Genomic DNA, 57,144 nt, shown 5'->3' with positions numbered 1-57,144 from the left:
GCGGCCGAAACCGAACGGATAAAGGTACTTTTACCGGCGTTCGGCAAACCCAGCAGACCCACGTCCGCCAAGACCTTCATTTCCAGCTTGAGGTCACGCGCCTCACCCGGCTTGCCCGGAGTGGTCTGGCGCGGCGCACGGTTGGTGCTGGACTTGAACCGGGTGTTACCCAGACCGTGCCAGCCGCCGTGGGCTACCAGCAGCTTCTGGCCGGCCTTGGTCAGGTCGCCAATCACTTCCTGGGTAGCGGAGTCGATGACCGTGGTACCAACCGGCACGCGCAGCACCAGCTCTTCACCTTTTTTACCGGTGCAATCGGTGCTGCCGCCGTTGGAGCCACGCTCGGCATCGAAGTGCCGGGTGTAACGGTAGTCCACCAGGGTGTTGAGGTTTTCGTCGGCAACCATATAGACCGAGCCGCCATCACCACCGTCGCCGCCGTTCGGGCCGCCGTTTTCAATGAATTTTTCGCGACGGAAGCTCATGCAACCGTTGCCGCCGTCGCCGGCCTTTACTCGAATCGATACTTCATCAACAAACTTCATAACAGAACGCCTCTCGCCATACGGACGAGCCGAAAAATCAAGACATAAGACTCTTGCAAAAATGAGCGCAGCGACCTCAAGCACCGACCGCAAATCCCGCTGCTTTCGCCCATCACAAACAGCTTTGCAAGAGACTCACCCCACAAACGAAAAAGCCCCGTCGCGAGACAGGGCTTTTCCAGCAACTACGCAATTATGCCGCGACGACTTCAGTCTTCGGGACAATGCTCACGTAACGGCGGTTGAAAGCGCCTTTTACTTCGAACTTGATCACGCCGTCGATTTTAGCGAACAGAGTGTGATCTTTGCCCATGCCAACGCCGTAGCCAGCGTGGAATTGGGTGCCGCGCTGACGCACGATGATGTTGCCCGGAATGATGACCTGGCCGCCATACATCTTCACGCCAAGGCGTTTGGCTTCTGAGTCGCGACCGTTACGGGTACTACCACCAGCTTTTTTGTGTGCCATGAGTTCAATTCTCCTAGTGAGGAATTAGGCTGAAATTAAGCCTGAATACCGGTGATTTTGATCTCGGTGTACCACTGGCGGTGGCCCATACGCTTCATGTGGTGCTTACGACGACGGAACTTGATGATGCGGATTTTATCGTGACGACCTTGGGAGATCACTTCAGCCACAACGGTAGCGCCAGCAACAACTGGAGCACCGATATTCACGTCATCGCCATTGGCGACCAACAGAACGCGATCAAAAGTTACGGATTCGCCGGTAGCGATTTCCAGTTTTTCAATCTTCAGGTATTCACCTGGGGCGACTTTGTATTGCTTGCCACCAGTAACGATTACTGCGTACGACATGGTATTTCTCCGATAATCCTGCTCACCCAGCTCTTTATAAGAAGAGGTATTGGCTGGCATGGCTGCATGGGGCTGGAACGGCCCAAGTGCAATTGCGTAAGGCAGGTGCTGCCCAGGAAGTTCAGGGTGCGCGATTGTACGCAAGGAGCAAAGCCGATGCAAGTGCCTGTCCATAGCGCCTTGACAGGCCCGGACGCGGGTCCTAGCATGCCGCGCAACCCTTCTGGAGCGACTCTCGCTGATGCAACCCCAAGCTTTCTACCGCGCGGTGGCGGACGATTTTAGCGCCGTCGACGGCATCATCAAGAAGCAGCTGACTTCCCGGGTGCCGCTGGTATCGAAAATCGGCGACTACATCACCTCGGCCGGGGGCAAGCGCCTGCGTCCTTTATTGGTGCTGCTGTGCGGCAAGGCCCTGGGTCGCGAAGGCGACGACATGCGTCTGCTGGCCGCCACCATCGAATTCCTGCACACCGCCACCCTGCTGCATGACGACGTGGTCGACATGTCCGGCATGCGCCGTGGCCGCTCCACGGCCAACGCCATGTGGGGCAACGCGCCGAGCGTACTGGTGGGCGACTTCCTGTACTCGCGCTCGTTCGAAATGATGGTCGAGCTGGGCTCGATGCCGGTCATGAAGATCCTTTCCCAAGCCACCCGCATCATCGCCGAAGGCGAAGTGCTGCAGCTGTCGAAAGTCCGTGACGCCAGCACCACCGAAGAAACCTATATGGAAGTCATCCGCGGCAAGACCGCGATGCTCTTCGAAGCCTCGACCCATAGCGCCGCAGCCCTGGCCGGTGCCACGCCGGAACAAAGCGAAGCGCTGCGCACCTTTGGCGATCACCTGGGGGTGGCCTTCCAGCTGGTCGACGACCTGCTGGACTACCGCGGCGACGCCGAGACCCTGGGCAAGAACGTCGGTGACGATCTGGCCGAAGGCAAGCCGACCCTGCCGCTGATCTACACCATGCGCGAAGGCACCGCCGAACAGGCCGCACTGGTCCGCCAGGCGATCCAGAAAGGCGGCATCGAAGACCTGGAAAGCATCCGCGCTGCCGTGGAAGCCTCGGGTTCCCTGGATTACACCGCACAACTGGCCCGCGACTACGTAGCCCGCGCCATCAGCTGCCTCGAAGCCCTGCCGCCAAGCGAATACCGCGACGCGCTGGTGGAACTGAGCGAGTTCGCGGTCGCCCGCACGCACTGATTCCCCCCTGCACTGGAGCCGGCCAGCCGGCTCCAACGGGCATCTCGCCCCTCTCCCGGTTAAAACCCTATACAATGTGCGCTTTTTAGCCATCCTGAAACTCAAGGAGCTTTAGTGAGCACGTTGCCACCCTGCCCAAAATGCAATTCCGAATACACCTATGAAGACGGCGCACAGCTGATCTGCCCGGAATGCGCCCACGAGTGGTCCGCCAGCGGCGAAGCCGAAGTAGCGTCCGATGAAAGCGTGAAAAAAGACTCGGTGGGTAACGTCCTGCAAGATGGCGACACCATCACCGTGATCAAGGACCTCAAGGTCAAGGGCACGTCCCTGGTGGTCAAGGTCGGCACCAAGGTCAAGAATATCCGCCTGTGCGATGGCGACCATGACATCGACTGCAAGATCGACGGCATCGGCCCGATGAAACTCAAGTCAGAGTTCGTGCGCAAGGTCTGATTCCCCTGCCCATCCCGCGTACTGCGCGGGATGGCGCCATCTCCCCGCATCATCCCCCACTCAAGCCCCCCCCAATAGCAAAAGGCCAGTCGAGTTGATCGACAGCAATTTCTGCCTAGAAAAAAGCAGAAACTGCCAATAGGTACTTGCTATTCATTGAATAAGAATTATTCTCATTGAACCCCATCAAGGAGATGAGAACCATGACTTATTTGATCGACGCGTGGCTGGATCGCCCACACCCTTACTTGAGAATCCTTCATCGGGAAACCGGGGAAGTCTGTGCGGTGCTGGAAGAAGAAGCTCTGAACGAGCTGCAGGACCAGGGTGACCTGGATTTCAACGGCTTGAGTTCCAGCGAGCCGATGGTGCTCAAGGAACTGGTGCGCAACCTGTTTTTGTTCTGTTACGCCAGAGCCTTGCGCCCGGCGTCAGAACTCAGCAGCAAGTTTCAGGTATGAGCGTCACTGCAAAATCTGCGGGGGCCGGCTTGCCAGCGATGGCAGGCGCACGGGTTCAAGGCTGAACCGCGCCGCCTGCATCGCCGGCGAACCGGCTCCCGCATTCGCTACGACTTAGAGTACGTCGAGCAGCTCGACGTCAAACACCAGGACGCTGTGCGGCGGGATGCTGCCTACGCCTTGCGCGCCGTAAGCCAGTTCGCTCGGCACGTACAGACGCCATTTGCTACCGGCGTTCATCAGTTGCAGGGCTTCGGTCCAGCCGGCGATCACGCCACCCACCGGAAACTCTGCAGGCTGGCCGCGCTCGTAGGAGCTGTCGAACACAGTGCCGTCGATCAGGGTGCCGTGGTAGTGAGTGCGCACGCTGTCTTCACGGGATGGCTTGGCGCCCTCGCCCGCAGTCAGCACTTCGAATTGCAGGCCCGAAGCCAGGGTGGTGATCCCATCGCGCTTGGCGTTTTCAGCCAGGAAAGCCAGGCCTTCGCCTGCAGCTGCTTCAGCCTTGGCGGCCGCTTCGGCCTGCATGATTTCACGAATGACCTTGAAGCTGGCGGACAGCTCGTCCTGGCCTACACGGCTTGGCTTGCCGGCGAACGCGTCGGTCAGGCCAGCCAGGATCGCGTCCAGGCTCACGCCCGGCGGCGGGTTGTCGCGCAGCTGGTCGCCCAACTGACGGCCGATGCCGTAGCTGACGCGGGTTTCGTCGGTGGACAGATTTACTTCGGACATGGAACTGCTCCGCTGTGCGGACGGCTCGGGAACTTGCCGTGCGTGCACAGCGCATCCCGGGGCGCCCGGAACCAAAAGGGCGAGCAGACTAGCACAGAAGCCCCGGCGAAGATCAGGGGGGCGTATGGCGCTATCAGGCGGAGCGCAACGCCAGCGGCACCTTCAGGCTTTCCTCGGCGCTGGCAGACAAGCCGCACATTTCGTCATGCACCGAGGTGTGCACCAGGTTGAACGGCAATGTCGGAAACGCCTGCAACACCTGACGCGCATGTTCCACCGAACGCAGGTGGAACATCTGCCCATGGCCGTCGCTGAGGGGATAGGCCGCCCCGTGCATGCGCGCCTCCAGCAGATAGATGCCGCCTTCCAGGGAAATCAGGTTCAACTCATCGACCTTGCCGGCGATGGCGTAGGCATTCATTTCTTGCAGGTTCATAAACCCACCTCGTGCAATTCAGGCCCGTGACGTTACAGGCATATGCCTGGCGCGATAAAAGTACAAGCGCCGGCCTCGCGATCTGGACCAACGGCGCAGCACCCGGGGCAGGCATCGGCAAAAGGAAAACGTCCGGGTTTTCTGTTAGTGTCGCCGCCGCTTTCCAGCCCTTTCTACGCCAATGGATCTCTGCAAATGGATGTTGACCTGCCACGCGCCCTGAAACAGGCCGCCCGCCCATGAAACTCATGACCTGCGTCGCCACCGGCGTCGGCCTCCTCGCGGCAGGCGCCCTGGCGCTGTACCTGAGCGTGGAGCTGAGCCCCGAAAAACGCCTGGAACAGACCTTCGACCAACGCATTGCCCAGGCCAGGGAGTTGCCCAACTCGACACTCGAAAAACTGGCCATCACTCAGCTGCAGGCCTGGTACGACGAGCGGCGCGGTTTGCTGAGGATGAACTCAGCCTGGAAGGTCGAACACAGCCTCGACGCCAATGACCTCATCGAGCAATACCCGGTTCCCACCGACGCGGCCGGGCACTGGCTGGCGAGCCTGTTCTTCAAGAGTTATGACGCCACGGTCTTTCGCAGAATCGACATGGACGTCAGTTCGCCGTTCAACAAAGACCCACTCGAGCCGTTGTTCCCGACCGAGCTCGACTGGCAGTCGGCCAGTTTGAAAGACGGATCGGTGATCGCCCTGCAAGCCGACAAGGAGCCCGCAGGAGGCCCTCAGTCCCGGCGCCTGGAACAGCACAAGCCCGGGCACTATCAACTTATCTACCCGGATAAAGAGCGAAGCGAAAACACCCCCGAAGTCGTGGCCTTGAACGGTACTGCGCAAACGGTGGTTCCCGGTCAGGTCAAAGTGTTCAGTTTCGCCCGTGGTGACGTCGGCAGCACCCAGAGCCAAGGCAACCTCAGCGTGAAGCTGCTCAAGGCCGAGCCAAACTTTGCCGAGTTCGAGCTGGTCAACAGTGCCCCGCTGAGCGCCGAATTCGCAGAAAAGCAGCTGGACCCGTTGCTGATCCAGGCTCAAGACCGGGACGGCAACTACTTGAAGGCCTCCCACGCGATCACCAAGCCCCAGGCACAACTGGACTTCGAGGACGAGCAACTGCTGGCGCTGTTGCAACAGAAAAAATACGACCCGGCCTTTATCGCCCAGCAACAGCAGCAGTTGGACGCCTGGCGCCAGGCCCGGGGCAGTCACTACAAGAAGGTGTCCTTCTACGGCGAACTGCAAAACCTCAAGGTCACCGCCCTGGACTTCTCGACCGCCCAGGTGCAGCGCCAGGCGTTGAAAACCCCGGTCTATTCGTTCGAGAAGTGGATCACTGGCAGCGCCTTGCAGCCCATGCCGGGGCACGCCGTGGTGCATGACGACAGCATCGCCGAGCAGACCCGACGCTATGCCATAACCCAGGAACAGATGCGCCAGAGCGTGCGTGTCAGCTCAGAGGCGGTCAGCGACCAATACGCCCGAATCCTCTTTCACTCCGACGCGCCCTTCGCCTGGTCGGCGGCCGGGTACGACTTCCAGCGCTCATTGCAGTTCTATACCCAGGGCGCGCTCAACTCCCGTGGCGAACTGCTGGATATGGGCTTGCGCACCTTCGACTTCGACCCCTTCCGCGGCAGCATTAGCTACAGCCCCTCGGAGCTGCCTCGGCAACCAGCGTATGCCACCGGCACCATGACCCTGCTTCACCCCAAGGTTGAAAGACGCCTATTCGAGGCCAGCGCCCTGCCCCAGGGCCTGAGCGTGCGGGACAACGCCCTGATCATCCAGAGCACGCCGTTCCCGGAGGTTGCCTGGCGCTTCTTCGCCAAGGACAGCAGTGGCCGCTACCTGAAGAAATTCCACCAGGTCCAGCATCAAGGCAAGCAGAGCGAGGAGCTGTTCCAGGTGCAGTACTACTACGGGCAACCCACCACCGTCGAAGCCTATCAACTGGTAGACGTCACGCCCTTTGAGTATGACTTCGAGGTCAAGCTGCAGGCTCCGGAAGCCCCCTGATCCCCCCGCGGCCTGAAACCCGCCAGCCCCCTAAACAAAACCGCCCGGACGTTTGCACAACGTCCGGGCGGTTCGGTTACAGCGGCGTTTGAGCGATCAGTGCTTGGTCAGCTTGTCCAGGTAACCCATGGCGAACGCCGAGATCACGAAGGTCATGTGGATGATCACGTACCACTTCAGATGCTCGGGATCGACGTTCTTGGCGTCCATGAAGATGCGCAGCAGGTGAATCGAGGAAATCGCCACGATCGACGCCGCCACTTTCATCTTCAGCGACGACGAGTCCATGGTGCCCAGCCAGTTGAGCTTTTCCTTGCTCTCATCGATGTCCAGTTGGGAAACGAAGTTCTCGTAACCGGAAATCATCACCATCACCAGCAAGCCGCCCACCAGTGCCATGTCGATCAACGACAGCAGCACCAGGATCAGGTCCGACTCGGCCATGGAGAACACGTTGGGGATAACGTGGAAGACTTCCTGGAAGAACTTCAATGCCAGCGCCAGCAAGCCCAGCGACAGCCCGAAGTAGATCGGCGCCAGCAGCCAGCGTGAGGCATACATTGCATTTTCGATAAAACGTTCCATTGGATCTCACACGAAGTTTGAAAACGGCGGCGAGTATATCAGCCGTCCCCGAGCCCATAAACCACCGACAAATCCGCAACCTGCGGGTCTGTCGCCACGTTTTTTCTGCTAGTGTCGAAACCATTCACGCCGCTCACTGACATCGGACAGGAAGACTGGAAAATGGATTTGCGATTGCCTCTGGCGAGTATCGGAATGTGCACGGCGCTGTTGCTCGGCAGCGGCTGCTCACCCAGTGAAGAGAAGCGCCAGGTCAGCCTCGAAGAGAAAACCGCACAATTCGAGAAGTCCCTGGACGCCATCCAGGACCCGAAACTCAAAGACGCCATTGCCGACCTGGGCGGCTCTCTGCTGCTGTTGGAGCGCGCCGAGCTGCGACTGCAAAGCAAACCCATCGATACCGAGTACGCCGATGACGCCCTGGCCCTGCTCAAGCACTATCCCAGCCCGCAAGCCCTGGTCGATACCTACATCAATGGCCTGTTCGTGCTGCGCAAACCCGCCAGTTCCGACTACCTGACCGACCTGCAACCGGTGTTCCCCTTCAGCTTCACCATGCCCGCCGAGTTCCCCTTTCCCCATGGCCTGGAGTGGCAGTCCGTAACCTTGAGCAACAAAAAAGTCATCCCTTTCCAGCCTGAATGGTCGGAAACCGACCCCGGCATTCAGCTCAGCCCGTCCAGTTCCAACCTGACCAACCCCGACGACCTGACGGTGACCTATCCGTTCATCGAGGGCCTGGAAGTCGCCAACAAGGATCAGCCTCAACCGGTCAGCCTGCAGGGCAAGGTCGAAGTCATAGCGCCGCGCCGGGTACAGACTTTCCAGCTGAGCAAGGCCGACCTGGGCAAGACCCGCACCGAGGACAATCTTCAAGTCACCCTGCTGAAACTGGACAAAAACTGGGCCGAGATCGAAATGCGCAACAGCAGTGCGCTGCCGGCGCAGATCAGCGATACCTCGCCGAACCCGCTGCTGGTCCAGGCCCGCGACACCAGCGGGCAGTTCCTGGCGCGCGCCGGCTCACTCAACGAAAGCGCCCAGCAAGTGGCCTTCTACGAGCAGCAACTGGCGCAAATGAAGAAACAGAAAGCCTGGAGCGACGATTTCGAACGGCAGCTCGAAACCGAGCAGAAGGCGTTCGACGAACAGCAGACCAGCCATTACGCCAAGGTCTATTTCAACGGGGTGATCGACAAGCTGGAGGTCAGCGTCTTCGACTTTTCCCAGGCCAGCATTACTCGCAAGGACCTCGACCTGCCGGTTCAGCGCTTCGACCATATGAGCACCGACAAGAACATCCGGCCGCTGCCGATGCCGGTTGTGGTCTATGACGATCAGGCCGCGACCTACCTCAAAGCCGCGGACCTCGACGAAGACACCCTGAAGAAAAGCGTCAGCATCAGCCAGTCGGTGGAGGATGCCAGTGCCGCGCGCATCGAATTCGATCACCCGCGCACGTTCAATGACGAATTGCTGGGTTCGTCCTTCAATACCGGCGATACCCCGGTGACGTTTTTCACCCAGGATGCCCAGGGCAAGCGCGGCGAACCCATCGAACTGCCCACCGAAGCCTTCGAGATCGACCCGTTGCGCGGCACCATCACTTACGACCTCAACCTGTTCCCGGAGACCCCGGCCTATGCGGTCGGTTCTATACCCTTGTTCCTGGCAAGCATCGAGAAAAACACCGTCAAGACCCAGCAATTGCCCAAGGGCCTGGAGCTCAAAGGCAATGCGCTGATCGTCGACCAGGCGCAGTTTCCCGCCGATGCCTGGCGCTTTTACGCCAAAGACGACACGGGGCAGTACCTGAAGGAGATTTTTGCCGTCAGCCACGGCGCATCGGCCAACGGCCCGGCGCTGTTCGACGTGCACTATTTCTATGGCCAGCCCACTGAGCTGGAGAGCTACCAGCGCACCGAGCTCAACCCCGTCGAGTACGGCTTCGAGGTCAAGCTCGACAAAGTCGAACCCCCTCGGGCCGATCAGTAGGGTTCAGTGCTCGGGATGGAACTGGAAGTCGCCGGAGTTGCGCCCGCGATCACCATTGATCTGGCGCAGTTGGGCTTGCAGGTGCAGGCACCAGATCTGCGGGTCATCGGCCAGTTGGTAACCGTGGGTGGTGAGGCTCTCGACAATCGAGTCGAGTATGGATTCAGCCACCACCGGGCCGCAGAAAGGCCCCTGGGATTTGATGGCAGAAGGTTGTTCACCGGCCATTCCGGCGGCGAACAGCAAGGTCCACATTCCGGTATCGCCGGCCAGCGGACGAACGCTGCATTCGATACGGGTGACCAGGCCCAGGCATTGGCGGGTAAGGCAGAGGTTGCGCGACATGGCGGCGACCCTCGTTAGATCCGGTGTTCAGCCTTCGTCGGAAGACTGTTGCGATCCAGTGACGACTGTCGTTCTCCTTGCCCTGAGAATAGAGGAAAAGCCCGATAAGCAAAGTTGACCGGATAAACAGGCGCCGAATGGTCTTTTGGCGAAAGTTGACGCCAGCCGACTGACGCTGCGACGCGGGACAAAGCCCGCGCCGCAGGTCGGATTCAGACCGGTTTGGCTTCAACCAGCGCCTGCTGCGCCAGCTCTTTTTCGGCTTCCTTGAGGTCCTCTTCGCTGATCATTTCCGCGATCACCCGCAGGCGCTCAACCACCCGCGCGTTGACGCTGCCTTCCGGGAACTGCCCATCTGCATCCGGCTCGCCGGCAGGCTCGCCGACCAACAGGCTCAGGGCCTCGTCGGCCTGGCGCACCGCATACACATGGAACTGCCCGGCACGCACTGCCTGCAGCACTTTCTCATCCAGCATCAGGGTCGCGACGTTGGCCTGTGGAATGATGGCGCCCTGCTCCCCGGTCAAACCGCGCGCCTCGCAGAGACGGAAGAAGCCTTCGATCTTCTCGTTGACCCCGCCCACCGCCTGCACTTCGCCAAACTGGTTGATCGAGCCGGTGATGGCGAAGCATTGCTTGAGCGGCGTCTTGGACAGCGCCGAGATCAGGGTGCACGCCTCGCCCAGGGACGCGCTGTCGCCATCGACGTAACCGTAGGACTGCTCCAGGGCAATACTGGCGGAGATCGCCAGGGGGAATTCCTGGGCATAACGACTGCCCAGGTAACCGGTGAGGATCATCACCCCCTTGGAGTGGATCGGCTGCCCGAGGTTGACCTCGCGCTCGATGTCGACGATACCGCTGCCGCCCGGATAGACCGTCGCCGAAATCCGCGCGGGAACCCCGAACGCCGAATCGCCCACCTCCAGCACCGTCAGCCCGTTGCACTTGCCGACGGCGGCACCGTCGGTATCGATCAGGATGATCCCGGCGAGCATGTCATCGAGAATCCGCGCCGACACCCGGCCGGTGCGAGTGGCCTTGGCCTTGAGCGCGCGTTCGATATGCCCGGCATCGGTCATTTCATCGGCGGCCAAGTGACGAATGAAGTCGGCCTCGCTGACCAACTGGAACAGATCGCCAATGCGCGCCGACAAACGCCCCTGGTGCTCGGCCAGGCGCGCGCTGTAGGTCGCCAGGCGCGCCACCGCATCGGCGGTCAGCGGCGCCATGCCTTCTTCCGAAGTACGGGTCTTGAGCAACTGGGCGAACTGCTCAAGGCTCTCGTCGACCATCGGGATGTCTTCGTCGAAGTCCACCAGCACCCGGAACATCTCCTGGAAGTCCGGATCCAGGTCCTGCAGCGTGTAGTACAGCTGCCGCGCACCGATGATGATGACCTTGACCTGCAGCGGGATCACTTGTGGCGTCAGGGTCACCGTGGCCAGGCGCCCGAGCTCGCCCAGTGGAGACTCCATCTTCAGCTTGCGCGATTGCAGGGCACGCTTGAGAGCGTCCCAGACAAATGGCTCGCTGAGCATCTTCTCGGCTTCAAGAATCAGGAAGCCGCCGTTGGCCCGGTGCAAGGCGCCCGGCCGCAGTTGACGGTAGGTGGTGTAAAGCGCGCCCTGGTCGGTGCTGTACTCGATCCGGCCAAACAGGTTGTCGTAGGTCGGATGGGGCTCGAACACCACCGGTGCACCACCGCTGGCCGGGTGACCGACCACCAGGCTCGGGCCGTACTGTTCTTCCAGGAGCTTGCGGGCCACGGCGTCGGTCTTGCTGTCGTCGACCAGTTGTTCGACCACGGTTTTCAGCAGGTAAACCTGCATGGCTTGCAGGTAACCGCAGACCGCTGCGTTCTCCGCGTACTTTTCCGACAGTGGCGCCAGCAAAGGTTGCAGGGCCAGGGTGATGGTTTCTTCGTTGAGCTGGCGCAACTGGTTGCTCGACTCGCGCTTCCATTGCGGCAGGCTCGCCAGTTCTTCGTTGAGGCGCTCTTCCAGCGCTGAAATGTCCTCGTGGAAACGCTCGCGCTCGGCCTCGGGCAACTGGGCGAATTCCGCCTCATCCAACGCCTTGCCCTCGCTCATCGGGGTAAAGGCGATGTTGGTGCTGTCGCGGTACAGCGCGACTTCCTTTTCCAGGGCCAGGCGTTCGATCACATCCAGGGCGCGGTCGTAGCGCTGGTTGAACGCACGGTCGATGGCGCTTTTCTTCTGTTGGTAGGACGGGTGTTCGAACACCGCCGGAAAGGTCGACAACAGGTTGTCGATCAAACCGTTGATGTCGCCGATGAACGCACCGGCTGTGCCCGACGGCAATTCCAGGGCCCGGGGCTCGCGCGGCTCATCGAAATTGTTGACGTAGACCCAGTCCGCCGGGGTCTGCAGGCGCTTGCCCTCAGCCTTCAAGTAGCGTTTGACGAAAGAAAACCGGCCAGTGCCGGGCTCACCCATGACAAACACGTTGTAACCGGGGCGTGGCATGGCCACACCGAATTGCAGCGCTTCAACAGCACGTTCCTGGCCAAGCACACCGCGAAAGGGCTCCAGATCATTGGTGGTCGAGAAGCTGAACTGTTCAGCGGAAAACGGACGGGTCAGCGCTTCGGGCGCTAGACGCAAGCTGGCAGCAACAGGATCAGGCATCGGGCTTCCTTACATCAGGCGGGGCAGATGGCGGCATTCTGGCGCCGGGTATACCCGGCTGGCAAGGCGCGCCTCAGGCGAAAGCATAGACAAACGTAAAAGCCGGGGTGACCGGAAAAAAAACCTTCATATGCATGAATGTTTTGTAAAAAGTAACGGAACCCTTGGAACCTGCCTAAACTCCAAACTGCGCGGCTGGACTAATAACCGGCCCACTGGCGCAGAAATTGGCCAGACCCCCTTGTCCATTGGTTTGCACACAAAGAGAACAAAGCTATGAAACGGATTCTTCTCGGTACTCTTTTCACCGCTGTTTCCATCAATGCCATGGCTCAGGCGCCAGGCGGTCCGGATTGCGGTTGGGGCAACATGCTGTTCGAAGGTCAGCGTGGGACCCCAGCACACTTCCTGGCATCCACCACCAACGGCACTTCCGGTAACGCCACGTTCGGTATGACGTCCGGTACCAACGGTTGCTCGACCAACTCCGCGCTGACGTATGGCGGTAAATCCTGGATTGCCATGAATGGCATGATGAACGAACTGTCCGAAGACATGGCAAAAGGCCAAGGCGAAGCCTTGACCACTTACGCTGTGGTACTGGGTGTCGCTCCGGAAGATCGCGCGCACTTCGCCGCAGTCACCCACGAGCACTTCCAGCAGATCTTCAGCAAAGCTGACGTGACCGCGGACGATGTGCACACCAACACCCTGGCCGTGCTGAAAAGCGACACGCGCCTGGCTAAATACGCTACCCCGGCTTAAGCTCGCAACGCCCGCTCCCCCTGGGGGCGGGCTTTTTATTTTTTTGACCTAACCCCCTTTGGGTCTTTGTTTTTTTCGACTTAAGTTGCCCACCATGCTCAAACGCCTTGCCTATCTGGCGCTGTGCGCCTGCGCCCCGCTGTACGCCGCGCCTCATATCGACAATCAACGTTTGCAGCAATTGGCCAATGATCCGTTCTGGATCTCCCTGGGGCACTACGAGAGCGGCAAGCTCGGCGGCTGGCGCAGTTATGTCAGCGACCAGAAGTTCTTCCTCGCCGCCGATGGCGCGCACCATCCCGATGCAGAGCTCAAGGCCACCCTCGAGGCGATCTACGCCCCGGCCAGCGCCGGCGAGAAACACGCCCAATGCGTTTACCCGGCCCGCACCCGCTGGCTCAAGGCGCAGCTCAAGCTGGACGATCTGCCGGCGGTGGATTGCAGCGAGTTCAAGCAGTGGTTCAAGGATGTCGCGCCCCACAGCGCGGTGATGATCTTCCCGGCGGCCTACCTCAATAGTCCGTCCTCGATGTTCGGCCACACCCTGCTGCGCATCGACCAGGCCGACGTGCAAAGCAACAACACGGCCCTGCTCAGCTACGCGATCAACTTCGGGGCCTATATCGAAGGCTCGGACAACAGCATCCTCTACGCCTGGAAAGGCCTGATGGGCGGCTATCCGGGTCTGTTCGCCCTGGTCCCCTACCAGGAGAAACTCTCGGAATACCGCAGCCTGGAAAACCGCGACCTGTGGGAATACCGGCTGAACCTGACCCAGGTCGAGACCGAGCGCATGGTCGAGCATGTCTGGGAGCTGAAGCAGATCCAGTTCGACTACTTTTTCTTCGACGAAAACTGCTCCTATCGCCTGCTGGAATTGCTGCAGGTGGCGCGCCCCGGCCTGAAGCTGACCGAGCAATTCCCCCTGACTGCGATCCCCACCGATACGGTCAAGGCGGTGAAAGAAGCCGGGCTGGTCGAGAAGATCGACTATCGCCCATCCCGCGAACGTGAACTGCTGAGCCGCGCGCAACCGCTGTCGGGTGCCGAGCAGGATTGGGTGCTCAAGGTCAGTGCCGACCAGAAGCAACTGCAGGACCCGGCCTTCAAGGCCCAGCCGCGGGACCGCCAGGCCCTGATCATCGACGCGGCCTACCGCCTGGAGCGCTACCGCGCCAACGGCCAGGAGCGCGACCCGCAGCGCTCACAGCGCAGTTTCGAGCTGTTGCGGGCGATCAACCAGAACCCGGCGCCGGAGCTTGAGATCGAGCGTCCGGGGCTGCCGGAAGATGGCCACGAGTCACGCACCTGGCAGGCCGGCATCGGCACCCGGGGCGACCAGGCGTTCGGCGAGTACGGCCTGCGCATGGCCTACCACGATCTGAATGACAACGCCGAAGGCTTCCCCCTGGGCGCACAGATCGAAATCCTGCAGATGAAACTGCGCCAGTACGAAGGCAATCACTGGCAACTGCAGCAACTGGATCTTGCGACCATCCGCTCCCTGACCCCACGCAACGAGTTGCTGCAACCCTGGTCGTGGCAGGTCACCGGCGGCCTGGAGCGAGTGCCCGGCAAGCATGACGATGAAACCCTGGTCAGCCACGTCAACGGCGGTGCCGGCGGTACCTGGCAACTGGGCGAAAACACCCTGGGCTTTGCCCTGGGCACCGTGCGCATCGAACACAACAACGACTTCGCCGGCTTTATCGCCCCCGCGGCCGGGTTCAACTCCGGGCTCCTGTGGAAAAACCCGCTGGGCAACTTCAGCGTCGAGGCCAAGGGCGACTACTTCACCAACGGCGAAGTGCGCCGCAGCCTGAGCCTCAACCAGCAATGGGAACTGTCACGCAACCTCGGCCTGCGCCTGAGCGCCCAGCGCGAATTCAGCCAGCTGGCCACACCGGTCAACGAAGTGATGCTGGAACTCAAGTGGTATCACTATTGAGAAGCTGCCAATCCGCCTGCCCCATCGGCGCCTGAAAGCGCCAGCGCAGCCTGGCGGCAGCGGCTACAAGCCCCTCTTGGCCTGTAGTCGCTGCCGATATGCGCTGGCCATCAGTCACACTGACATTCTCCCTGACACGCCACAGCACCTATCCACAACCCCCCCAAACAAACCGCTCACCTGTTTTTCACAAGGCCGCGACGAAAGCGCTTCTAAACTTCACTCATCAAGCGTCCAGGAGTCGCAGATGAAGCGTTTCGGTTGGGCAGCCGTCGTGTTGTTGCTAATCAGTGGGTGCGAGTCGACCCACGAGCATTTGCTGGCCCAGGGTTACCCGCCAGCCTTCGCCGACGGTTTCGATGACGGGTGCATCAGTGGGCGCCAGGCCGCCGGGTCGATCAGTGGCGAGTTCCGCAAAAACGTCCCGCGCTACCTCAAGGACCCGCAATACGCCGAAGGCTGGAGCGATGGCTTCCGCCAATGCCAGGCCATGCTCGAAAACCAGGACCGCACCGATTACCGGGACCGCCATTGGGATGAGCGCGAGCGCGCCTGGCAGCAACAGAAGGATCAAGGCGCGGCGCGGGCCTATCGCTCGCAATAGGTCGCTTTCGGACATTGCTCGAAACTAAAAGACTGCGACCATGGCCCAACCTCCATCAAGGGAGAAATGCCATGAGCCGTGCCTTCGTCAATGAAGATCAGGCCGCCGCACAGGCCGACCAGCCGGTCGAACGCCTCGTCAGCGCCCAACCCAACTACGTCACCCCGACCGGCCTGGCCCAGTTGCAGGCCAAAGTCGCGCAGCTCCACAGCCAGCACAGCGAACAAGCGAGCCTGGGCGACCAGGCGGACCCACAGCGTCAAGCCGATATCGAACGTGACCTGCGGTATTTTCAGCAACGCCTGCAAAGCGCCCAGGTGGTGACCCAGGCCACCTCCACCGCCAAGGTGCAGATCGGCAGCCGCGTGACCTTCGCCGATGAACAGGGCAGCGAGCAGCAGGTGCAACTGGTGGGGGAAGACCAGGCCGATGCCGCCCATGGTCTGGTCAACTGGGGCTCGCCCCTGGGTCGCGCGCTACTGGGCGCGCAACCGGGGGATGAGGTGCTGTGGCATCGGCCGGCAGGCGATCAGACGATTGAGATTATCCGCATCGAACCGGCCTGAAGCGCCTCAGACCACGCCCTGGGCCAACATGGCATCGGCAACCTTGACGAAGCCGGCGATGTTCGCGCCCTTGACGTAGTTGATCCGACCGTTCTCTTCGCCGTAATGCACGCAGGCATGGTGGATCGACTGCATGATGTTGTGCAGCTTGCTGTCCACTTCCCCGGCAGTCCACAGCAGGCGCATGGCGTTCTGCGACATCTCCAGCCCGCTCACCGCCACGCCGCCGGCGTTCGACGCCTTGCCCGGAGCGAACAGGATATTGGCCTCGATAAAGATATCCACAGCCTCCAGGGTGGTCGGCATGTTCGCGCCTTCAGCCACGCAGATGCAGCCCTGACGCAGCAGGGTGCGGGCAGCGTCGGCGTCCAGTTCGTTCTGGGTCGCGCAGGGCAATGCGATATCGCACGCCAGGGACCACGGGCTCTGGCCGGCGAGGAACTCCAGGCCAAACTGCTCGGCCAACTCGCTGATGCGCCCGCGCTTGACGTTTTTCAGCTCCAGCACCGCCAGCCATTGCTCTTCGCTGAGGCCGGACTCGCAATACAGCGTGCCCTCGGAGTCGGACAGGGAAATCACCTTGCCCCCCAGGTCCATGACTTTGCGCGCCGCGTACTGCGCCACGTTGCCCGAACCGGAAATCGCCACGCGCTTGCCTTCGACCCGGTCGCCACGGCGCTTGAGCATCTCTTCGGCAAAGTACACGCAGCCAAAACCGGTGGCCTCGGGACGAATCAGGCTGCCGCCGTAGCTCATGCCCTTGCCGGTCAGGACCGAGGTGAACTGGTTGCTCAGGCGCTTGTACTGCCCGAACAGGAAGCCGATTTCCCGGGCGCCGACGCCGATATCGCCCGCTGGCACGTCCACGTCCGCACCAATATGACGATACAACTCGCTCATGAAGGCCTGGCAGAAGCGCATGACTTCAGCGTCGCTCTTGCCCTTGGGGTTGAAGTCCGAACCGCCTTTGCCGCCGCCCATGGGCAGCGAGGTCAGGGAATTCTTGAAGGTCTGTTCGAAGGCGAGGAATTTAAGCACCCCCAGATTGACCGAAGGGTGGAAGCGCAAACCGCCCTTGTAGGGACCGATGGCGCTGTTCATCTGGATGCGGAAACCGCGGTTGACCCGGACCTTGCCCTGATCGTCGACCCACGACACACGGAACACCACCGCACGCTCCGGCTCGCAGATGCGTTCGAGAATACCCGAGGTCAGGTAATGAGGATTGGCTTCCAGAAAAGGCCACAGGCTGCGTAGTACCTCTTCCACCGCCTGGTGGAATTCAGGCTGGTCTGGATCGCGTTTTTTCAGGCGGGCAAGGAAGTCTTCGACGGATTCGATCATGGAAAAGTCTCGGCAAATTTATTGTCGTTAACGGAGATTTGCCCGGGACTTTAGCAATTCGATTCGCACCGCGACAGCGCAAAATGTCGCAGTTATGAATTTAAATGGTGCATTAGATATAAATCAGCCCCTGAAAAGCCGATTTTTGTGCACCGAAACGAGGATCAACATTAACCCGATCGCCCGATTCCGGTCACCTCTGAAACCGCTCGCCGATTGAGCAATTCCCCTTGTTCAACTCCACTCTGACGACGATCGCCAGGCAAAAAAAACGGAGCCCGAAGGCTCCGCTTTTGTTCCAACCGACCTGATCAGGCCAGTTTTTTGTGCCGTACGCGATGCGGCTGGGCAGCCGCTTCGCCGAGGCGTTTTTTGCGATCGGCTTCGTACTCGGTGTAGTTGCCTTCGAAGAACACCGCCTGCGAGTCGTCTTCGTACGCCAGGATGTGGGTCGCGACGCGGTCAAGGAACCACCGATCGTGAGAGATCACAATGGCGGCGCCCGGGAAGTCCAGCAGGGCTTCTTCCAAGGAACGCAGGGTTTCAACGTCAAGGTCGTTGGACGGTTCGTCGAGCAGCAGGACGTTGCCGCCCTCTTTCAGGGTCAGGGCCAGGTGCAAGCGACCGCGCTCACCACCGGACAGGTCCTTGACGAACTTCTGCTGGTCGCCGCCCTTGAAGTTGAAACGACCGACGTAGGTACGGGACGGGATCTCGTAGTTGCCGATGCGGATCTGGTCGGAACCGTCGGAGATCTGCTGGAACACGGTCTTGCTGCCATCCAGGTCGTCGCGGCTCTGATCGACGCAAGCCAACTGCACGGTTTCGCCGACTTCGATGCTGCCCGAATCCGGTTGTTCCTTGCCCATCAGCATGCGGAACAGGGTGGATTTACCCGCACCGTTACCGCCGATCACGCCGACGATGGCGCCTTTAGGCATGCTGAACGACAGGTTGTCGATCAGGACGCGATCGCCATAGCCCTTGGTGACGTTCTTGAATTCGATGACCTTGTCACCCAGGCGCGGACCGGCCGGGATGTAGATCTCGTTGGTCTCGCTGCGCTTCTGGAATTCCTGGGACTGCATTTCCTCGAAGCGTTGCAGACGAGCCTTGGATTTGGACTGGCGGGCCTTGGCGCCTTTGCGCACCCACTCCAGTTCTTCCTTCATGGCTTTTTCGTGAGCCGACTGCTGCTTGGATTCGGCAGCCAGACGGTCGGACTTGGCTTCGAGCCAACCCGAGTAGTTGCCTTCATAAGGAATACCGGCGCCACGGTCGAGTTCCAGAATCCAGCCGGCAACGTTGTCCAGGAAGTAACGGTCGTGCGTAATCGCGACCACAGTGCCCGGGAAGTCGTGGAGGAAGTGTTCCAGCCAGGCGACGGAATCGGCGTCCAGGTGGTTGGTCGGTTCGTCGAGCAGCAGCATGTCTGGGGCCGACAGCAGCAGGCGGCATAGGGCCACACGCCGCTTCTCGCCACCCGACAGGTGTTCGACCTTGGCATCCCAGGCCGGCAGGCGCAGCGCATCGGCGGCGACTTCCAGCTGACGCTCCAGGTTATGACCGTCGCTGGCTTGCAGGATGGCTTCGAGCTTGGCCTGTTCAGCGGCCAGCTTGTCGAAATCGGCATCCGGGTCGGCGTAGGCGGCATACACCTCGTCCAGGCGCGCCTGGGCGTCCTTGATCACGCTGACCGCTTCCTCGACCACTTCACGCACGGTCTTGGTCGGGTCCAGCTGTGGCTCTTGTGGCAGGTAGCCGATGTTCAGGTCTGGCATCGGGCGTGCTTCACCGTCGAACTCGGTGTCAACGCCGGCCATGATTTTCAACAGGGTGGATTTACCCGAACCGTTGAGGCCCAGTACGCCAATCTTGGCGCCAGGGAAGAATGACAGCGAAATGTTTTTGAGGATTTCCCGCTTCGGCGGAACAACTTTTCCCAGCCGATGCATGGTGAAGACGTATTGAGCCATGGTGAACCTAGCGTCAGTGACTGATGAATAGATCGGGCAAAGCCCGGGCCAGGCCATGCGCGGCACGGGCGTTGATCATGATCAATACCTGCGCGCGGAAAATGCCTGATTGTCTGGAGCTGGAACGCTCCCGCGTAACCGGCAAAGCTACCTCAACGGATGACTAAGGTCCAGCCAGGCGGGGCTGGCACTTTGCCACAACTCAAGGCATGCTAGCCGCCCTTCGGGCGTCCGGCTTATAGTGCACGTCGCGCCAGTCCAGCCAAACCGCAGGGTCACAGCTTGTCCAATGTCATTCCGCCATCTTCCGTGCGCGCAATCGCCTCTGCGCCCGGCTCTCCCCTGCGCGGCACCCTGAAGGGGGGATTGGCAACGCTGGTACTGCTGCTGCTCGCCCTGCTGTTTTGGCAGTTGCTCGACCAACTGCAGCAAACCCGTAAAGACCAGCACCAACATGCCATCGACTACAGCGCCGATCTGGCTGATCACCTCAGCCTGAACCTGGCGCTGAACGCGCAGATTGCCCTCAACCTGCTACCGATCGTCGAACAGCCCCGCGACACCGAGCAACAGCAGCAACTGCTGAAAAAACTCCAGCTGTCCCTGCCGGATGTGCGCAGCGTCGCCCTGCTCGATGCCCAGGGCCAAGTGCTGAGCGACAGCGCCACCGACAGCCAGGATGCCGCCTGGCTGGCAAAACTGGTCGAGCGCAGCCACGCCCAGCGCTTCTTCTTCGGCAATGGCCCGGAAGGTTCGGTGGTGTACCTGTTACTGCACCAGCCCAGCGGCGCGGTAAAGGGTTATTGGGTACTGCGGGTCGCCCCGAGTTTCTTCCAGACCCTGACCCGGCACAGCGACGAAAGCTTCCGCCCGGTGTGGGTGGTGCAAAACCGCCTGACCCAACAAGTCATCAGCCGCGATGAAAGCAGCAGCCCGACGCCCGGTCAGCTTTCGCCCGACGAAATGGCCAACACCGTGCTGGTCACGCCCCTGGGCAATAGCGATTGGCAATTGCGCGGCCTGTTCGATGAGCGCGCGGTGATCGAGCAACTGCTGCCGGCCTTTATCGGCAAATGCCTGCTGGGCCTAGCCTTCTCGCTGATTCCGGTGATCGCCCTGCTGAACATGCGCCGGCGCCAGCGCCAATTGCACGAAGGTCGGCGCCGTTACCAGGATATTTTCGAAGGCACCGGCGTGGCCTTGTGCGTGCTGGATATCTCCGGGCTCCCGGTTCTGCTCGACAAGCTGCAACTGCGCACCAGCGAGCAACTCAGGCACTGGCTGCAACAGAGCCCCGAGCAGCGCCTGCAACTGTTGCAGGAACTGCGCATTACCGAAGTCAACCAGGTCGCCCTGCGCCTGCTGAATGTCGACGCCTGCGAAAGTGCCTGGAAACTGCTGATCGACGGCTGCCCGCTCAACGGCAACGCCATCGGCATTCAACTGCTGGATGCCGTGCTCACCCGCCAAAAGCAGCTGGAGCTGGAAATCAAGCTCAGCGATGCCCAGGGCAAGGACCAGCACCTGTGGCTGGTGCTGCGCCTGCCGGAAGACCCGAGCGACTACCGCGCGGTGATCCTCAGCATCAGTGACATCACCAGCCGCAAGCTGATCGAACTGTCGCTGCTGGAGCGTGAAGGTTTCTGGTCGGACGTGGTGCGCACCGTGCCCGATCACCTGTATGTGCAGGACGTGATCAGCCAGCGGATGATTTTCAGCAACCATCACCTGGGGCAGACCCTGGGCTACAACAAGACCGAACTGCACCAGATGGGCGAGTACTTCTGGGAGATCCTGCTGCACCCCGAAGACGCCGACCTCTACCACCGCCTGCGCCAGGAACAGCGGCATGCGGGTTATGCCCAGCTGTTGCAATGCCAACTGCGCTTTCGCCACCGCAGCGGCCAATGGCGGCGCTTCGAGATCCGCGAACAGGCGCTGGCGCGGGATCGGCACGACCAGGTCACGCGGATCATCGGCGTGGCCAAGGACATCACCGACCAGATCGAGGCCAGCGAATCCCTGCGCGACAGCGAGCAGCGCTACCGCATGCTCGCCGAAAGCATCAGCGACGTGATCTTCTCCACCGACAGCCAGCTGTCGTTGAACTACGTGAGCCCGTCGGTGCTGGCGGTGCTGGGTTATGAAGTGGACTGGATCTTCCAGAACGGCTGGCAATCGACCATCGCCAACCCGCAGCAACTGACCGGCATCTACGCCCTGATGGACCGGGTCAGCAAGGCCCTGGACAAACCCGAGCAACTGGCGCAGTTGCGCAGCCAGGTGCAGACCCAGCTGTTCCTGTTCGATTGCCTGCGCGCCGACGGCCGCAAGATCCCCATCGAGCTGCGCCTGGTGCTGGTGTGGGACGAACACGGGGCGTTCGAAGGCGTGCTCGGCGTTGGCCGCGACATCAGCCAGCAACGCCGCGCGGAAAAAGACCTGCGCATGGCGGCCACGGTTTTCGAACACTCGACCTCGGCGATCCTGATCACCGACCCGGCCGGCTATATCGTGCAGGCCAACGAGGCCTTCAGCCGGGTCAGCGGTTACGCGGTGTCCCAGGTACTCGACCAGTTGCCGAACATGCTGACCGTCGACGAACAGCAGGAAGCCCACCTGCGCTACGTGCTCAAGCAACTGCACCAGCACAGCACCTGGGAAGGCGAAGTCTGGCTCAAGCGGCGTAATGGCGAGCACTACCCGGCCTGGGTCGGGATTACCGCGGTGCTGGATGACGAAGGCGACCTGGCCAGCTACGTGTGCTTCTTCAGTGACATCAGCGAGCGCAAGGCCAGCGAGCAGCGGATTCACCGCCTGGCCTACTACGATGCCCTGACCCACTTGCCCAACCGCACCCTGTTCCAGGACCGCCTGCACACCGCCCTGCAATCGGCGGAACGGCAGAAGTCCTGGGTGGTGCTGATGTTCCTCGACCTTGACCGCTTCAAGCCGATCAACGACTCCCTGGGGCATGCCGCGGGCGATCGCATGCTCAAGGAAATGGCCACGCGCCTGCTGGGCTGCGTCGACGATGACGACACCGTGGCGCGCATGGGCGGCGATGAGTTCACCCTGCTCCTGCAGCCTCGCGCCAGCCGTGAAATGGCGCTGAACCGGGCGATTCATGTCGCCGAGCAGATTCTCGCCAGCCTGGTCAAACCCTTCGTGCTCGAGGGCCGTGAGTTCTTTGTCACCGCCAGTATCGGCATCGCCCTGAGCCCGCAGGACGGTAATGAACTGAGCCAGTTGATGAAGAACGCCGACACCGCGATGTACCACGCCAAGGAACGCGGCAAGAACAACTTCCAGTTTTACCAGGCGGACATGAACGCCAGCGCCCTGGAGCGCCTGGAGCTTGAAAGCGACCTGCGCCACGCCCTGGAGCAGGAAGAATTCGTCCTGTACTACCAGCCGCAATTCAGCGGCGACGGCAAGCGCCTGACCGGGGCCGAGGCCCTGCTGCGCTGGCGTCATCCGCGGCGCGGGCTGGTGCCGCCGGGGGACTTCATCCCGGTGCTCGAAGAGCTCGGGTTGGTGGTGGATGTCGGTGACTGGGTGATCAGCGAGGCCTGTCGCCAGCTCAAATCCTGGCACCTGGCCAAGGTCCGGGTGCCGAAAGTCTCGGTGAACATCTCGGCGCGGCAGTTCTCCGACGGCCAGTTGGGTACGCGGATCGCCACCATCCTCAAGGAAACCGGCCTGCCGCCGGCGTGCCTGGAGCTGGAACTGACCGAAAGTATCCTGATGCGCGAAGTCAGCGAGGCCATGCAGATTCTTGCCGGCCTGAAAAACCTGGGGCTGAGCATCGCCGTCGATGACTTCGGCACCGGCTACTCATCGCTGAACTACCTCAAGCAGTTCCCGATCGACGTGCTGAAAATCGACCGGACCTTCGTCGATGGCCTGCCGTCCGGCGAGCAGGACGCGCAAATCGCCCGCGCCATCATTGCCATGGCCCACAGCCTGAACCTGGCGGTGATCGCCGAGGGTGTGGAAACCCACGAGCAGCTGGATTTCCTGCGCGAACACGGTTGCGACGAGGTCCAGGGCTACCTGTTCGGCCGCCCGATGCCGGCCAATCGCTTCGAAGCCCAGTTCAGCAACGACGCCCTCTTCATGTTCGACTAGAAACAGCGGCAAGCTTCAAGCGACAAGCGGCAAAAGAAAAGCGCTCCGCTTGCTGCTCGTCACTTGAACGCTGCTTCTGTGCGACATGATGTCCTTTCATATGCCATCTAAAACCCATTGGGTTAGAATGCCTCCCTTTTCTGCCCCCGATCCTTGAGGACCGCCATGTTCAGCCGTGATTTGACTATTGCCAAGTACGACGCCGATCTCTTTGCCGCCATGGAGCAAGAAGCTCAGCGCCAGGAAGAACACATTGAGCTGATCGCTTCGGAAAACTACACCAGCCCAGCGGTGATGGAAGCTCAAGGCTCGGTATTGACCAACAAATACGCCGAAGGCTACCCAGGCAAGCGTTACTACGGCGGCTGCGAATACGTCGACGTGGTTGAGCAACTGGCCATCGACCGCGCCAAGGAGCTGTTCGGCGCCGATTACGCCAACGTCCAGCCCCACGCCGGCTCCCAAGCCAACAGCGCGGTGTACCTGGCCCTGCTGTCGGCTGGCGACACCATCCTGGGCATGAGCCTGGCCCACGGCGGTCACCTGACCCACGGCGCCAGCGTTTCCTCCTCCGGCAAGCTGTACAACGCCATTCAATACGGCATCGATGCCAACGGCCTGATCGACTACGACGAAGTCGAGCGCCTGGCACTCGAGCACAAGCCGAAAATGATCGTGGCCGGCTTCTCTGCCTACTCGCAGATCCTGGACTTCCCGCGCTTCCGTGAAATCGCCGACAAGGTCGGTGCGTACCTGTTCGTGGACATGGCTCACGTAGCCGGTCTGGTCGCCGCTGGCGTCTACCCGAACCCGGTGCCATTCGCCGACGTGGTCACCACCACGACTCACAAGACCCTGCGCGGTCCACGTGGCGGCCTGATCCTGGCTCGCGCCAACGCCGACATCGAGAAGAAGCTGAACTCCGCGGTATTCCCGGGCGCCCAGGGTGGCCCGCTGGAACACGTGATCGCCGCCAAGGCCATCTGCTTCAAGGAAGCGCTGCAGCCTGAGTTCAAGACCTACCAGCAACAAGTGATCAAGAACGCCAAGGCCATGGCCGGCGTGTTCATCGAGCGCGGTTTCGACGTGGTTTCCGGCGGTACTGAAAACCACCTGTTCCTGCTGTCGCTGATCAAGCAGGAAATCTCCGGTAAGGACGCTGACGCCGCTCTGGGCAAAGCCTTCATCACCGTGAACAAGAACTCGGTACCGAACGACCCACGTTCCCCGTTCGTCACTTCCGGCCTGCGCTTCGGCACTCCAGCCGTGACCACTCGCGGCTTCAAGGAAGCCGAGTGCAAGGAACTGGCTGGCTGGATCTGCGACATCCTGGCAGACCTTTCCAACGAAGCGGTGATCGACGCCGTTCGCGAGAAGGTCAAGGCCATCTGCAAGAAGCTGCCGGTATACGGCGCTTAATAGCCCGCATAACGCAGTAGAAAAGCCCGGCCCTGGTGCCGGGCTTTTTTGTGGGTGGGTGTTTTGTGGGTCAGAGACGGCCTGCGCTGGACCTGCTCCCCCCACAAACACTCCAGGCACAACGCCCCTCCTCAAAACACCCCGCCCGCCCTATCTGACGCCACTGGTCAGACCGGTCATGCCAATTTCCGCCATCCCCCTTGTAAACCCATAAAATCCGAGCGTAGACTGCGCCTGCACTGGACATACCGGTAAGACCACAATAATTAAGTCCTGGATCCGCAAGCGCTAACCCGCACGGCAGACAGGACACCGATCAGGATCCTCCTCATGCTCAGATGGTGCTCGCGTTCGATTTTCCTCCAGGTTGTTCTCGGACTGATGCTCGGCGTCGTTTGCGGACTCACCCTTCCCGAATTCTCCTCACAACTCAAACCGCTGGGCGATGGCTTTATCAAGCTGATCAAGATGCTGATCGGCCTGATCGTGTTCTGCGTGGTGGTCAGCGGCATTTCCGGTGCCGGCGACCTGAAAAAGGTCGGGCGCATCGGCCTCAAATCAGTCATCTACTTCGAAATCCTCACCACCATCGCCCTGGTGATCGGCCTGGTCATGGCCTTCAGCACCGGCATTGGCAGCGGCGCCAATATCCATCTGGACCAGCTGTCCAGCGCCGACATGGGTGACATCGCCCAGCGCGGCCAGCATATGCAGGGCACCGCGCAGTTCCTGATGAACCTGATCCCGACCTCGGTGATCGGCGCCTTCGCTGATAACAACATCCTCCAGGTCCTGCTGTTTTCCGTGCTGTTCGGCAGCGCCCTGAACCTGGTGGGCGAAGCCGCCTCCGGCATCTCGCGGCTGATCAATGAACTCAGCCACGTGATCTTCCGCATCATGGGCATGATTGTGCGCCTGGCGCCGATCGGGGTGTTTGGCGCCATTGCCTTCACCACCAGCAAGTACGGCGTGGATTCGCTGCAACACCTGGGCAGCCTGGTGGGGCTGTTCTACCTGACCTGTTTTGCCTTTGTCGCGGTGATCCTGGGCCTGGTGATGCGCCTGTCGGGCCTGCGCATGCTGCCGTTCCTCAAGTACCTGCGCGAAGAACTGCTGATCGTGCTCGGCACCGCCTCATCCGACGCCGTGCTGCCGCAGATCATGCGCAAGCTCGAACATCTGGGGATCGGCAGCTCCACGGTGGGCCTGGTGATCCCCACCGGCTACTCGTTCAACCTCGATGGGTTTTCCATCTACCTGACCCTGGCCATCGTGTTTATCGCCAACGCCACGGGTACGCCGCTGTCGATGTCGGACTTGCTGACCATTCTCCTGGTGTCCCTGATCACCTCCAAAGGTGCCCACGGCATACCCGGTTCGGCGCTGGTGATTCTGGCCGCGACCCTGACGGCGATCCCGGCGATTCCGGTGGTCGGCCTGGTCCTGGTGCTGGCGGTTGACTGGTTCATGGGCATCGGTCGCGCCCTGACCAACCTGATCGGCAACTGCGTGGCCACCGTGGCCATCGCCCGCTGGGAGAAAGACATCGACCTGCAACGCGCCAACAAGGTCTTGAGTGGCCAGCAGGGTTACGGCTTCCAGCCGCGCAAACCTGCCGCGGCCGCTCATCAGCAGGAGTTCTAGGCAGCACTTGTGCCTGCCGGCGGCAGGCACAACAATCAGCGCCCGCCGATGGCGGCGTTACCGATACCCATGGAGTGAACAGTGATCAGCTCGTCGACGGTGGTAAATTCAGTGGTGGAAAAACTGCGGGCAGCCTTGGCCCGTGGCCAATGGCGCTGCGGCGACATGCTGCCCGGGCAACGCGAGTTGGCCGAACAACTGGGCATCAGCCGTCCAAGCCTGCGTGAGGCGGTCACCGTTCTGGAAACCCTGGGCCTGGTGCGCTCCCTGCCCGGCAAGGGTGTGCTGGTGCTCGAAGCCAGCCTCAACGAGCCATCGATCAGCAGCAGTGGGGTGGCCGGTGCCAGCCTGGAAGACGTGCTGCAACTGCGCTATACCCTTGAGCCCTTTATCGTCGGCCTGGTGGCTCAGTCCATCAGCAGCAAGGAAGTCGGGCAATTGCGCCTGACCCTGATGGACATGCGCGAAGCCCTCGACGCCAACGACAGCGAAGCCGGGATTAACGCCTACATTGCCTTCCATGAGGAGCTGTTCGCCCTGACCTCCAACCCGATCTTCCAGAACGTGGTGCAACAGACCAGCAATGCGCTGAAGCAAAGCGCGGACATCCTGCGCAACTCGCCGGAACACCTGGCCGAGCGCCTGCAGGAAAACGAAGCGGTGGTACGGGCCATCCGCAACAAGAACAGCGCGCTGGCCAGCGCCGAGATGCGCAAGCATATCCTCCAGGAAGGCCAGCGCATGGGCATCGAACTGAACATCCCGGACGACAACCTGGGTCACTGACCCGATGTAGAACACTTCATATCGGCAACCGGACTGGAGACAGGCCATGGCCAGCTGCGCCTTGAACAATCATGCATTCATCCCCAGCGGCGCCCTGCCCCGCCTGGGCCGGGGCCAGAGAAAGCTGCTGGTCGACGATGTCTATCCACAGATTTTCGAAGCCATTCTCGAACAGCGCATCACCCCCGGCAGCCGCGTCACCGAAGAAAGCCTCGGCCTGGCCTTTGGGGTGAGCCGCAGCATCATTCGCCAGGTATTGGCCCGGCTGTCCCACCAACAGGTGATCATCCTGCGCCCCAACCACCGGCCACAGGTGGCGGCGCCGGACATCGAGCAGACCCGGCAGATCCTGCATGCCCGGCGCCTGACCGAAATCACCCTGGTGCGCCTGGCCTGCCAGCAACCACGGCCCCGGCACTTGCAGCCGCTGCGCCAACTGATTACCCGCGAACGCGAGGCTATCGAACGGGATCAGCGCGGGCCGGCCATTCGCCTGTCCGGCGAGTTCCACCTGCAACTGGCCGAGGTGGCGGGCAACGGGCCGCTGGCGCACTTTCTGGCCAGCCTGGTGCCGCTGACGTCCCTGGCCATCGCCCACCATGAATCCCGGGCCTGCAACTACTGCGCCTGGCAGGAACACTCGGCGATTGTCGATGCCCTGGAAACCGGGGATACCCAGGCCGCTGAAGCTTTGATGAACCAGCACCTGGACCATCTGGAAGCCAGGCTGCTGGGCGCACGTTAAACCCGGCTCGGGCCGGCCGGCTGCCGCACGCCTGTGCGGCGGCCGAGCCTGTCCATAGAGGGGTAGGCCTTAGCTCGCAGCCACTCGTGCAAATCCTGCACGAATCTTTTCTTCCGGCAGGTCGTCGGCGATAAACACAATCACGCTTTCCCGCGCTTCGCCTTCGGCCCATTCGGTGTCCCAGTCGAAGCCGTACAGCTTGAGCACGCCCTGGAACACCATGCGCCGCGGTTCGCCGGCGATATTGAGCACGCCTTTGTAGCGCAGCAATTGCTTGCCGTGGTCTTCCAGCAGCTCGTTCATGAACTCGCTGAGTTTTTCGATATCCAGCGGCAGGTCGGTGCGCAGCACCAGGCTGGAAATACGATCGATCGAAGGCGCCTTGCTCACCGGACGCAAGCTGACGCCACCGCCCAGGTCGGCATTGAGGTTGAACCCGCGCACATCCAGCAGCTCGGCCAGGTCGATCTGGCCGTGCTCCACCACGCGGATCGGCGCCCGGCGGTTGATCCGGGTCAGGCGTTCGCTGAGGGCGTTGAAGGTGGCGTCATCCACCAGGTCGCGTTTGCTCACCAGCAGCCGGTCAGCAAAGCCGATCTGGGCCTGGGCGATGGTCTGGGTCAGGTGGTGCTCGGCATGCGCGGCGTCCACCAGGGTGATGATGCCGTCGAGGATGTACCGCTCGCGCAGCTCTTCATCGATAAAAAAGGTCTGGGCCACGGGCGCCGGATCGGCCAGCCCGGTGCACTCGATCACCAAGCGGTCGAAGGCGATTTCACCGCTGTCCAGTCGCTCCAGCAGCAGGTACAGCGCCTTGGTCAAATCGGTGTGGATGGTGCAGCAGACGCAGCCGTTGGACAGAGTCATGACTTGCACCGGCTCGTCCCCCAACAGTTGGGTGTCGATACCGGCGTCGCTGAATTCGTTCTCGATCACGGCGATTTTCAGGCCGTGCTCGGCTTTGAGCAGGTGCCGCAGCAGCGTGGTCTTGCCCGCGCCAAGAAAGCCGCTGAGGACGGTGACGGGAATGGGTGCTGACAAAACGAAGATCTCCCTTGGGCTGAAAAAACTGTAGGAGCTCGGCCTGCCGGCGAGGTCAATTCAGACCTCGCCGGTAGGCCGGCTCCTACAGTGGGGTGTTGCCTAGTCTGTGTGCGTCAACAGCACTTCGGACCGCCCTTGCCGCCGTAACGTGCTTCCTGACGTTCGCGAAAGAACATCTCGTAGCTCATCACCGGCTTGTCCGGGTGCTTGGTTTGCATATGCTCGACGTAGTTGTCGTAGTCGGGCATGCCGACCATCAGGCGCGCGGCCTGACCGAGGTATTTACCGAGGCGACTCAGGTCATTGAACATGTTTGCAAATCCTCGGGTTACGCGTCCGGCAGGGCCTGGAAGGGCGATTCTTTATCCGTACGTTCCTTGGTGCCCCAGGCGGCGATGCCGACCTTGAGCGCATAGAACAGGATGCTGAACACCACCAGCAGGAACAGCGCGGTCAGCGTTGCGTTGGTGTAGGCGTTGAAGATCACGTGCTGCATCTGCTCGATGCTCTTGGCCGGGGCCAGGATCTGACCGCCTGCCAGGGCATCGCTGTACTTCTTGGCCAGGGACAGGAAGCCGATCGCCGGGTTGGCGTCGAACAGCTTGATGAAGCCCGCCGTGGTGGTGCAGATCAGCAGCCAGACAGCCGGCAGCATGGTCACCCAGATGTAGCGTTGGCGCTTCATTTTGATCAGGACCACGGTCGCCAGCATCAGCGCGATACCCGCCAGCATCTGGTTGGAGATACCGAACAATGGCCACAAGGTGTTGATGCCACCCAGCGGATCGATCACCCCCTGGTACAGCAGGTAACCCCACATCGCCACGCAGCCGGCGGTGGCGATCAGGTTGGCGGTCCAGGATTCGGTGCGTTTCAGCGCCGGCACGAAGGATCCGAGCAGGTCCTGCAGCATGAAGCGTCCGGCACGGGTACCGGCATCGACTGCGGTCAGGATGAACAGGGCTTCGAACAGGATCGCGAAGTGGTACCAGAACGCCATGGTGTTTTCACCCGGCAGGACACTGTGCAGGATCTGCGCAATACCGACGGCCAGGGTCGGCGCACCACCGGCGCGTGCCAGGATGGTGGTCTCGCCGATGTCATGGGCCACCGCTTGCAGGGCTTCCGGGGTAATTGCAAAACCCCAACTGCTAACGGTTTGCGCCACGGCCACCACATCACCGCCGACCACGGCCGCCGGGCTGTTCATGGCGAAGTACACACCAGGCTCGATCACCGATGCGGCAACCATCGCCATGATGGCCACGAAGGACTCCATCAACATGCCGCCGTAACCGATGTAGCGGGCGTTGGTTTCGTTATCCAGCAGCTTGGGCGTGGTGCCCGAGGAGATCAGCGCATGGAAGCCCGATACCGCGCCACAGGCGATGGTGATGAACAGGAACGGGAACAGGCCGCCTTTCCACACAGGTCCCGTGCCGTCGATAAACTGGGTCAGGGCCGGCATTTTCAGCTCGGGCATGGTCACCAGGATGCCGATCGCCAGGGCGATGATGGTGCCGATCTTGAGGAAGGTGGACAGGTAGTCCCGGGGCGCCAGAATCAGCCAGACCGGCAGCACCGCCGCGACGAAGCCGTAGCCGATGAGCATCCAGGTGATCTGGATCCCGGTGAAGCTGAAGGCTTTGGCCCAGACCGGATCAGCGGCAATCTGCCCGCCCAGCCAGATGGAACCCAGCAGCAGCAAAACGCCGATGACCGAGATTTCACCAATGCGGCCCGGGCGGATGTAGCGCATGTAAATGCCCATGAACATCGCGATCGGGATGGTCGCCATCACCGTGAAAATACCCCATGGGCTTTCGGCCAGGGCCTTGACCACGATCAGCGCCAGCACCGCGAGGATGATGATCATGATCAGGAAGCAGCCAAACAGGGCGATGGTCCCGGGGATCCGGCCCATTTCCTCGCGCACCATGTCGCCCAGGGAACGGCCGTTACGGCGGGTCGACAGGAACAGCACCATGAAGTCCTGGACCGCACCCGCCAGTACCACACCGGCAATCAACCAGAGTGTGCCGGGCAGGTAGCCCATTTGCGCCGCCAGCACCGGACCGACCAGAGGGCCTGCACCGGCAATAGCCGCGAAGTGGTGACCGAAGAGAATGTGTTTGTTGGTCGGGACGTAGTCCAGACCGTCGTTGTTGAGCACGGCGGGGGTTGCCCGGCGTGCATCGAGTTGCATCACGTTATTGGCGATGAACAGGCTGTAGTAACGGTACGCAACCAGATAAATGGCCACTGCCGCGACCACAATCCACAAGGCGTTGATCGCCTCGCCGCGACGCAATGCCACTACGCCGAGGGCGCACGCTCCTACGATTGCCAGCAGCAGCCAGGGTACATGGCGTAGCAGGCTATTATTATTTTTCATTTTTTTATTCCAGCCAGGGTGGACAGAAAGACAGCAAAACCGAGTTTAGCGCTACTGGCCTCAAAGACCACCCCCCACGTTGGTCTAGAGCCTTCTTTTAAGAAAATCCAGCCCTGTGAGAACGGCCGCTCGCCGCTTTCGCCCCGCCGCTCGGAAACACGCTGAACCACCGTGGCGAAAAAACAGTCGCAACTACAAGCCCCCCGTCAGGAGACCCCATGGCCAGGCCCGCCGAAGCACCGCTGCTACCGCCGCCGTTGCTGTATCTGCTGTTCATCACCTTGGCGCTGTTTCTTGCCGACTGGCTGCCCCTGCCCGTCCCCACCAATGGCTGGACCCAGGCCCTGGCCGTGCTGCTGATCGTGCTCGGCCAGGGCCTGTCGTTCTGGGCAATGTGGCGTTTGCGCAAGCAGCACACCACCCCCAGCAACTTCAATCAGCCCCGGCAATTGCTGCGTGACGGCCCGTTCGCCGTGTCCCGCAACCCGATCAACCTGGGCGACACCTGCGGCTATTGCGCCATCGCCCTGTTGCTCGGCAGCCTCTGGCCGTGGCTGTTGCTGGCGCCCCTGCTGTATCTGATGAACCGCAACGTCATCCAGCCGGACGAAGTGCAGCTGCAAAGCCTGTTCGGCGACACCTACCGTGACTATTGCCGCAAGGTCCGCCGCTGGCTGTAGCGCAGAACAGGGGTCTATAGTCAGTGCACCACGCAGAGGGCCAGGCCATGAGCGAGCAACATTCCGATCGCCGACGTTTCAAGCGCATTGCTTTTGATGCCAGGACCGAACTCAGCCAGGGAACCCGACGCTGGCCCGTCCAACTGCTCGACCTGTCGCTCAAGGGCATGCTGATCCAGCGCCCCGAGCCCTGGCTGGGCGATGCCAGCCAGCCCTTCGAAGCCGACATTCATTTGAGTGCCGATGCAAAGGTCAAGATGGACGTGCAACTGGCCCACGATGACCATGGCCAGCTCGGCTTCGTCTGCCTGCATATCGGCCTGGAGTCGATCGAGCATCTGCGGCGGCTGGTGGAGCTGAACCTGGGCGACCCCGAGGAACTCGAGCGTGAGCTTGGGGCGCTGATCAAAATCTGATCAGCGCCCCCACCCCTCACCTCAGGGAAACAACGACGGTTGGGGAAATTCGCTCTCGTTCTCCCAGTAACCCGGCTGCTGACGGGAGGCCACTTGCCACTGCCCATCGACATACCGATAGGTCCGGTAGGTGGTCACAAAATCCTCACCCTGGGGCGCGGGCGCCGATGACACCTGCTGGATGGATTCGGTGGCGCTGTCGTTCGCCGGCACCACCTTCCAGGCCGCCTTGCCGGTCTCGGCCAGCACCAACGGACGTTTCTCCCCGGTTTCTGCCAGGTAACGCAACGGGTCGAGCTGATGTTGTGCCGGCACCAGGACCTCGGTGGCCGGACCGCTGTAGCTGCCCATGGGCGCTGTCATGTCGATGGTCAGGAAGAACGCCGGCGCTGGCAGGCCGTTGATCGGCGCCTTCTCCACCGTCGCCAGCGGGTAGCCCAGGTCCTTTTGCGCCAGCACCTCACCGGAATCGGCAAGCAACCGGGCCTGGGCTTCCAGCAAGGGATGGTTGTCGAGATCCGCCGACGCATCGAACGAATCCGCATCCAGCGCACTGCCCCAACTGTTGGCGTGCAACTGCGGAGTGATGCGCAGGTCCTCCAGCACCTCCAGCACCGAGCCGTCGCCGACCAGCACCTGCTGCGCCACCCGATAGCCTTCCGGCACTTCGCCCTGCTCGGCCTGGGCACTGACTGCGCTGAACATCAGCGCCAAACCGAGGGTCCGGGTCCAGCCGCTTTTATTGACCATCATCTGCTTCCTTTCATAAGGCCCATGTGGCGGTTATTCGAAAAGTGCGTCCAATGCCTGTTCCAGGCGGGTGACAGCAATGATCTTGAGCCCCGGCGGCGACTCTTTCGGGGCGTTGCCCTTGGGCACGATGGCCCGCTTGAAGCCGTGCTTGGCCGCCTCTTTCAGGCGCTCCTGGCCGCTGGGCACCGGACGCACTTCGCCGGACAGCCCGACTTCGCCGAACACCAGCAAATCGTGGGGCAACGGGCGATTGCGCAAGCTGGACATGACCGCCGCCATCAGCGCCAGGTCGGAGGCGGTTTCCAGCACCTTGACCCCGCCCACCACGTTGAGGAACACATCCTGGTCGTGGGTCGGAATGCCGCCGTGGCGGTGCAGCACCGCCAGCAGCATGGCCAGGCGGTTCTGATCCAGGCCCAGGGTGACCCGGCGCGGGTTGGCCAGGTGGCTGTCATCCACCAGTGCCTGGACTTCCACCAGCATCGGCCGGGTGCCTTCCCAGGTGGCCATGACCACGCTGCCCGGGACTTCTTCCTGAGCGCGAGTGAGGAAAATCGCCGAAGGGTTGGAGACTTCTTTCAGCCCCTTGTCCGTCATGCCGAACACGCCGAGTTCATTGACCGCGCCGAAACGGTTTTTCACCGCCCGCAGCAAGCGCAGGCGCCCGTCGGATTCGCCTTCGAAATAGAGCACGGTGTCGACCATGTGCTCCAGCACCCGCGGCCCGGCCAGGGCGCCTTCCTTGGTCACGTGGCCGACCAGGAAGATCGCTGTGCCGCTCTGTTTGGCATAGCGCACCAGCAACGCCGCGCTCTCGCGCACCTGGGACACGCCGCCCGGCGCCGATTGCAGTTGCTCGGTGAAGATGGTCTGGATCGAGTCGATCACCATGACCTTGGGTTTTTCCTGGCGGGCGGTGGCGATGATGGTTTCGATGCAGGTTTCGGTCATGACCCGCAGCTTGTCCTGGGGCAGGCCCAGGCGGCGGGCACGCATGGCCACCTGTTGCTGCGACTCTTCGCCGGTCACATAGAGGGCCGGCATGCGCGTGGCGAGGTTGCACAAGGTTTGCAACAGAATGGTCGACTTGCCGATACCCGGGTCGCCGCCGATCAGCACCACCGAGCCGTCCACCAGGCCGCCACCGAGCACGCGGTCGAGTTCGCCGGAAGCGGTGGAGAAACGCGGGATTTCCTCGACGCTGACTTCCGCCAGGGTCTTGATCTGCGCCTGCTGCCCGGCCCAGCCGGTGCGCCCGCTGGGGGGCGCCGCGCCGCCGCTCTCGACCATGGTTTCGGTCAGGGTGTTCCAGGCCCCGCACTCACCGCACTGCCCGGCCCACTTGGGAAAGGTTGAGCCGCACTCGGTGCAGCCGTACATGCGTTTGGCCTTGGCCATCTGAACCCCCGGCAAAAACCGCGATGATAGCTCAGCTGGAGGGTGATCAGTGTGGCGCGGCGGTACGGATTTCACCGCTGGCCAGACGCGCGGCGCTATTGCCCAGCGGATCCTCGGCATTCAGATCGGCGCCCTTGGCCGCCAGCGCATCCAGCAACTCCACGCGTTTGAACAGGCCGGCGTACATGGCGGCGGTCTGACCGGCGGCATTGCGCTGGTCCGGGCTGCAATCGGCGGCCAGCAGGCGCCGGGCAATCCCCAGTTCGCCCTTGAAGATCGCGCCCATCAACGCGGTATTGCCCCGTTTATCCTGCACGCAGGCGTCGGCACCCGCGGCCAGCAGGCGTTCAACCGCCGGGGCCTGGCCGTGATAGGCGGCGAGGATCAGCGCGCTGTAACCCTTTTCGTCCTGGGTGTCGAGGGCATAGCCGGCCTCGATAAAGGTGTCGAGCATCTCGACATCACCGCGCCGTGCGGCATCGAAATAGTAATCCTGCAACTGCGCCTTGATCGCGGCCGGCTCCGTGGCGGGCGGTTGCCCGGCCCCAGGAGCGGCGAGCGCGGTGAATGAACAGCAGATTAAAAGTGCCGCGATATAGATCGGCATGGAGCGCCTCCCTCAGGTCTACACAAAGCAGGAGCACGCGACACCCTGAGCGGGCGTCGCGCGCGCACCATCAATCCGTCAGTTTGGCGGCCAGGGCCTTGACCCGGGCCAGGTCGCCCTTGGCCACCTGGGTCACGCCGCTGCCGTACTCGGGATCGGCCTTGTAGAGAAACGACAGCATGATGTGCTTGCTCTCGTCATCCGTGGTGGCCAGGGAGCCGCCGAAGTTGTTGATCAGGTCCTGGCGCTCCTGCTTGCTCAGCGAACGGTACAGCTCGCCGGCCTGCTTGAAGTTCTGCTCGCGCTGGATCTTCGCCTGCTGGGTGCTGCCGCTCAGCGGCTGTTGGCTGTAGCGGGCCGTTTGCGGTTCTTCGCGGGGCAACAGGCGGCTCGGTTGGTAGTTGACCCCGGTGGAGCTGCTGGCGCTGTTCATCGCGCCGTCCTGGTTCGCGTTGTTGACCGCGACTTTCGGCGCATTGATCGGCAACTGCAGGGCATTGGCCCCCAGGCGATACATCTGGGTATCGGCGTAGGAGAACACCCGGCCTTGCAGCAGGCGGTCCTCCGACGGCTCGATGCCCGGCACCAGGTTGGCCGGGGCCATGGCCACCTGCTCGGTTTCCTGGAACACATTGCCCGGGTTGCGGTTGAGCACCATCTGCCCGACCTTGCGCTCCGGCACCCCGGGCCAGATCTTGGTCGCATCCAGCGGGTCAAAATCGAAACCGGCCAGGTCCTGGGGCTTGAGCACCTGCACATACAGGTCCCATTTCGGGAAGTCGCCCTGGTTGATATGGCTCACCAGGTCATGGGTCATGTGACTGTAGTCACGGCCCTGCACCTGGACCACCTGCTGCGGGTCGAGGTTGTTGATGCCCTGCAGGCTCTTCCAGTGGAACTTCACGTAGTGCACTTCGCCCTTGGCGTTGACCAACTTGTAGGCGTGCACGCCATTGCCGTCCATTTCCCGGTAACTGGCCGGCGTACCGGAGTTGGAATACAACTCGGTCAAGGTGCGGGTGGCTTCTGGAACGTGGGAGAAGAAATCGAAGCGCCGCGAATCATCATCCAGGTTGGTGCGCGGGTCGGGTTTGAATGCATGCACCATGTCCGGGAACTTGATGGCATCACGAATAAAAAAGGTCGGGAAGTTATTGCCTACCAGGTCCCAGTTACCGTCGGCGGTATAGAACTTGGTGGCAAAACCCCGGGGGTCGCGCAGGGTTTCAGGTGAGTGATTGCCATGCACCACCGCCGAGAAACGCACGAACACCGGCGTCACTTCGCCTGCGGCAAAGACCTTGGCCTTGCTCAGGTCGCTGAGGCTGTCGGTCACGGTGAACGTGCCATGGGCACCGGTGCCACGGGCATGCACCACCCGCTCTGGAATGCGCTCGCGGTCGAAACGCTGGAGCTTCTGGATCAGTTGCACATCCTGCAACAGCACGGGGCCGGTCGCACCGGCGGTTTGCGAATTCTGGTTGTCGCCCACCGCAGCGCCGTTATCGCGGGTCAAGGTGGCAGCCTGTACGGAAAGGGACAGCAGGCTGGCGGTCATGACGCCCAGCAGGCGTCGCTGGGAAAGAGCCCCAAAGCCAAGGGTGGTACTCATTGTTTTATTCCTCTGGTTAATCCAGCGCAGTCGAGTGCGCCTGTTAGAGGCTAGTGAGCAACGAGTTGAAAACTAAATTGAAAGGTCGCAAGCGACTGATTGAAAGAATGTTCTGGGCGATGGGCCCAAGTGCGGGTATTACGCGCGCGATGGCTGGCACTTTGTAAACTATTTGCCGCCAAGTCGGTCGATAACAGCGAACACTGTAAGCAGTTGTATCAAGCAGGAGCGCAATGGCTGATTTACACTGCGTTCACCAACCTCATCTGTAACAAGGAATAACCTATGGGCGTGCTAAGTGAGTTCAAGGCCTTCGCGGTCAAAGGTAATGTGGTCGATATGGCCGTCGGTATCATCATCGGTGCGGCGTTCGGCAAGATCGTCTCGTCCTTTGTCGGTGATGTGGTAATGCCACCTATCGGCCTGCTGATCGGCGGCGTGGACTTCAGTGACCTGGCCATTACCCTCAAGGCCGCCGCGGGCGATGCGCCGGCCGTGGTGCTGGCCTACGGTAAATTCATCCAGAGCATGATCGACTTCGTCATCGTCGCCTTTGCCATCTTCATGGGCGTGAAAGCCATCAACCGCCTGAAGCGCGAAGAAGCCGTGGCCCCGACCCTGCCACCGGTACCGACCAAGGAAGAAGAACTGCTGGGCGAGATCCGCGATTTGCTCAAAGCGCAGAACAACAAACCCTGAAGTCGCAACACCCCCTAGGAAAACGGCGCCCTTAAGGCGCCGTTTTTTTTACCAGTAGGTTTCTACCGCCACCTGCCCCGGGCGTCGGCTCAGGCTCAGTTGCATATCGCGTTGCTTGAGCAGGGCCCGGGTGTCATCGACCATCTGCGGGTTGCCGCACAGCATCACCCGCGAATGCTCCGGGGTCAGTGGCACGCCGGCGGCGCGCTCCAGTTCGCCGTTTTCGATCAGGTGGGTAATGCGCCCGTTGAGGCTGCCCGGGTGCTGTTCGCGGGTCACGGTGCTGATGAACTGCAACTTGTGGGCGACTTCCGCCAGGTAGTCGCGCTGCACCAGCTCGCGGATCAACGGCTGGTAGGCCAGTTCCCTGGCTTCACGCACGCTGTAGACCAGGATGATGCGTTCGAATTTTTCCCAGACTTCAAAGTCCTGGAGGATCGACAGGAACGGCGCGATCCCGGTGCCGGTGGCCAGCAGCCACAGGTCGCGGCCATCGACGAAGCGGTCCAGGGTCAGGTAGCCAAAGGCCTGGCGTTCCACCAGCAGGCTGTCGCCCACTTCGAGCCGACTCAGCTCACTGGTGAACTCGCCGCCGGGGACCACGATGGAGAAAAACTCGAGAAATTCATCAAACGGCGACGACACCATGGAGTACGCCCGCCACACCGTGCTGCCATCGGCGCGGGTCACGCCCAGGCGGGCAAACTGACCGGCGCGAAAGCGAAAACCGACATCGCGGGTGGTGCGCAGGGTAAACAGGCTCGGGGTCAGGGGATGGACCTCAAGCAAGGTCTGGCGCGTGTACTTTTCTGCACTGGCAGTCATGGCAGGCTCCATTGGGCGAATGCCGCTAGTGTCCCGCAAAGCACGGGACAGAAACACCGGTGGTTTGTAATGGCATAGATCGCGGGCAATCAGCGGCAAAAAAACGTACCATTTGCCCCCTCTTCGAGCAGACGCCACGCGGCCTGCGTGCCACCTGCCCGAACGTTCCTGCCCGCAGACGCCCCGTCCATCGGCAGGACACTCGTCGATTATCCAGAGTCCGCCCCATGCCCCTGCTCGAAAGCCCCTTCGCCCAGCTCGACCTGATCCGCCAGCCCGAACAACCGAACGAGCCGTTGCAGGCCTTCGACGCGGCGGACGAGTACGTGCTCAACCACCTGGCCGAACAGCAGCCGGATGCGCAGACCCGGGTGCTGATCCTCAACGACAGCTTCGGCGCCCTGGCCGCGAGCCTGGCGGGCCAGGTGCAGCTGACCAGCAGTGGCGACTCGTTTCTTGGCGCCCTGGCCCTGGAAAAGAACCTGGTGCGTAACGGCCGCGCCTTTGACGCGGTGTCGGTGGTGCCGGCCAGCGAGCCGTTGCACGGCCCGTTCGACCGGGTGCTGATTCGCGTGCCCAAGACCCTGGCCCTGCTGGAAGAACAGTTGATTCGCCTGCAAGGCCAACTGGCTCCTGGCGCCCAGGTGGTGGCCGCAGCCATGGTCAAACACTTGCCGCGCGCCGCTGGGGACTTGCTGGAACGCTATATCGGCCCGGTGCAGGCGTCCCTGGCGGTGAAAAAAGCCCGCTTGCTGATGGCCACGCCTGAAGCCAGGCCCCCGGCCGTGTCGCCCTACCCCAGCCGCTATCAACTGGATGAGCCGGCCATCGAGCTGCTCAACCACGCCAACGTGTTCTGCCGCGAAGGGCTGGACATCGGCACCCGCGCCTTCCTCCCGCACCTGCCCCACAACCTGGGCCAGGCCCGGGTCGCCGACCTGGGCTGCGGCAACGGCGTACTGGCCATCGCCAGCGCCCTGCGCAACCCGGACGCCCACTACACCCTGGTGGATGAATCCTTCATGGCCGTGCAATCGGCCCGGGAAAACTGGCACGCGGCCCTCGGTGAACGCGCAGTGACCCTGCGCGCCGACGACGGCCTGGCCGGGCAGGAACCGCAGTCGCTGGACGTGGTGCTGTGCAACCCGCCGTTCCACCAGCAGCAGGTGGTCGGCGACTTTCTGGCCTGGCGCATGTTCCAGCAAGCCCGCGAGGCGCTGGTGGTGGGCGGTGCGCTGTACATCGTCGGCAACCGCCACCTGGGTTATCACAGCAAGCTGGCGCGCCTGTTCCGGGGCGTCGAGCAGGTGGCGGCGACGCCGAAGTTCGTGATCCTCAAGGCCCGCAAATAATCCCGCACGGCCAGGTTGCAGACCAAAAAAAGCCCTCCATGAGAGGGCTGTAAAACCGTGCCGCAAGGCAACGGGATGGGATGATCAGTGGGTCGTCAGACCTGCGGCATTCATGAACATGCGCATCAGGCTGGCGACGATAAACAGGGCCAGCACGCTGCCGACCCAGATACCGGCCAGCCAGCCAAGGCGTTGCCACAGGGGCTTCTTCTCGGCGGCTTCGATTTCCTGCAAAGAGTGTTTGTTGCTCATCGCTTGAACTCCTGATAACCCGCAGGCTGCGGTGTGCCCGGCACACCGCGCGCCCGGCGGCGCCCTAGTGGTAACCGTCTTCGTGGGTGACCTTGCCGCGGAACACGTAGTAGCTCCAGAAGGTGTACCCGAGGATGAACGGGATGATGAACAGCGTGCCCACCAGCATGAAGCCCTGGCTTTGCGGCGGCGCGGCGGCGTCCCAGATCGAGATCGACGGCGGCACGATGTTCGGCCACAGGCTGATGCCCAAGCCGCTGTAGCCGAGGAAGATCAGCACCAGGGTCAGCAAAAATGGCGTGTAGTGGGCGTTGCGCGCCACGGCGCGAACCAGGCCATACATGGTCACCAGCACCAGGATCGGCACCGGCAGGAACCAGAACAGGTTCGGCAAGGTGAACCAGCGCGTGGCGATTTCCGGGTGCGCCAGCGGGGTCCAGATACTGACGATGCCGATCACCGCCAGCACCACAAAGGCCAGGGGCCGCGCCAGGTTGTGCATTTGCTCCTGTAGCTTGCCTTCGGTCTTCATGATCAGCCAGGTGCAGCCCAGCAGGGCATAGGCCACCACCAGCGCCGCGCCGCAGAACAGGGTGAAGGGGGTCAGCCAGTCCAGCGAACCGCCGGCGAACTGGCGGTTGACCACCGGCAAGCCATCGATAAAGGCCCCCAGCGCCACGCCCTGGAAGAAGGTGGCGGTGATCGACCCGCCGATAAACGCCTTGTCCCATAGATGGCGCTTGTCATCCTTGGCCTTGAAGCGGAACTCGAACGCCACGCCGCGAAAGATCAGGCCGATCAGCATCAGGATCAGCGGCAGATACAACGCCGAAAGCACCACCGAGTAAGCCAGCGGGAAAGCGCCGAACAGCGCCGCGCCCCCCAGCACCAGCCAGGTTTCATTGCCGTCCCAGACCGGGGCGACGGTGTTCATCATTACGTCACGGTCGCTCTTGCCCGGGATGAACGGGAAGAGAATCCCGATCCCCAGGTCGAAGCCGTCCATGACCACGTACATCATGATGCCGAAGATGATGATCACGGCCCAGATCAGCGGAAGATCGATACCCATGAGTCAATTCCCCTTGTTCAGGCGGTCGCTGTGGTCAGCTTCGGCGTCATCGTCGGCAGCGGAAAGCGGACGGGCCGGCGTGCGTTGCTGCCCAGGTCCCCCGTGGCTGACTTCGGCGCCCTCATTGGTTACAGGGCCTTTGCGCACCAGGCGCATCATGTAGCCCAGGCCGGCACCAAACAGCGCGAAATAGACCACGACAAACAACACCAAGGTGATGCTCATCTGCATAAAGCTGTGGTTGGACGATGCATCTGCCGTGCGCATCAGCCCGTAGACCACCCACGGCTGACGGCCGATTTCGGTGGTGAACCAGCCGGCGAGAATCGCGATCAGACCCGATGGCCCCATCCACAGCGCCAGGTGCAGGAACAGCCGGTTGTGGTAGATCCGCTCGCGGCGACGCAGCCACAGGCTCCACAAGCCGGTGAAGATCATCAGGAAGCCGAGGCCGACCATAATCCGAAACGACCAGAAGACGATGGTCGAATTCGGCCGGTCCTCAGGTGGGAAGTCCTTGAGCGCCGGCACTTGCTTGTCCAGCGAGTGGGTGAGAATCAGGCTGCCCAGGTAAGGGATTTCCACGGCGTACTTGGTTTTTTCAGCCTTCATGTCCGGCCAGCCGAAGAGGATCAGCGGGGTCGGCTCGTTGCCGATGTTTTCCCAGTGGCCTTCGATGGCGGCAATTTTCGCCGGCTGGTGCTTGAGGGTGTTGAGGCCATGGAAGTCGCCGATCACCGCCTGCACTGGCGCCACGATCAGGGCCATCCACATCGCCATCGACAGCATGCGCCGGATCGCCGGGTTATCCCGCCCGCGCAGCAAGTGCCAGGCGGCCGAGGAGCCAACGAAGAACGCCGTGGCGACAAACGCGGCCGTGGCCATGTGTGCCAGGCGGTAGGGGAACGAGGGGTTGAAGACCACGGCGAACCAGTCCACCGGAATCACCCGCCCGTCGATGATTTCAAAGCCCTGGGGGGTCTGCATCCAGCTGTTGGACGAGAGGATCCAGAAGGTCGAGATCAGGGTGCCGATGGCCACCATCACCGTGGAGAAAAAGTGCAGGTTGCGCCCGACCTTGTTCCAGCCGAACAGCATGACCCCGAGGAAACCGGCTTCAAGGAAGAACGCCGTGAGCACTTCATAGGTCAGCAACGGGCCGGTGACCGCGCCGGCAAAGTCCGAGAAGCGGCTCCAGTTGGTGCCGAACTGATAGGCCATGACCAGGCCCGAGACCACGCCCATGCCGAAGTTGACGGCAAAGATCTTGGACCAGAAGTGGTACAGGTCGCGGTAGGTGTCGTCGCGGGTCTTGAGCCACAAGCCTTCGAGTACCGCCAGGTAACTCGCCAGGCCGATGGTGATGGCCGGGAACAGAATGTGGAACGAGATGGTGAACGCGAATTGGATTCGGGCGAGATCAAGTGCCTCCAAACCGAACATAAGCTTTCCTCTGTCAGGTAATACCGGCTGAAGGCTTGCGGCCTGCACCCACTGCCCCCACGGATATGGAGTGTGGCGAATTTGGATTCGTTCTTTTTAAACCATCGCAACGTAGGGATTTCTGGCCATCTGGCCGCCAGGTCGACCCTTGGAAAAGGTTTTGATCTGGATCAATCAACGTTGAAAGAGTAGTCCTAAATCCGCCATTGGTTTGTGTGGTCTTTTGTCGCGTGACAGCTTGACTCACCAGCCTGCAGCGACGAAATAGATGCGGGGCTAACGATTTTTCGGCGCGTGGCAACTATTGGTTACATGTTGGTGATAATCTCGCCCTACCCCCCGCTCAGATATGCCCTCAGATGCCCAGTCCAGACCCGCTTCTGCTCCGTCATCACCGCCCTTTCATCGCGTTTTGGCTGGCCCGAATCTTCACCGCCAGCGGCTTTCAGATGCTCACCGTGGCCATTGGCTGGAACCTCTACCAACTGACCGGCAACGTGCTGGACCTGGGCCTGGTGGGGTTGGTGGAATTCGCGCCGCGGGTACTGTTCATGCTGCACACCGGGCATGTGGCCGACCGCTATGACCGACGCCGGGTCGCGGCGATCTGCCAGTCGTTGCAGGCGTTGATCGCCCTGTCGCTGGCCATTGGCAGCGCCACCGACAGCGTCACCCGGGAGATGATCTTTATCCTCGCCTTCCTCCTCGGCGCCGCCCGCTCATTCGAAATGCCGACCACCCAGGCCCTGCTGCCGAGCATCGTGCCCAGCGCGCTGTTCCCCCGCGCCGTGGCGGCCGCACAGTCGGCGCAGCAATCGGCAACCATCGTCGCCCCGGCCCTGGGCGGCCTGCTCTATGCGTTTGGCAGCGTCTGGGTGTATGGCCCGACGGTGATCCTGTACGTCATCGCCTGCCTGCTGATGCTCAACCTGCCGGCACGCCAGACCCCGCTCAACAAAGGCAAGGCCACCCTGGATTCGCTGCTGGCCGGGATTCGCTTTATCCGCAGCCGGCCGGACATCCTCGGCGCCATTTCCCTGGACCTGTTCGCCGTGCTGCTGGGTGGCGCCACCGCGCTGCTGCCGGTGTTCGCCAAAGACATTCTGCTCACCGGCCCCTGGGGCCTGGGCCTGTTGCGCTCGGCACCGGCGGTCGGCGCCCTGGGCATGTCGCTGTGGCTGGCGCGGTTCAGCGTCGACCGCAAGGTCGGCCGGGTGATGTTCACCGCCGTCGGCGTGTTCGGCGTGGCCACCATCGCCTTCGGTCTCTCGACCTCGTTCTGGTTTTCCCTGGCGGTGCTGGTGGTGCTGGGCGCGGCGGACATGATCAGCATGGTGATCCGCGCCTCCTTCGTGCAGCTGGAAACCCCGGACGAAATGCGCGGCCGGGTCAGCGCGGTCAACGGCCTGTTTATCGGCGCCTCGAACCAGCTCGGCGAGTTCGAATCCGGGGTCACCGCCCACTGGTTCGGCACCGTGCCGGCGGTGGTCATGGGCGGGGTCGGCACGCTGATCGTGACCGGGGTCTGGATCAAACTGTTCCCGACCCTGGCCAACCGCGACCGGATGCACGTGCCGCGGGATGAGGTTAAGGGCTGAGCCACGCCCGACAGGCGCGGCTCAGCCGCGTCGTGCAGAACCTCTGACGAGGCATTGGCGTTAAAAAACGTCGGGCTGGTTTAGGCCCTTGCCTAAACCAGCATCTGCGCCGCCACCGCCGAGCGCCGCCCCTTGCCGCACATCTGCTCCACCAGGGTCAGCGCAAACAGCAGGGCCGCACCCGAGCCCTGGGCGGTGATGCAGTTGCCGTCGACCACCACCGGCTGGTCGATAAAGTGACAGCCCGAGAGGTGATGGCTGACGCTGGGCAGGCAGGTCATGCGCCGCTGGCGCAGCACGCCAAAGGCTTGCAGAGCCAGGGCCGGAGCTTCGGCGATAGCGGCAAACAGGCGCCCGGCGGCCGCCTGGTCCTTGACCCGTTGCAACAAGGGTTGATGGGCGCCGAGGTGCTGCGCGCCGACCGCGCCACCCGGCAGCACGATCAGGTCGAAGTCTTGTGCCAGCACATCCACCAGCATGCCATCGGCCGTCAGGCGGGTGCCGCGGGCGCAGGTCAGCATGCGCCGCGACTCGATGCTGGCCACCAGCACCTCGACCTCGGCGCGGCGCAGGACATCGATCAGGGTCACGCTTTGCAGGTCGTCGATGCCTTCGGCGACGGTGATCAGGGCTCTAAAGGTCATGGCGCACGTCCACAGATAGGTCTTTAGAGCGTAGTCGGCCTTGATGCCTACTTGATGTAGATCTGCGTGCTCATGGTGTTGCCGGGGGCGTTGAGCGACGAGTTGCTGAAGCTGAAGGTGCCTTCCTGCTTGCCGGCCAGGTCGAAGATGTAGATATAGCCGACGGTGATCCCGGAATTGCCGCAGGGCACCAGGCTCGAGCCGTTTTCGCAGACCGCCGAGCGGGTGCCGTTCACTTCAAAGCCGTCGAGGGTCACATGGGGTTGGCGGCCGTAGCCGATTTCCAGAACGTAGACCTTGATGTTGGGGCCGCTGTGATCGCACTGGGTCTGGCTGCGACCATCGGACACATCCTCGAAACCACAGGCCGGCGACTCGACCTTGAGGATCTCCAACTGGCTCAACGGCGGCGCGGAACGGGCCACGGCCGTTGCGGCCCCCAGGCCAAAGGCCGCTGCCACCAGGCCCAGGGCCATCGCTTTTATCGTGCTGTGCATAAATCCCCCCCGAAACGTCGGCGCAGTATGCCCCACTCGCCCGGCAGGCAAAACATCGCCGACGATCGCAGCCATTAGCCCAGGCTGCTGGTATGATGCGCGGCTTTTTCCGACCCACTGAAATTCCTCAGGCGCCTCCGGCGGTCTGTGCTTTGCTGTTTAGGTCGATACATTCACGGCGCCCGGCGCGCCACGGGGAGCAGACATGCTGGAAAGGCTGTTTCAACTCAAGGCACACAACACCAACGTACGCACCGAGATCCTGGCGGGCATCACCACCTTCCTGGCCATGGCCTACATCCTGTTCGTCAACCCGAGCATTCTCGGCGAGACCGGCATGGACAAGGGCGCGATCTTCGTTGCCACCTGCCTGGCGGCCGCCATCGGCTCCACCATCATGGGCCTGATCGCCAACTACCCGATCGCCCTGGCACCGGGCATGGGCCTGAACGCCTTCTTTACCTACACCGTGGTCCTGCACATGGGCCACACCTGGCAAGTGGCGCTAGGGGCGGTGTTCATCTCGGCGGTGCTGTTCTTCATCCTGTCGATCTTTCGCATCCGCGAATGGATCATCAACAGCATCCCGCTGCCGCTGCGTTCGGCGATTGCGGCCGGTATCGGCCTGTTCCTGGCGTTGATCGCCCTGCATAACGCCGAGATCGTGGTCGGCAACTCGTCGACCCTGGTGGGCCTGGGCGACCTGAAAAAACCGGCACCGATCCTCGCGTCCCTGGGCTTCGCCCTGATCGTGGCCCTGGAGGCCCTGAAGGTGCGCGGCGCGGTGCTGATCGGCATCCTGGTGGTGACCATCGTTTCGATTCTGCTGGGCGTCACCGCGTTCGGTGGCGTGACGTCCATGCCGCCGTCCCTGGCCCCGACCTTCCTGCAACTGGACATCAAGGGCGCACTGGACATTGGCCTGATCAGCGTGATTTTCGCCTTCCTGTTCGTCGACCTGTTCGACAACTCCGGGACCCTGATCGGCGTCGCCAAGCGCGCCGGGCTGATGGGCAAGGACGGCCACATGCCGAAAATGGGCCGTGCGCTGATCGCCGACAGCACGGCGGCCATGGCCGGCTCGCTGCTGGGCACCTCGACCACCACCAGCTACATCGAATCCGCTGCGGGCGTCAGTGCCGGCGGCCGTACCGGCTTGACCGCCATCGTGGTGGCGATCCTGTTCCTGCTGGCCCTGTTCTTCTCGCCACTGGCCGCCAGCGTGCCACCCTTCGCCACCGCTCCGGCGCTGCTGTTCGTGGCGGTGCTGATGACCTCGGGCCTGGCCGAAATCGACTGGGAAGACATCACCGTCGCCGCGCCAGTGGTGGTCACCGCCCTGGCGATGCCGTTCACCTACTCCATCGCCAACGGCATCGCCTTCGGCTTTATTTCCTGGACCGTGATCAAGCTGCTGTCGGGCCGCGCCCGTGAGCTGAACCCGGCCCTGGTGATCCTGTCGATTCTGTTTGTGATCAAGCTGGGCTACCCCGCATGACTTTTGACGCTGCCTCCTACGCCGTACAGCTGCAAGACAAGGTCACGCGCCTGCGTGACCTGCTGGCCCCCTTCGATGCGCCCGAGCCGCAGGTTTTCGACTCGCCGCTGCAGCACTTCCGCCTGCGCGCCGAGTTCCGCCTGTGGCGCGAAGCCGGTGAGCGGCACTACGCGATGTTTTCCCAGGAAGACAAACGCACGCCGATCCTGATCGAAGAGTTCCCCATCGCCAGCCTGCGCATCAATCAGTTGATGCCGCAGCTCAAGGCGGCCTGGAAGGCCAGCGCCGCCCTGAGCCACAAGCTGTTCCAGGTGGAGTTCCTCACCACCCTGGCCGGCGACGCGATGATCACCCTGTGTTATCACCGCCCGCTGGACGAGCACTGGCACGCCGCGGCGAGCAAGCTCGCGGCCGAGCTGCAGGTCAGCGTGATCGGCCGTTCCAAGGGCAAGCGTGAGGTGATCGGCCGCGATTACGTGGTGGAGCAACTCGAGGTCGGCGGCCGTACTTTCAGCTATCGCCAACCCGAAGGCGCCTTCACCCAGCCCAACGGCACCGTGAACCAGAAGATGCTCAACTGGGCCTACGACGCCCTGGGCGAGCGCCCGGACGACCTGCTGGAGCTGTACTGCGGCAACGGCAACTTCACCCTGCCCCTGGCCACCCGGGTGCGCAAAGTGCTGGCCACGGAGATCAGCAAGACCTCGGTGAATGCGGCGTTGAGCAACCTCAGCGAAAACGCGGTGGATAACGTCACCCTGGTGCGTCTGTCTGCCGAAGAGCTGACCGAAGCCCTGAACGAAGTGCGGCCGTTCCGGCGCTTGCAGGGCGTGGACCTGAAAAGCTACGAATTCGGCAGCGTGTTCGTCGACCCGCCACGCGCGGGCATGGACCCGGACACCTGCGAGCTGACCCGGCGTTTCGACAACATCCTGTACATCTCGTGCAACCCGCAAACCCTGGCGGACAACATCGCCCAGCTGCACGACACCCACCGCATCACCCGCTGCGCCCTGTTCGATCAGTTCCCGTGGACCCACCATATGGAATCCGGGGTGTTGCTGACCCGGCGGTAAACCCTGTCGCCATAAACGGGCGCGCACTCTGTAGCCGCTGCCGAAGCACGAGGCTGCGCTGGCCCTTACAAACGCCGTGATGTTCCTGAAAGACCAGCGGCGTTTGGGAGGGCCAGCGTCCGAACGCGGCCCGAGCCTGACAGCAGCCGCTACCGGGGTTAGGTCAGCGGTTGGAAATACCCCGCCAGCTGCTGCAAATCCTGTTCGTTGAGCAGCCCGGCGTAGTACTTGAGCTGGATCCGTGCCAGCAGGTAGGCGTGGCGGGCGTCGGCCAGGTCGCGGCGGGCGCTGAACAGTTGTTGTTCGGCGTCCAGCACATCGAGGTTGACCCGCTCCCCGCCATGCACGCTTTTCTGCGTGGCCAGCACCAGGGCTTCGGCCGAGCTGACGGCCATTTCATAGGCCCGGACCTTGGCCGCACCACTGCTGTTGAGGTTGAACTGCTTGCGCAGCTCGATCAGGGTGCTGGCGGTTTGCGCGTCCAGCTCGTACTGGGCCTGGGACAGCTGGCTGGCGGCCTGGCGGGTCGATGCCGAGACCGAACCACCGGCAAACAACGGCACGCTGACCTGGATGCCGACGGTGTTGGTGTCGTACTTCTGGTTGTAACTGCTTTCCGAATCGGAGCGGGTCTGGCGGCTGCTGGCGTACAGGCTGACCTTGGGCAAGTGCCCCGCGCGCTTGCGCTCCACCTCATATTCCGCGGCACGCAGGGCATGATGCTGGGAGGCCAGTTCCGGGTTATTGGCCAGGGCCAGGTCGCGCCAGGTGTCGAAGCGGTTGGGTTGCAGCGGCTGGATCTCAAAGCGCCGGACTAGCGGGTCCAGCTCATCGATCTGCAACGGCTGGCCGACGATCGCTTCCAACTCCCGCAGGGCGGTGTCCTGCAGGTCCCGGGATTCGATCTCGTCGGCCAGGGCCAGGGAGAGTCGGGCCTGGGTTTCCAGGACATCGGTGCGGGTGCCCTCGCCGCCTTGCAGCAGGCGCTGGTTGAGTTGCAAGCGCTCGGCGTAGGTGCGCCGCTGCGCCTGGCTCAACTCAATCCGTTCCTGGGCCAGCAAGGCCTGGCTGTAGGCCCCCAGCAAGCGCACGGCCAATTCCTGGCTCTTGCTGCGAAAGCGCTCATCGGCAAACAGCGCCTGGGCGGCCCCCTGGCGATAGCGCGCATAGGCTTCGTAATCGAGCAGGGGTTGTTGCAGAGTCAGAGTCGCGGCGTAGCTGCGGTAATCGCGGTCGGTGGTGACATCGCCCTGGGGCAGGGTCTGGGTCACCTCGGATTCATTGCGCGAGTTGTTGTAGCTCCAGGACAGATTGGGCAGCAGCGCGGAGCGGCCGATAACGCGGTTTTCTTCACCGGCGTCGCGTTCCTTGAGTGCCGCATGGAAGGTCGGGTCGTTGAGCACCGCCAGGTCGTAGGCCTGGAGCAACCCCAGGGCCTGGGCCGGCGGCGCACACAAAAAGGCCAGCCCGAGCAGGGCCAGTTGCAGGGGACGCAGTTTCATTCTTCCACCAGGGCCATGTGGGTGCGGTCCAGCAGGGGCTTGAACAGGTAATTGAGCATCGAACGCTCACCGGTACGGACAAACGCCTCCACCGGCATTCCCGGACGAATCTGCAAACCTTGCAGCTGCTGCATGCCCTCGGCGCTGACCTGGGCGCGCAAGGTGTAATAAGGCTCGTCGGTGCGCTCGTCGACCTGGCGATCGGCAGACACCAGGGTCACCTCCCCCGCCACCCGGGGCGTGGTGCTTTGGCTGAAGGCCGAGAACATCAGTTCCACCGGCAGCCCGGGGTGCACCTTGTCGACCATCTGCACCGGCACCCGCGCCTCCACCAGCAAGGGCTGGCCCTGGGGCACGATTTCCATCAGCGCTTCGCCGGGCTTGATCACCCCACCCTCAGTGAACACCTGCAACCCCACGACCACCCCGGCGGCCGGGGCCCGGACCTGGCTGTTGGCCAGTTCGAACTCGGCCGAAGCCAGGCGGTTGCGCAGGTCTTCGCTGCGCGGGCGGGTGTCGGCCAGTTGGCTGCGCACTTCCTTCTGGAACTCCTCGGACAGTTGCCGAATACGCAGGCGCAGTTCGAGGATCTGGCGCTGCAATTGGCCGATGCGCCCGAAGTCTTCAGCGATCGAACCGTCGATCTGCGCGTACAGCCGCTCACTGTCGAGCAACCGGTTACGCGGGATATAGCCGTCCCGCGCCAGCTCGCGCAGGCCCTGCAATTGCTCGCTCAAGGCCTTGCGCTGCTGCTGTTTGCTGGCCTGGGAATCGCGGGTGCCCGAGAGTTGCGCCTGGGTGCCGGCGATGGTTTCGCCAATGCCCTGCTGCTCCATGGCCAGGGCCTCGCGCCGGCTGCTGAACAGCTGGCGTTGCAGGGCCATGGTCGCGGCCACCTCGGGCTCGGCGGCCAGGGCCAGCAGTTCGGGGCTGAAGTCGATGCGGGTGGCGCCCTCACGCTCGGCATTCAGCCGCGCCTCGCTGGCCAGGGAACCGAGGTACTGCGCACGCAAGGACTGCATCTGGGTGCGCAACGGGGTTTCCTTGAGGCGCAGCAGCACCTGCCCGGCGCTCACCAACTGGCCGTCGCGCACCTCGATATGCTCGACAATCCCGCCGCTGGGGTGCTGCACCGCCTTGCGGTGGCCCGAGACCATGACCTTGCCGGACACCGCCACGCCCTTGTCCAGGGGCGCCCATGCCGCCCAGCCAAGGAAGGCGGCAAAACCGCCGAGCACCAGCACCCAACCCAGGCGCGAATGATGTTTGTGGTCCAGGGTCAGCACATTGCTCGGGGCTTCGGTGGTCGGGAGCGGCGGCGCCGCGCTGGCGTGGGGCTGGCTCATGCTTTTTTCCCTTCAGGGCTGGTCGCTACGCCCAGTCGGTAATTCATGTTCAACGCGGTCACCGGGTTGCTCACCGGGGGCGCTGGCGGGGCCTTGGCTTTCTGGCTCGCTTCCAGCACCCGCGCCGTCGGGCCGAACGCCTGCAACTGGCCGTCGCGCAGGATCATCAACTGGTCGGTGAGGGTCAGGACGTTGGGCTTGTGGGTAATCAGGATCAGCGTGCGCTGCTGTTGCTTGAGCTGGGTGATGGCCTGGAGCAGGGCCTGTTCGCCGGCTTCATCGAGGTTGGAGTTGGGCTCATCGAGCACGATCAGCGCCGGCAGGTCATACAGGGCACGGGCCAGGCCGATGCGTTGCTTCTGCCCGCCGGACAACCCGGCGCCCCCCTCCCCCAACTGCGTGTCATAGCCTTGGGGCAATTGCAGGATCAACGGGTGCACCCCGGCCATCTGCGCCGCCGCCAGCACCTTGGCCGAGTCCACCGGCCCCAGACGCGCAATGTTCTCGGCAATGCTGCCGGCAAACAGTTGCACGTCCTGGGGCAGGTAGCCGATATGCGGGCCCAGTTGCTGGCGATCCCATTGCCCAAGGTCGGCGCCGTCGAGACGGACCTTGCCGGTCAGCGGCGTCCAGGCCCCGACCAGCAGCCGGGCCAGGGTCGACTTGCCGCAACCCGACGGGCCGATCACCCCCAGCACATTGCCCGCCGCCAGGCTGAACCCCAGGTTGCTCAAGGCCGGCCGCCGACTGCCCGGGGCGCAGGCACTCAGGCCTTCCACCTGCAACTCGCCACGCGGCGCGGGCAAGCGCATGCGTTGCGGGCGCGCCGGGTGGGCCTGGAGCAACGCCGACAGGCGCTCATAGGCCAGGCGCGCCGAACTCCATTGTTTCCACACCGCAATCAGCTGGTCGATCGGGCTCAACACCCGGCCCATGAGGATTGAACCGGCAATCATCATCCCCGGGGTGATCTCACCCTGCACCGCCAGCCAGGCGCCGAGGCCCAGCACCAGCGATTGCAGGGCCAGGCGCACGCCCTTGGACCAGGCGCTGACGCTGGCGGTCTTTTCGCTGGCCAGGTTCTGCTGGGCCAGAAACGCCTGATGCCCGGCAAACCAGCGCCCGCGCAGGGCCCCCAGCATGCCCATGGCCTCGATCACATCGGCATTGCGCAAGTTGGCCGTGGCCTGCTGGCTGGTGCTGATGGACAGTTGGCTGGCCGCGCTCAACGGCGCCTGGCAGATGTGCTGGTTGACCCAGGCCAGCAGCACCAGCAATACCGCGCCGCCCAGGGCCAGCAGGCCGAGCCAGGGGTGAAACAGGAAGATCACCAGCAGGTACACCGGGAACCACGGCGCATCAAAGAACGCGAACAACGCATTGCCGGTGGCGAACTGGCGCAGCGCGGTCAGGTAGTTCAGGGCCTGGCCGGCGGCCTGGGGACTGCCCTTGAGCTGGGCTTCGAACGCGGCGTCATACACCCGCTGATTCAAACGCATGTCCATCTGCGTGCCGAGGCGGATCACCACCTGGCTGCGCACCCATTCCAACGCGCCCATCAGGCCGAACAGGCCGAGGATCATCAGCGTCAGCATCAACAGGGTCATCTGATTGCCCGAGGCCAGCACCCGGTCATACACCTGCAGCATGTACAGGGCCGGGGCCAGCATCAGCAGGTTGATCACCGCCGAAAACAGGCCGATGTTGAAGAAGCCGCTTTTATAGGCCGCCAGGGCCGCCAGCGTCTCGGAACCGGCAAGTGAATTCGGCCTGCTCATCAAGGTGTCCTGTTGGATGTCGAGGGATGGAGCGCCACCCGTTCTCGCAGAACGGATCGGCAAGAGGCGCGCCAGGTGCATTGACAGGCACCCCGGCGCTCCCCAGAATTTGCCACCGCCGCCGCCCTGGCCTTCGAAAACTCGGGCGACGGAGGTGATTCAAGCGAGCGAATGCGGGAGCGATCCGGCATTCGCTTTTTTTTGCCTCAAACCGCCACTCAGGCCGCCAGGGCCCAGTCCTGAGGCACGTCCTGCACACCCACCAGGCCGACGTCGGCAGCCGCCGGGTTGGCGTGGGCGATACCGGCAGCCGCCAGGTCGTCGAAGGTCGAGTTCACCGACAGGCTTGGGTCGATGGCTTTGAGCAGGGCGTCGATTTCGCCGGCCAGGGCCGAGCTGTTGCCGCTCATCAGGCCGTAGATGACTTTGTGCACGTCGCCTTCACGGCCTTCGGTTTTCAGGCTCTCGAGGCCCAGGTTGGTGAAGCTGACTTCCTGGCTGACCAGGGTGTACGGGTTGGCGGTGGTGCCGCCGGCCAGGGTGTCACCCAGGGAGAGGGTGTCCAGCGAACCCCAGACGGTGTGGCTCGGCGCGCTGAACAGGGTGTAGTGCAATTCACCGTCGGCCACGAACGCGGCGTCGCTGTTGGTGCTCTTCAGCGCGTATTGGGTGCCGTCGAACGGGCCCGGGTTGAAGCCGCCGGTGTTGGTGCCGTCGACCACCTGGCCTGGACGATGGTTGACGTCGCCAAAGTAGGCCGACCAGTCAGTCAGGTAGTTCGCAACGCTGACGCCGCCGTAGGTAGCGCTGTAAGAAATTGAAATGCTCATGCAAAACTCCAATACATAGGTGGGTCACTCCGAAGCCGACTCCTGCCGGCTCCGGTTTTGCCCGTCATTGGGCAAAAGGGGTCAGAACTGATATTCCACGGTGCCCTGCAAGGTGCGGCCACGGCCGAGGGTGAAGGCCAGCACGTCGCCCAGGGGCACCAGGTAGGCGCGGTCGGTGACGTTTTCCATGGCCAGGCGCAGGGTCAGCTCATCGGTGGCGCGGTAGCTGCCATAGAGGTCGTAGACGGTGTAGGGCTTCCAGTCCGCCGGGTAGACGCCGCTCTGGGACACGGTGGTGGTGGCGGTGCCTTCGACCGCATAGCCGGCGCTGTAACGGGCGCGGACACCCATATCCAGCTTGCGCTCGAAGAAACGTGCACCCAGGGTCAGCGCGCCACGGTCCATCGGCATGTGTTCGGCCGAGCCGAGGATCGCGCTGCATTGGGTGGCGGCGTTGGCGGCGTGATCGGGGGTCATGCCGACCACGATCGCACCGCGCCCCGAGCCTTGCCTGACGGCCTGCGTCACCCCACCCAGCCACGCCGTCTTGGCGCAGAAGTCGTTGTTGCCGATCATGTGGGTGTAGGACAGCTGGCCGTAGGCGCCGCCGGCGTCGTAGTCCAACTGGTACTCAACGCCACGGAAGTGGGTTTCTTCCAGGTTGTTGACGTAGGCGCTGTTGCCGATGCCGGCCATGCCATAACCGGGCGGCTGCACGCCCATGTTCATGTAGATGAAGTCGTCGACCCGGGTGTCGAAGTAGGCAACCTTGATCCCCAGCCGGTCTTCGCTGAAAAACAGGTTTTCCTTGAGCACATTGACCCCCGCCTCCCAGGCCGTGGAACGCTCCGGCTTGAGGAACGGGTTGGGGTACATGCTCTCGGCCCCGCCGCCGTGGGGGCGCCCGGAAATCATGGTTTCGGTAACCGCCGGTGGACGCCAGCCCTTGCCGTAGGTGGCGAACAGTTGCAGCCAGTCCACCCCCGGCTTGACCGACAGGCCGAACGTCGGCGACAGGCGGCCCTCCTGATTGTCCACGTCGTAGGTCACCGGCACGGTGATCTGCCGGGGGGTGGCGCCAATCACGAAGGTCCGGGTATTGAGCCCGGTCTCGCCGCGCAGGCGGTAACGGTCATAGCGCAGCCCGGCGTTCATGTTCAGCCAGCCGTCATAGTCGTAGTCCAGGCGCGCGAACAGGCTGCCCAGGGCTCGGTCGCCCTCGGGGGTCATGGCCTCCGCCGCCGAGGCATTCACCGCCGAGCCGCTGGCTACCGCCTGGCTGGAGTCCGGCCGGACCTTGTCGTAGAAGAACTCCAGGCCGTAGTTGGCCTTGAGCGTGGACAGCTCGCCCAGGGCAAAGGTCGAGGTGTTCTGCGCCTGGGCGCCGTAGGTGTCTGTCTGATAGGTGATGGAGTAACCCGGGCTCGAACGGATGCGGACCGTGCTCTGATCGTTGCGGTTGTCGACGTAGTAGAGCTTGGCCTTGAAGTCGATCAGCGGGTTGTCCGGGGTGTAGCTGTAATCGAGGGCGAAGTTCTGCGCGCGGACCTTGCTGCTGCCGAGCTTTTCCCACAGTTGCCCGTTCTCGACGTTCATCATGTTCGCGTCGTCGTAGGACACCTCGGTGGTCAGGTAGCTCAGTTGCAGGCGCTGGTCCGCTGGCAGGTTGACCCCGAGTTTGAGCAGGCGCGAACGCATCACCGAGGCGGTGAAGTCCACGGTGGAGTTTTTCACCCGGTCGGTGGCGGTGGGGTCCATCGCCGCGCCGGTGCGCAGCTCGCCGATACTGCCCCGGGTGCCCGGGTTGTAATCCCCCAAGTGCCGCTCGCTGGCGGCCAGCAGCATGTCCCAGGCCTCGGTGCCGATGGCAAAGGCGGAGCTGCCGATAAAATGCGTGCCGTTACTGCGCCCGCCCAGCCCGGTGGTCAGGCGGATGCGGCCGCCGATTTCCTTGCCCGGCTTGAGCAGGTCGCTGGCTTCGACGGTGCGAAAGTTGGCGATCCCGCCAATCACTCCCGCGCCGCCCATGCCGGAGGTCGCGCCCTTTTCGATGACCACCTCGGAGAGCAATTCCGGATCGACATACAGGGTGCCGTTGCGTTGCTGGTGGCCGCTCTGCTGGTAGTTCTGGCGCATGCCGTCGATCGACATGTTGACCCGGCCGTAGTCCTGGATCCCGCGGATGTTCACGGAAAGGCCCGGGTCCTGCTGGTTGACCGCCGAGTACACGCCCGAGGTTTCTTCCAGCATGTCCGCCGCATGCCGCGGCGGGTTGCGGTCCAGTTGCTCGCGACCGATCACGCTCACCGAACGCGGATCGCCATAGACCCAGTCGCCCTTCTTGCCTTCGCGGTTGCCGGTGACGGTCGTGGTGGCCAGCGCCAGGGCGCCATCAGGGCCGCCGGCGACCCGGCTCAGGGTTACCTGGCGCTCACCGGTGAAGCGGTACTCCACCGGCGCATTGCCCAGCAGCCGCGCCAGGCCTTCCTGCACGCTGTAGCGACCATTGAGCGCCGAGCTTTGCAGCCCTTGCAGACGCTGGCTGTCGAACAGCACTTGCAGCCCGGCCTGTTCGGCAAAGGCCAGGACCGCCGCCCCCAGGGGTTGCGCAGGGATTTCGAAGTTCAACAGGTACTGCTGATCGGCACTCGGCTGGCTGGCGCCAACCGGCTCGGCGGCGTGCAACAGGCCAACGCCCGACAACCAGCCTGCTACTCCCAGGTGAACAGCAAGGGCCAACCGGCGACCGGTACGGGCTTCCTTGCGACTGCTTCCCCTCATTGTTGTTATCCCCACGCTGGCCATCTTGTGTGTATGCGAATGCATCTCACTAGCAAGACGTGCCAGGGGCGAAAACTCAGTAAGTTTTTTTCAGGTTTTTTTAGCGCAAGCGAAAAAGCCCCGGCAAAGGGCTCAATAAATCAGGCTGACGCCGGCCAGGTCAAAGCGCTGCACCTGCAGTTCCCGAGTCAGGGTGGACAGGGCCGTGTCCAGCATATCCAGGCGGAACACGCCACTGACCTGGCGCTCGGCCAGCTCGCTGCTGGTCAGCACCACGCGCCCCGGGCGATAGCGGTTGAGTTGCTCGACCACATTGGCCAGGGGCAGGCGATCAAACACCAGCACCCCACGGCGCCAACTGGTGGCGCGCTGCAGATCGAAATCCTGCAGCGCGACCACCCCGGTCTGCGGGTTGTAGCGCGCGCTTTGCCCTTCTTCCAGGATCCGTTTGCCCGGCCCCTGCTGCGCCGGGGATTGCAGGCTGACAGCGACACTGTGCTGCAGCACGCCGACCCAGGCCTGCTGGCTGCTTTCACGCCCGACCACAAACCGGGTGCCCAGTGCGCGGGTCTGGCCGCCCGCGCTTTCCACCACAAAAGGGCGGGTTTCCCCGGGGCCCATGGGCGCCACATCGAACACCGCCGAACCTGCCAGCAGCCGCACCTGGCGTTGCTGATCGGTGAAATCAAGGCTGATGGCGCTGCCGGAATCAAGCTCCACCTGACTGCCGTCGGCCAGTTGCACCGTGCGCACCTCACCCTTGGCGGTCAGGTAATCGGACTGCATGCGCAACAGGGCTTGCGGCCCCTGCCACCAGCCGACGCAGACCGCCAGCGTCAGCGCCGCCACACTGGCTGCCAGG

50 protein-coding genes (1 of these 50 only partly in view) are annotated in these 57,144 nt (G+C 62.6%); 21 read left to right on the top strand and 29 right to left on the bottom strand.

Going from position 1 to position 57,144, the window contains the following annotated elements:
* The 3 genes from cgtA to rplU all read right to left on the bottom strand — a co-directional run.
* On the bottom strand, positions 1-545 hold the 5' portion of the coding sequence (gene cgtA, locus CF161_RS09915) for an Obg family GTPase CgtA (protein WP_020296447.1). Its footprint begins 679 nt before the window's first position; 545 of the gene's 1,224 nt are visible here — the first part of the coding sequence; its start codon is at positions 543-545; its stop codon lies beyond the left edge, outside the window.
* Between the two features lie 193 nt (positions 546-738).
* Entirely contained in the window at positions 739-1,014 is a 276-nt protein-coding gene (rpmA, locus tag CF161_RS09910) for a 50S ribosomal protein L27 (protein WP_003215862.1), read from the bottom strand.
* A gap of 35 nt (positions 1,015-1,049) precedes the next feature.
* Positions 1,050-1,364 (bottom strand): 50S ribosomal protein L21, encoded by a 315-nt coding sequence (rplU, locus tag CF161_RS09905; protein WP_003230856.1) that lies wholly within the window; start codon positions 1,362-1,364, stop codon positions 1,050-1,052.
* 241 nt (positions 1,365-1,605) lie between these two features.
* Between rplU and CF161_RS09900 the strand changes: the two genes are divergently transcribed.
* From CF161_RS09900 to CF161_RS09890, 3 genes are all read left to right on the top strand, one after another.
* The gene (locus CF161_RS09900) at positions 1,606-2,574 is read left to right on the top strand and encodes a polyprenyl synthetase family protein (RefSeq protein WP_020296445.1); all 969 of its coding nucleotides are present in this window, start codon (positions 1,606-1,608) and stop codon (positions 2,572-2,574) included.
* Positions 2,575-2,688: 114 nt separating this feature from the next.
* Positions 2,689-3,030: a zinc ribbon domain-containing protein YjdM gene (locus CF161_RS09895; RefSeq protein WP_020296444.1), complete on the top strand. Its 342-nt coding sequence runs from the start codon at positions 2,689-2,691 to the stop codon at positions 3,028-3,030.
* Between the two features lie 203 nt (positions 3,031-3,233).
* Positions 3,234-3,491 carry a hypothetical protein gene (locus tag CF161_RS09890; protein ID WP_020296443.1) on the top strand — a complete coding sequence of 86 codons (258 nt, stop codon included), beginning with the start codon at positions 3,234-3,236 and terminating at the stop codon, positions 3,489-3,491.
* A 114-nt stretch (positions 3,492-3,605) separates the two neighbouring features.
* Here CF161_RS09890 and CF161_RS09885 read toward each other — a convergent pair whose 3' ends face one another.
* Both CF161_RS09885 and CF161_RS09880 read right to left on the bottom strand, forming a co-directional pair.
* Positions 3,606-4,223, bottom strand: coding sequence for an FKBP-type peptidyl-prolyl cis-trans isomerase (locus tag CF161_RS09885; protein WP_020296442.1), 618 nt, complete (start codon positions 4,221-4,223; stop codon positions 3,606-3,608).
* A 133-nt stretch (positions 4,224-4,356) separates the two neighbouring features.
* On the bottom strand, positions 4,357-4,659 hold the full coding sequence (locus tag CF161_RS09880; protein ID WP_020296441.1) for a DUF6482 family protein: 303 nt from the start codon (positions 4,657-4,659) through the stop codon (positions 4,357-4,359).
* Between the two features lie 239 nt (positions 4,660-4,898).
* On the opposite strand from CF161_RS09880, the gene CF161_RS09875 reads away from it, so the two are divergent.
* A complete protein-coding gene (locus CF161_RS09875; protein WP_020296440.1) occupies positions 4,899-6,680 on the top strand; it encodes a hypothetical protein in 1,782 nt (593 codons plus the stop codon).
* Positions 6,681-6,776: 96 nt separating this feature from the next.
* Here CF161_RS09875 and CF161_RS09870 read toward each other — a convergent pair whose 3' ends face one another.
* A complete protein-coding gene (locus tag CF161_RS09870) occupies positions 6,777-7,265 on the bottom strand; it encodes a TIGR00645 family protein (protein WP_020296439.1) in 489 nt (162 codons plus the stop codon).
* A gap of 162 nt (positions 7,266-7,427) precedes the next feature.
* On the opposite strand from CF161_RS09870, the gene CF161_RS09865 reads away from it, so the two are divergent.
* Positions 7,428-9,260, top strand: coding sequence for a hypothetical protein (locus CF161_RS09865; protein ID WP_020296438.1), 1,833 nt, complete (start codon positions 7,428-7,430; stop codon positions 9,258-9,260).
* Between the two features lie 3 nt (positions 9,261-9,263).
* On the opposite strand, the gene CF161_RS09860 is transcribed toward CF161_RS09865, so the two are convergent.
* Complete coding sequence (locus tag CF161_RS09860; protein WP_020296437.1) at positions 9,264-9,605, bottom strand: hypothetical protein; 342 nt, start codon at positions 9,603-9,605, stop codon at positions 9,264-9,266.
* Positions 9,606-9,817: 212 nt separating this feature from the next.
* Positions 9,818-12,256, bottom strand: a complete 2,439-nt coding sequence (locus CF161_RS09855) for a Lon protease family protein (protein ID WP_020296436.1) — start codon at positions 12,254-12,256, stop codon at positions 9,818-9,820.
* Between the two features lie 276 nt (positions 12,257-12,532).
* On the opposite strand from CF161_RS09855, the gene CF161_RS09850 reads away from it, so the two are divergent.
* The 4 genes from CF161_RS09850 to CF161_RS09835 all read left to right on the top strand — a co-directional run bounded on the left by CF161_RS09850 (position 12,533) and on the right by CF161_RS09835 (position 16,139).
* The gene (locus tag CF161_RS09850; protein ID WP_020296435.1) at positions 12,533-13,021 is read left to right on the top strand and encodes a DUF3015 domain-containing protein; all 489 of its coding nucleotides are present in this window, start codon (positions 12,533-12,535) and stop codon (positions 13,019-13,021) included.
* 94 nt (positions 13,022-13,115) lie between these two features.
* Positions 13,116-14,969 carry a DUF4105 domain-containing protein gene (locus CF161_RS09845; RefSeq protein ID WP_020296434.1) on the top strand — a complete coding sequence of 618 codons (1,854 nt, stop codon included), beginning with the start codon at positions 13,116-13,118 and terminating at the stop codon, positions 14,967-14,969.
* A 247-nt stretch (positions 14,970-15,216) separates the two neighbouring features.
* Complete coding sequence (locus tag CF161_RS09840; RefSeq protein WP_020296433.1) at positions 15,217-15,573, top strand: hypothetical protein; 357 nt, start codon at positions 15,217-15,219, stop codon at positions 15,571-15,573.
* Between the two features lie 71 nt (positions 15,574-15,644).
* A complete protein-coding gene (locus CF161_RS09835; protein ID WP_020296432.1) occupies positions 15,645-16,139 on the top strand; it encodes a GreA/GreB family elongation factor in 495 nt (164 codons plus the stop codon).
* Between the two features lie 6 nt (positions 16,140-16,145).
* Here the strand turns inward: CF161_RS09835 and gdhA are convergent, their stop codons facing one another.
* Together gdhA and ettA are read right to left on the bottom strand one after the other, a co-directional pair.
* Positions 16,146-17,483 (bottom strand): NADP-specific glutamate dehydrogenase, encoded by a 1,338-nt coding sequence (gene gdhA / locus CF161_RS09830; RefSeq protein ID WP_020296431.1) that lies wholly within the window; start codon positions 17,481-17,483, stop codon positions 16,146-16,148.
* 311 nt (positions 17,484-17,794) lie between these two features.
* A complete protein-coding gene (gene ettA, locus CF161_RS09825; protein ID WP_020296430.1) occupies positions 17,795-19,459 on the bottom strand; it encodes an energy-dependent translational throttle protein EttA in 1,665 nt (554 codons plus the stop codon).
* A gap of 282 nt (positions 19,460-19,741) precedes the next feature.
* Between ettA and CF161_RS09820 the strand changes: the two genes are divergently transcribed.
* The 5 genes from CF161_RS09820 to CF161_RS09800 all read left to right on the top strand — a co-directional run bounded on the left by CF161_RS09820 (position 19,742) and on the right by CF161_RS09800 (position 28,184).
* A complete protein-coding gene (locus CF161_RS09820) occupies positions 19,742-23,590 on the top strand; it encodes a bifunctional diguanylate cyclase/phosphodiesterase (protein ID WP_043229060.1) in 3,849 nt (1,282 codons plus the stop codon).
* A gap of 165 nt (positions 23,591-23,755) precedes the next feature.
* A complete protein-coding gene (gene glyA, locus CF161_RS09815) occupies positions 23,756-25,009 on the top strand; it encodes a serine hydroxymethyltransferase (protein ID WP_020296428.1) in 1,254 nt (417 codons plus the stop codon).
* A 330-nt stretch (positions 25,010-25,339) separates the two neighbouring features.
* The gene (locus CF161_RS09810; protein WP_043229058.1) at positions 25,340-26,653 is read left to right on the top strand and encodes a C4-dicarboxylate transporter DctA; all 1,314 of its coding nucleotides are present in this window, start codon (positions 25,340-25,342) and stop codon (positions 26,651-26,653) included.
* A gap of 81 nt (positions 26,654-26,734) precedes the next feature.
* The gene (locus tag CF161_RS09805; protein WP_020296426.1) at positions 26,735-27,439 is read left to right on the top strand and encodes a FadR/GntR family transcriptional regulator; all 705 of its coding nucleotides are present in this window, start codon (positions 26,735-26,737) and stop codon (positions 27,437-27,439) included.
* A 46-nt stretch (positions 27,440-27,485) separates the two neighbouring features.
* Positions 27,486-28,184 (top strand): GntR family transcriptional regulator, encoded by a 699-nt coding sequence (locus tag CF161_RS09800; RefSeq protein ID WP_020296425.1) that lies wholly within the window; start codon positions 27,486-27,488, stop codon positions 28,182-28,184.
* A gap of 69 nt (positions 28,185-28,253) precedes the next feature.
* Here the strand turns inward: CF161_RS09800 and yjiA are convergent, their stop codons facing one another.
* The 3 genes from yjiA to CF161_RS09785 all read right to left on the bottom strand — a co-directional run bounded on the left by yjiA (position 28,254) and on the right by CF161_RS09785 (position 31,623).
* Positions 28,254-29,225 (bottom strand): GTPase, encoded by a 972-nt coding sequence (gene yjiA, locus CF161_RS09795; RefSeq protein WP_020296424.1) that lies wholly within the window; start codon positions 29,223-29,225, stop codon positions 28,254-28,256.
* A 116-nt stretch (positions 29,226-29,341) separates the two neighbouring features.
* Positions 29,342-29,539 (bottom strand): YbdD/YjiX family protein, encoded by a 198-nt coding sequence (locus CF161_RS09790; RefSeq protein WP_007895266.1) that lies wholly within the window; start codon positions 29,537-29,539, stop codon positions 29,342-29,344.
* A gap of 17 nt (positions 29,540-29,556) precedes the next feature.
* Positions 29,557-31,623 carry a carbon starvation CstA family protein gene (locus CF161_RS09785; RefSeq protein ID WP_020296423.1) on the bottom strand — a complete coding sequence of 689 codons (2,067 nt, stop codon included), beginning with the start codon at positions 31,621-31,623 and terminating at the stop codon, positions 29,557-29,559.
* Positions 31,624-31,841: 218 nt separating this feature from the next.
* On the opposite strand from CF161_RS09785, the gene CF161_RS09780 reads away from it, so the two are divergent.
* Complete coding sequence (locus CF161_RS09780) at positions 31,842-32,303, top strand: isoprenylcysteine carboxylmethyltransferase family protein (protein WP_020296422.1); 462 nt, start codon at positions 31,842-31,844, stop codon at positions 32,301-32,303.
* A gap of 47 nt (positions 32,304-32,350) precedes the next feature.
* Entirely contained in the window at positions 32,351-32,719 is a 369-nt protein-coding gene (locus CF161_RS09775) for a PilZ domain-containing protein (protein WP_020296421.1), read from the top strand.
* 21 nt (positions 32,720-32,740) lie between these two features.
* On the opposite strand, the gene CF161_RS09770 is transcribed toward CF161_RS09775, so the two are convergent.
* The 4 genes from CF161_RS09770 to katB form a co-directional block, all read right to left on the bottom strand.
* Positions 32,741-33,472, bottom strand: coding sequence for a hypothetical protein (locus CF161_RS09770; protein ID WP_020296420.1), 732 nt, complete (start codon positions 33,470-33,472; stop codon positions 32,741-32,743).
* Between the two features lie 30 nt (positions 33,473-33,502).
* The gene (gene radA / locus CF161_RS09765; protein ID WP_020296419.1) at positions 33,503-34,870 is read right to left on the bottom strand and encodes a DNA repair protein RadA; all 1,368 of its coding nucleotides are present in this window, start codon (positions 34,868-34,870) and stop codon (positions 33,503-33,505) included.
* Between the two features lie 46 nt (positions 34,871-34,916).
* Positions 34,917-35,477, bottom strand: coding sequence for an ankyrin repeat domain-containing protein (locus CF161_RS09760; RefSeq protein WP_020296418.1), 561 nt, complete (start codon positions 35,475-35,477; stop codon positions 34,917-34,919).
* A 70-nt stretch (positions 35,478-35,547) separates the two neighbouring features.
* Positions 35,548-37,035 (bottom strand): catalase KatB, encoded by a 1,488-nt coding sequence (gene katB / locus CF161_RS09755; protein WP_218187563.1) that lies wholly within the window; start codon positions 37,033-37,035, stop codon positions 35,548-35,550.
* A gap of 339 nt (positions 37,036-37,374) precedes the next feature.
* On the opposite strand from katB, the gene mscL reads away from it, so the two are divergent.
* Positions 37,375-37,788, top strand: coding sequence for a large-conductance mechanosensitive channel protein MscL (gene mscL, locus CF161_RS09750; protein ID WP_020296416.1), 414 nt, complete (start codon positions 37,375-37,377; stop codon positions 37,786-37,788).
* Positions 37,789-37,836: 48 nt separating this feature from the next.
* Here the strand turns inward: mscL and CF161_RS09745 are convergent, their stop codons facing one another.
* Positions 37,837-38,613, bottom strand: a complete 777-nt coding sequence (locus CF161_RS09745) for a ferredoxin--NADP reductase (RefSeq protein WP_020296415.1) — start codon at positions 38,611-38,613, stop codon at positions 37,837-37,839.
* Between the two features lie 227 nt (positions 38,614-38,840).
* Here CF161_RS09745 and CF161_RS09740 point away from each other — a divergent pair, with 227 nt between their 5' ends.
* Positions 38,841-39,965, top strand: a complete 1,125-nt coding sequence (locus CF161_RS09740; protein ID WP_020296414.1) for a class I SAM-dependent methyltransferase — start codon at positions 38,841-38,843, stop codon at positions 39,963-39,965.
* An 84-nt stretch (positions 39,966-40,049) separates the two neighbouring features.
* Here the strand turns inward: CF161_RS09740 and CF161_RS32145 are convergent, their stop codons facing one another.
* From CF161_RS32145 to CF161_RS09730, 3 genes are all read right to left on the bottom strand, one after another.
* Positions 40,050-40,217 carry a DUF2474 domain-containing protein gene (locus CF161_RS32145; protein WP_020296413.1) on the bottom strand — a complete coding sequence of 56 codons (168 nt, stop codon included), beginning with the start codon at positions 40,215-40,217 and terminating at the stop codon, positions 40,050-40,052.
* Between the two features lie 64 nt (positions 40,218-40,281).
* On the bottom strand, positions 40,282-41,289 hold the full coding sequence (gene cydB, locus CF161_RS09735; protein WP_020296412.1) for a cytochrome d ubiquinol oxidase subunit II: 1,008 nt from the start codon (positions 41,287-41,289) through the stop codon (positions 40,282-40,284).
* Positions 41,290-41,292: 3 nt separating this feature from the next.
* Entirely contained in the window at positions 41,293-42,732 is a 1,440-nt protein-coding gene (locus CF161_RS09730; protein ID WP_020296411.1) for a cytochrome ubiquinol oxidase subunit I, read from the bottom strand.
* Positions 42,733-43,091: 359 nt separating this feature from the next.
* Here CF161_RS09730 and CF161_RS09725 point away from each other — a divergent pair, with 359 nt between their 5' ends.
* On the top strand, positions 43,092-44,330 hold the full coding sequence (locus CF161_RS09725; RefSeq protein ID WP_020296410.1) for an MFS transporter: 1,239 nt from the start codon (positions 43,092-43,094) through the stop codon (positions 44,328-44,330).
* Positions 44,331-44,422: 92 nt separating this feature from the next.
* Here CF161_RS09725 and CF161_RS09720 read toward each other — a convergent pair whose 3' ends face one another.
* Together CF161_RS09720 and CF161_RS09715 are read right to left on the bottom strand one after the other, a co-directional pair.
* A complete protein-coding gene (locus CF161_RS09720; protein WP_020296409.1) occupies positions 44,423-44,974 on the bottom strand; it encodes a DJ-1 family glyoxalase III in 552 nt (183 codons plus the stop codon).
* Positions 44,975-45,021: 47 nt separating this feature from the next.
* Positions 45,022-45,471 carry a DUF4879 domain-containing protein gene (locus CF161_RS09715; protein ID WP_043229054.1) on the bottom strand — a complete coding sequence of 150 codons (450 nt, stop codon included), beginning with the start codon at positions 45,469-45,471 and terminating at the stop codon, positions 45,022-45,024.
* A 205-nt stretch (positions 45,472-45,676) separates the two neighbouring features.
* On the opposite strand from CF161_RS09715, the gene CF161_RS09710 reads away from it, so the two are divergent.
* Positions 45,677-46,969, top strand: coding sequence for an NCS2 family permease (locus CF161_RS09710; protein ID WP_020296407.1), 1,293 nt, complete (start codon positions 45,677-45,679; stop codon positions 46,967-46,969).
* The gene (gene trmA, locus CF161_RS09705; RefSeq protein WP_020296406.1) at positions 46,966-48,045 is read left to right on the top strand and encodes a tRNA (uridine(54)-C5)-methyltransferase TrmA; all 1,080 of its coding nucleotides are present in this window, start codon (positions 46,966-46,968) and stop codon (positions 48,043-48,045) included. Before CF161_RS09710 ends, trmA begins: the two co-directional genes overlap by 4 nt.
* 158 nt (positions 48,046-48,203) lie before the next feature.
* Here trmA and CF161_RS09700 read toward each other — a convergent pair whose 3' ends face one another.
* The 6 genes from CF161_RS09700 to CF161_RS09675 all read right to left on the bottom strand — a co-directional run.
* Positions 48,204-49,547 (bottom strand): TolC family outer membrane protein, encoded by a 1,344-nt coding sequence (locus tag CF161_RS09700; RefSeq protein WP_020296405.1) that lies wholly within the window; start codon positions 49,545-49,547, stop codon positions 48,204-48,206.
* Positions 49,544-50,893 (bottom strand): HlyD family type I secretion periplasmic adaptor subunit, encoded by a 1,350-nt coding sequence (locus CF161_RS09695; protein WP_020296404.1) that lies wholly within the window; start codon positions 50,891-50,893, stop codon positions 49,544-49,546. Before CF161_RS09695 ends, CF161_RS09700 begins: the two co-directional genes overlap by 4 nt.
* The gene (locus CF161_RS09690; RefSeq protein ID WP_020296403.1) at positions 50,890-52,671 is read right to left on the bottom strand and encodes a type I secretion system permease/ATPase; all 1,782 of its coding nucleotides are present in this window, start codon (positions 52,669-52,671) and stop codon (positions 50,890-50,892) included. The genes CF161_RS09695 and CF161_RS09690 overlap by 4 nt, the downstream gene beginning before the upstream one ends.
* 218 nt (positions 52,672-52,889) lie before the next feature.
* A complete protein-coding gene (locus CF161_RS09685; RefSeq protein ID WP_020296402.1) occupies positions 52,890-53,501 on the bottom strand; it encodes a heme acquisition protein HasA in 612 nt (203 codons plus the stop codon).
* Between the two features lie 81 nt (positions 53,502-53,582).
* The gene (locus CF161_RS09680) at positions 53,583-56,282 is read right to left on the bottom strand and encodes a TonB-dependent receptor (protein WP_043229052.1); all 2,700 of its coding nucleotides are present in this window, start codon (positions 56,280-56,282) and stop codon (positions 53,583-53,585) included.
* 132 nt (positions 56,283-56,414) lie between these two features.
* Positions 56,415-57,144 (bottom strand): FecR family protein (locus tag CF161_RS09675; protein WP_043229049.1); only part of this gene is annotated, 730 nt, incomplete at its 5' end.

The sequence above is a fragment of the Pseudomonas sp. CF161 genome (assembly GCF_000416215.1).
GTDB lineage: Bacteria > Pseudomonadota > Gammaproteobacteria > Pseudomonadales > Pseudomonadaceae > Aquipseudomonas.
Note: the sequence above shows the minus strand (reverse complement) of the source record. Positions and strands in the feature narration are given on the sequence as shown.

What these genes read in the sequence shown, in the direction of transcription:
- radA (WP_020296419.1), bottom strand. Translation starts at nt 34,870, where the DNA reads ATGGCCAAGGCCAAACGCATGTACGGCTGCACCGAGTGCGGCTCAACC.
- CF161_RS09810 (WP_043229058.1), top strand. Translation starts at nt 25,340, where the DNA reads ATGCTCAGATGGTGCTCGCGTTCGATTTTCCTCCAGGTTGTTCTCGGA.
- CF161_RS09725 (WP_020296410.1), top strand. Translation starts at nt 43,092, where the DNA reads ATGCCCAGTCCAGACCCGCTTCTGCTCCGTCATCACCGCCCTTTCATC.
- mscL (WP_020296416.1), top strand. Translation starts at nt 37,375, where the DNA reads ATGGGCGTGCTAAGTGAGTTCAAGGCCTTCGCGGTCAAAGGTAATGTG.
- CF161_RS09845 (WP_020296434.1), top strand. Translation starts at nt 13,116, where the DNA reads ATGCTCAAACGCCTTGCCTATCTGGCGCTGTGCGCCTGCGCCCCGCTG.
- CF161_RS09740 (WP_020296414.1), top strand. Translation starts at nt 38,841, where the DNA reads ATGCCCCTGCTCGAAAGCCCCTTCGCCCAGCTCGACCTGATCCGCCAG.
- CF161_RS09685 (WP_020296402.1), bottom strand. Translation starts at nt 53,501, where the DNA reads ATGAGCATTTCAATTTCTTACAGCGCTACCTACGGCGGCGTCAGCGTT.
- katB (WP_218187563.1), bottom strand. Translation starts at nt 37,035, where the DNA reads ATGACCGCCAGCCTGCTGTCCCTTTCCGTACAGGCTGCCACCTTGACC.
- CF161_RS09790 (WP_007895266.1), bottom strand. Translation starts at nt 29,539, where the DNA reads ATGTTCAATGACCTGAGTCGCCTCGGTAAATACCTCGGTCAGGCCGCG.
- CF161_RS09700 (WP_020296405.1), bottom strand. Translation starts at nt 49,547, where the DNA reads ATGAAACTGCGTCCCCTGCAACTGGCCCTGCTCGGGCTGGCCTTTTTG.
- CF161_RS09710 (WP_020296407.1), top strand. Translation starts at nt 45,677, where the DNA reads ATGCTGGAAAGGCTGTTTCAACTCAAGGCACACAACACCAACGTACGC.
- CF161_RS32145 (WP_020296413.1), bottom strand. Translation starts at nt 40,217, where the DNA reads ATGAGCAACAAACACTCTTTGCAGGAAATCGAAGCCGCCGAGAAGAAG.
- CF161_RS09880 (WP_020296441.1), bottom strand. Translation starts at nt 4,659, where the DNA reads ATGAACCTGCAAGAAATGAATGCCTACGCCATCGCCGGCAAGGTCGAT.
- CF161_RS09885 (WP_020296442.1), bottom strand. Translation starts at nt 4,223, where the DNA reads ATGTCCGAAGTAAATCTGTCCACCGACGAAACCCGCGTCAGCTACGGC.
- CF161_RS09730 (WP_020296411.1), bottom strand. Translation starts at nt 42,732, where the DNA reads ATGTTCGGTTTGGAGGCACTTGATCTCGCCCGAATCCAATTCGCGTTC.
- CF161_RS09840 (WP_020296433.1), top strand. Translation starts at nt 15,217, where the DNA reads ATGAAGCGTTTCGGTTGGGCAGCCGTCGTGTTGTTGCTAATCAGTGGG.
- CF161_RS09690 (WP_020296403.1), bottom strand. Translation starts at nt 52,671, where the DNA reads ATGAGCAGGCCGAATTCACTTGCCGGTTCCGAGACGCTGGCGGCCCTG.
- CF161_RS09800 (WP_020296425.1), top strand. Translation starts at nt 27,486, where the DNA reads ATGGCCAGCTGCGCCTTGAACAATCATGCATTCATCCCCAGCGGCGCC.
- CF161_RS09715 (WP_043229054.1), bottom strand. Translation starts at nt 45,471, where the DNA reads ATGCACAGCACGATAAAAGCGATGGCCCTGGGCCTGGTGGCAGCGGCC.
- CF161_RS09775 (WP_020296421.1), top strand. Translation starts at nt 32,351, where the DNA reads ATGAGCGAGCAACATTCCGATCGCCGACGTTTCAAGCGCATTGCTTTT.
- CF161_RS09720 (WP_020296409.1), bottom strand. Translation starts at nt 44,974, where the DNA reads ATGACCTTTAGAGCCCTGATCACCGTCGCCGAAGGCATCGACGACCTG.
- CF161_RS09870 (WP_020296439.1), bottom strand. Translation starts at nt 7,265, where the DNA reads ATGGAACGTTTTATCGAAAATGCAATGTATGCCTCACGCTGGCTGCTG.
- CF161_RS09900 (WP_020296445.1), top strand. Translation starts at nt 1,606, where the DNA reads ATGCAACCCCAAGCTTTCTACCGCGCGGTGGCGGACGATTTTAGCGCC.
- CF161_RS09890 (WP_020296443.1), top strand. Translation starts at nt 3,234, where the DNA reads ATGACTTATTTGATCGACGCGTGGCTGGATCGCCCACACCCTTACTTG.
- CF161_RS09745 (WP_020296415.1), bottom strand. Translation starts at nt 38,613, where the DNA reads ATGACTGCCAGTGCAGAAAAGTACACGCGCCAGACCTTGCTTGAGGTC.
- CF161_RS09860 (WP_020296437.1), bottom strand. Translation starts at nt 9,605, where the DNA reads ATGTCGCGCAACCTCTGCCTTACCCGCCAATGCCTGGGCCTGGTCACC.
- CF161_RS09835 (WP_020296432.1), top strand. Translation starts at nt 15,645, where the DNA reads ATGAGCCGTGCCTTCGTCAATGAAGATCAGGCCGCCGCACAGGCCGAC.
- gdhA (WP_020296431.1), bottom strand. Translation starts at nt 17,483, where the DNA reads ATGATCGAATCCGTCGAAGACTTCCTTGCCCGCCTGAAAAAACGCGAT.
- glyA (WP_020296428.1), top strand. Translation starts at nt 23,756, where the DNA reads ATGTTCAGCCGTGATTTGACTATTGCCAAGTACGACGCCGATCTCTTT.
- trmA (WP_020296406.1), top strand. Translation starts at nt 46,966, where the DNA reads ATGACTTTTGACGCTGCCTCCTACGCCGTACAGCTGCAAGACAAGGTC.
- CF161_RS09695 (WP_020296404.1), bottom strand. Translation starts at nt 50,893, where the DNA reads ATGAGCCAGCCCCACGCCAGCGCGGCGCCGCCGCTCCCGACCACCGAA.
- cydB (WP_020296412.1), bottom strand. Translation starts at nt 41,289, where the DNA reads ATGGGTATCGATCTTCCGCTGATCTGGGCCGTGATCATCATCTTCGGC.
- CF161_RS09680 (WP_043229052.1), bottom strand. Translation starts at nt 56,282, where the DNA reads ATGAGGGGAAGCAGTCGCAAGGAAGCCCGTACCGGTCGCCGGTTGGCC.
- CF161_RS09770 (WP_020296420.1), bottom strand. Translation starts at nt 33,472, where the DNA reads ATGATGGTCAATAAAAGCGGCTGGACCCGGACCCTCGGTTTGGCGCTG.
- CF161_RS09760 (WP_020296418.1), bottom strand. Translation starts at nt 35,477, where the DNA reads ATGCCGATCTATATCGCGGCACTTTTAATCTGCTGTTCATTCACCGCG.
- ettA (WP_020296430.1), bottom strand. Translation starts at nt 19,459, where the DNA reads ATGGCTCAATACGTCTTCACCATGCATCGGCTGGGAAAAGTTGTTCCG.
- CF161_RS09850 (WP_020296435.1), top strand. Translation starts at nt 12,533, where the DNA reads ATGAAACGGATTCTTCTCGGTACTCTTTTCACCGCTGTTTCCATCAAT.
- CF161_RS09875 (WP_020296440.1), top strand. Translation starts at nt 4,899, where the DNA reads ATGAAACTCATGACCTGCGTCGCCACCGGCGTCGGCCTCCTCGCGGCA.
- CF161_RS09855 (WP_020296436.1), bottom strand. Translation starts at nt 12,256, where the DNA reads ATGCCTGATCCTGTTGCTGCCAGCTTGCGTCTAGCGCCCGAAGCGCTG.
- CF161_RS09785 (WP_020296423.1), bottom strand. Translation starts at nt 31,623, where the DNA reads ATGAAAAATAATAATAGCCTGCTACGCCATGTACCCTGGCTGCTGCTG.
- CF161_RS09780 (WP_020296422.1), top strand. Translation starts at nt 31,842, where the DNA reads ATGGCCAGGCCCGCCGAAGCACCGCTGCTACCGCCGCCGTTGCTGTAT.
- rplU (WP_003230856.1), bottom strand. Translation starts at nt 1,364, where the DNA reads ATGTCGTACGCAGTAATCGTTACTGGTGGCAAGCAATACAAAGTCGCC.
- rpmA (WP_003215862.1), bottom strand. Translation starts at nt 1,014, where the DNA reads ATGGCACACAAAAAAGCTGGTGGTAGTACCCGTAACGGTCGCGACTCA.
- CF161_RS09865 (WP_020296438.1), top strand. Translation starts at nt 7,428, where the DNA reads ATGGATTTGCGATTGCCTCTGGCGAGTATCGGAATGTGCACGGCGCTG.